The following is a 42,489-nucleotide window of genomic DNA, read 5'->3' on the forward strand; positions in this document are numbered from 1 at the left end:
GACGACTCATTCACACTTCAACGCACGTAGCGGGTAAGTCGCACCGGCCTGGCTCCTGAGGATGGTGGCCTTCGTTGAAGTTCTAGCGCCCATGACGACGAGGGCGCGCTTCGGCACGTCTTTTCTTGGCCCGACGAATCAGACAGTCGGAACCGGCCACACTGTGCGGACAAGAAAAACCACTGTCAACCGTCGAAGCTTTTTCGCAACTGGGCCGTAAGCCGCAGAACTAAATGGCCTTTTACCGACACAGTGGCAAAACATAGGGGCGGTGACACAAGGTCTGCAGCGGTGAAGTCGCGGTCGGCAGAGGCTACTCGGGCAGGAAGCTATAGGTATAGAGCACCGGGTTGTGAATGATGAGCTTGTAGTCCTGGCTGTGCGCTTGGGAGGTGAGGGAGTAGACCTCGAGACGGTTAAAGGCGTGCACGGTGATGAGGAGGGCCACGGCAGTCACCACGAGGGTTGCCGCGACGGCGACGAGGGTGTTGCGTGTGACTGTGCGCATCGGAAGACTTTCTGTTGGGAGAGATGGTCGCGTGTAGGCTCATTCTCTATGGCAGAGCATAAGATTTACTCGTTCGCGTTTGGTGACATCTACGACGCCTATGTGGCGAAGGCCGAGCGGAAGGAGCGCACGGAGTCGGAGGTGCGTGAGCTCATCCAGTGGATGACGGGCTACGACGATGACGGCCTTGACGAGGTGCGTGCTGATGGCACGACCATGCGGGAGTTCTTTGAGAAGGCGCCGGCGCTCAACCCTGCCAGGGAACTGGTGACGGGCAGCATCTGCGGCGTGAAGATTCAGGAGTTGGAAAACCCGCTGATGAAACTGATTCGCCAGCTCGACAAGGTCATTGACGAGCTGGCGAAGGGCAAAGCAATGGAAAAGATTAAGCGGTCAAACGCTTAACGGCCTCGCGGATGACCTCGGGGCGCTTGCAGAAGGCGAAGCGCACGAAGTTCTTCCACGGCTCGGGGTTGTCCGTAAAAGGGGACAAAGGGATGGCGGCGACGCCGCGCTCGGCAGGTAGGCGGGTGCAGAATTCGATGGCGTCTTCGTGGACGTCGGCCACCAGGTAATAGGTGCCAGGGGTAGCGAAGACTTCGTATCCCAGCGAGGCCAGGCCTTCAGCGAGGATGTCGCGGCACTCTTCGAGGCCGGTGACCATGTTGGTCTGCCACTGCTGCTCGTGGGTGAGGGCGTGGGCGACGGCGGGCTGGAAGGGCGTCGTGGAGACGAAGGACATGAACTGCTTGGCCTTGATGACGCCGTCGAGTAGCTCCGGAGTCGCGATAGCCCAGCCGGTCTTCCAGCCGGTCGCGTTGAAGGACTTGGCGGCAGACGAGATCTTGATGGTGCGCTCGGCCATGCCCGGCAAGTCGCGCACGGAGGTAAAGGAGCCGTGGAAGACGAGGTCCTCGTAGACTTCATCAGCGAGGATAAGGAGGTCGTGCTCGACGCAGAGCTCGGCAAGGGCGTCGAGTGCGGGGCGGGAGAAGACGGAGCCCGTCGGGTTATGCGGAGAGTTGATGATGAGCATCGCCGTCTTGTCCGTCACGGCGGCGCGCACGGCGTCTACGTCGAGGTCCCACGTGCCGGCGGTAGGGGTGAGGGGGACGGGGACGCGGGTGGCATCGGCAAGCGCGATGGCCGCGGCGTAGGCGTCGTAGTAGGGCTCGAGGACAATGACCTCTTGGCCGGGCTCGACGAGGCCGAGGACGGTGGCCGTGATGGCCTCCGTGGCGCCGGCGGTGACCACGAGGTGGTCGGTGGGGACGCCGTAGTGGGCGGAGAGGGCATCGAGAAGCTGGGGCACACCGCGCAGGGGCGCGTACTGGTTATGGCCGGTGGCGATCTGCTCCTGGGCGATCTCGAGCATGCGGGCGGGGCCGTCGGTGTCTGGGAAGCCCTGGCCAAGGTTAATTGCGTTGTGCTTGGTGGCGAGGGCGGTCATGGTGGAGAAGACGGTCTCGCCACACTGCTGGAGGCGCTGGACTGTCATTAGAGCACCAATAAATCGAACTTGGTGGCCTTGACGTCCGTGAGGCGCTTGCGGGCGCGGTCGAGGCGGTGCCACTCTTCCTCGGGGATGGAGGTGCGCGCGATCTTGACGATGTCCTGGTCAGGCGTGCCCCAGGCGATGGGCATGGGGGTGATCTGCTGCCAGTGGTCCTGGTCGCTGCTGGCGCGGTGGCCGGAGACGGCGGCGACGGGAATCTTCGTGCCGACGGTGCGGTTCGCCAGGCCCGGGATAGTGGTGACGGTGCGCAGTGCTGCGCCCCAACGCGGTGGGAGGTTCGGGTCGACGTTGGTGTTGACGAGAGCCATGAGGACCATGTCGCGCTCGTTGACCTCGGCGATGACGGCGGGGGCGAGCGGATACGCGTTGTAGAGCTCCTGGGCGGTGCCGACCTTGCGGGAGGCGACGACGCCGACGATGGCCATCATGATGCCGAAGAGCGCTAGGCCGATGCCGATGGTGATGGACCAGATGGCGTCTACGAGGACGTAGACGGCGATGCCGGCGAGGATGAGCACGAGGCCCATGACGAGACCCGAATTGCGTAGACGTACGGAGTCGCGGAGAAGTTCGTTGTTTTTCTTGGCGAACGCCTCGTCGACGTCGAATTTGAAGATCTTCATAGTTCCTCCAAGTCTAGTGCGTCCACGAGCCGGTACGCGTAACCCTGCTCCGCGAGGAAGCGTTGGCGGTGGACGGCGTATTCGGCGTCGAGGGTATCGCGGGTGACCAGCGTGTAGAAGTGCGCCTCGCGCCCGTCCGACTTAGGCCGCAGCAGGCGGCCCAGCCGCTGGGCCTCCTCCTGGCGGGAGCCGAAGGTGCCGGAGACCTGGATGGCCAGGGCGGCCTCGGGAAGGTCGATCGAGAAGTTGGCGACCTTGGAGACAACGAGGGTGTGGATCTCGCCGTCGCGGAATTGCTGGAAGAGTTTCTCGCGCTTGGCATTGGAGGTCTTTCCATGAATGACGGGTGCGCCTATGCGCTTTCCGATGCCCTCGAGCTGCTCGAGGTAGCCGCCGATGATGAGGGCTTGCTGGCCTTCGTGCTGCTTGAGCAAGGTTTCGACGACATGGTCCTTGGCTTCGGCGGAAGCGGCGATGCGGTAGCGGTCGCGCGGCTGGGCGGTGGCGTAGAGCATGCGTTCCTCGGGGCGGAGGTCGACGCGAACCTCGACGCAGTCGGCGGTGGCGATAAAGCCCTGCTGTTCGAGCTCCTTCCAAGGCGCGTCGTAGCGCTTGGGGCCGATGAGGGAGAAGACGTCGCCCTCGGCGCCGTCCTCGCGGACGAGAGTGGCGGTAAGCCCGAGGCGACGGCGAGACTGGAGATCCGAGGTCATGCGGAACACGGGTGCGGGCAGGAGATGGACCTCGTCGTAGATGATAAGGCCCCAGTCGCGGGAGTCGAAGAGCTCGAGCGCGCGGTATTCGCCCTTCGTCTTGCGGGTGACGACCTGGTAGGTGGCGATGGTGACGGGTTTTATTTCCTTCTTCTCGCCGGAGTATTCGCCGATTTCATTCTCGGTAAGCGTGGTGCGCTTGAGCAGCTCATCGCGCCATTGCCGGCCGGCGACGGTGTTAGTGACGAGGATGAGCGTGGTGGCCTGGGCCTTGGACATGGCGGCCGCGCCCACGACGGTCTTGCCGGCGCCGCAGGGCAGCACGACGACGCCGGAGCCGCCGGCCCAGAAGGAGTCCGCGGCGTACTGCTGGTAGTCACGCAGGTGCCAGTCATCCTCGGTGAGCGCGATGGGGTGGGACTCGCCGTCGACGTAGCCGGCGAGGTCCTCTGCGGGCCAGCCGACCTTGAGCAGCTCCTGCTTGAGGCGGCCGCGCTCTGAGGGCGGGACGGCGATGGTGTTGCCGTCGATGCGCGCGCCGAGCATGCCGCCGACCTTCTTGTGACGTTCGAGCGCGACGAGGATGGCAGGCTCATCGGATTCGAGGATGAGTCCGTGGGCCGGGTGGGCCTGGAGGCGCACGCGGCCGTAGCGCGACATTGTCTCCGCGACGTCGATGAGCAGCGCCTGCGGGACGGGGAAGCGCGAATACGTCTCGAGGACGTCGACGACTTGCTCCGCGTCGAAGCCGGCGGCGCGGGCGTTCCACAGCGCGAGCGGGGTGATGCGGTAGGTATGGATATGCTCCGGGGCGCGCTCGAGCTCGGCGAAGGGGGCCAGGGCGGCGCGGGCGGCATCGGCAAGCTCGTGGTCGACCTCAAGGAGGACGGTCTTATCCGACTGGACGATAAGCGGGCCATTCATTCGGCCCAGTTTAGTCCTTAAGCCGCGCACTCATAATCCGGTGGAGGGGGAAGCGGACGGGGTGGCCGTCGCGGTCGAGGGCGTCGACCTGGCCGCCGGCGACGGTGAGCGGGGTGACGGTGACCTCGCGCGGGCGGCCGTTGCGGTCCGCGTAGCCCACAACGATGAGTCGGGAGCCGCGGGCGGCTGCCTCGATGAGTCCGATGTCCGGTCCTTCTGGAGTTTGATTGGGCTCGGCGGTGCGGATGGCGGCGACGGCACGCGCGACATCGGGCTCCTCGCGGCGGGGCGCGTGCGCGCGAGGCGTGGGCAGGAGCGCTGGCTCGGGGTGGACAGCGATGGAGGCGCCATGCTCGTCTTCGGCGGCGGGGGCGAAACCGTTGCTTCGTAGCTCTTCGAGGACGATGCCTAAGCGTTGCTGGGAGATGGCGACGGTGGGCGCAAGCAGCCTAAGGGAGTCCACGGCGGCGACGGCTTGGGCGAGCAGGGCCTCGTCCTCGCAGCGGACGTAAGCGAGCGCCGTGCCGGAGCGCAGTGTGCCGTGCCGGCGGGCGACGTCGTCGATGAGGAATTCCACGGCCTGAGGGACCTCGCCGAGGGCATGGGCCTGGAGGAAGTCCTTGATCTCCTGGGCCGTCATACCGGAGTCCATGCCGCGGCGCAGCGACTCGGTGGAGATGCGGTAGACGCTGGCCAGGCCCGGTGACTCGAGATCCGCGAGATTCTCCAGCGTGCGCAGCAGCTCCGTGACGAGCGGGCCCGGGGTGAGCACCGTCATGTCAGCCTGCATGATGAATTGCTCGACGGCCTCGGGCACGGGGCGCTCCTGGACGAGGGCGCCGCGGGCGGTAACGCCCAGCCACTGGGCCTCGGCGTGGAGGCGCTCGATGGTGGCCGGTTGCGTGTGCGCGGCGAAGAGAGGACTGGCAAAGCGGAGGTCTTCCCAGAACTCTTCGAGGTTGAGCGGTTGGCTGCTGTTCCTGTAGACGTCGAGGATTCTCGCCCGGTGGCGCGGCAGATAGTCGTGAGCGGTCTCCTGGTCGAGGCCGCGCTGCGACTCCCACGCGGCCCACGGGGAGGTCTCCCACGCGTCGAGGAGGACCTGGAGGCGGTCGGGGAGTGGGGCGTCGGCCCATTCTTGTGCCGCCTGCGTGGGAGCCAGGAAGTTGCCCTCCGGACCGCCCTTCGGTTCTCCGCGGCCGAGGAGGCGCGCGTGGAAGCCTAGCGCGATGAGTTCCTTGACGTAGTCCGTGTCGAGTTTCCTGGCCAGGTGTGCGAGGGGTCGGACGCCCACCGTCTTGTCCTTGAGCAGCTCGACCGGCTCTTGTCCCAGGATGTCGATGAGACGGCCCATGAGACGCACGACGTCGAGGCCCGCGGCGGCGCCGGCTTCGTTAGTCTTCTGGTCCTGTACCGGCCCACCTTGGCGGCCGGACGGCTCCAGCGGGATGTTGAGCGGCGCTTGGCCTCGGAGCGCGAGGCGCGTGGCCCGCGGCAGGCGGACGGTCCGCGCGTCGACGCGCTGGAGGAGCCCCGCCGCGATAAGCCGGGGGATGGGGCGCGCCGGGTCCGCGTCTGGGGCAGCGTCGCGCGTGGTGCCCAGGCCCGTGGGCGCGAGGGTCTCCAGCACGCGGCGTTGTTCATTGTCGAGTTTCTCGATATCCGCCGGGTCCACGGTGTGCTGTTCGAGCAGCGACCAGTCTGCGGGAAGTGCCGCCATGACCTCGCGGGGGACCATGACGCGGGAGTCGTCGGTGTTAAAGACGAGGGCTTTGTCTTTCAACGCGTCGATGACCGCGGCGGTGCCTGAAGGAGCGAACTCCACGGGTTCGAATTCTGCACCGGCAGCCACGAGTCGTTCCAGTATGGCCAGTTCTGCTGCGGTGCACGTGGCGAGCGCGCGGGCGAGGGAGGTGCGCAGGAGCAGGCGCGTGGCGAGCGGGGCAATGCCTGGGGGTAGCGGATGCGTGGCATCGGGGCGGTGAGTGAGGATGCGCGCGAGTTCATCGTCGCTGCGTTTGCCCAGCCAGGAGCGGAAATCAGTGGCTGGGGTGGCCGGCGTGTGAGAAGAAACCATATCGGGTGACAAGTCTAACCCCGATTAAGTTACGTTTTCCGCGCAGGTTTGGCAGAATATAGGGCATGTCGAATGTAGAGAAGAAGGGCCACGTGTCCCCGGCTTGGCCGAAGAACGACGCCCGCGAGCACGCAATTACCGAAATTTCCGCTCCGTTTGCCGGCGCTTCGAGCCCGTACGGTGACGACACTGTTCTGCCTCTCCCGGCTGAGAAGCTGAACTACGTTCACCCGTACACGCGCATCAACCGCTAAGGTTTCGGCGCACGCATGGCACCCTTCGGGGTGCCTTTCGTCGTTTTCGGGTGGAGCAGGCGAGCAGAATCTGCCTCACTTCGTGGCTGCAGAGCCTCACTGGGCGCAGACTGTGGCGACTTTTGTTCGTGGCTACGCGACCCCAAAACCACGAAAGCCCACGCCGCTCCGCAGGGGAGCGCGTGGGCTGAACGCTATCGGTGCTTACAGGGAAGCGATGACAGCGGCAATCGGGTCGACCGAGTTGCGGTTGGCCGCGTAGAGGTTGTTGAGGGACTCGCGGTTGGCCTTGTACTGCTCCTTGAAGTTGGCGGGCAGCTGGTAGCCGTACTTAGTGGCGGTGTCCGTGATCAGCGCGTAGAGGTTGTCCACGGCGAGGTCATCGGACTCGGAGGAAGCCTGTGCCGGAGCGGCCGGGGCAGCAGCCTCAGGCTGAGCGGCGGGGGCCGGAGCCGGAGCCGGGGTGGCATCGAGATTGCGCGGCGTCGGGGCGGAGTTCAGGCCCAGGGACGCGGAGCAGGCCGGCCATGCGCCCCAGCCCTGTGCGGCGAGGGTGCGCTCGGCGACAGCAATCTGCTGCTCACGGGTGGCCTGGTTGGCGGTCGGGGCGAACTCGCCGCCGCCGTAGGCCTGCCAGGTGGAAGCGGAGAACTGCAGGCCGCCGTGGTAGCCGTTGCCGGTGTTGATGGCCCAGTTGCCGCCGGACTCGCACTGTGCGAGGCGGTCCCAGTCAGAATCCGGGGCCGCGGAGGCGGTCGGGGCCATGAGGGTGGCAGCGGCGCCGAAGGCGACGGTGGTGGCGGCGAACTTAGCGGCCGTGTGCTTCTTAGCGGAATGACGTCCCATGATTGAGTGTTCCTCTCTCTTCCCGCTATAAGTACTGAATGCGCGTCGGTCAAAAGTGTCGGGCTGGGTCAGGCTGCAACCGTTTGGATTGATAAGCGGGTGGTTGCCGGCCGTGAGCCGTGGTGCTCCGACTTAAGCGCTTGGGGGACACGGTACCGGTTTATAACGAAAGTGTCACGTTCTTTGACCTTTTCGTGACTATGGCTGCCCGCCGGAGTCGGTCGCCTAATGAAAGATCCCAGGTGAACGGATTTTGAGAAACGTTACAATCGATTTTGTGAGACGCGCCACACGGGTCGCCGCGCCACGATTGTGATGTGATTTCGCAACCGGCGGGCGCGTAGTAAAATGATATCTTCCCCTGAATACTCTTTTATCCCTAAGACACAAGAAAGTGGTGAGCCTCGTGCCTATCGGCAAAGTGAAGTGGTACGACGCGGAGAAGGGCTTTGGCTTTGTCTCCAATCCCGGCAGCGAGGACGTCTTCGTTGGACGTTCCGTACTCCCGGAGGGCGTTGAGGAGCTGGTGCAAGGCCAGCGCATCGAGTTCGACTTCGCGGCCGGCCGCCGCGGCCCGCAGGCGCTGCGCGTGAACGTGCTCGACAAGCCGCGTCGCCGCACCCCGTCCCGCAAGCCCGAGGAATTGGGCTCCATGATTGCAGACGTCATGACGGTCCTCGAGTCCCAGGTGCAGCCTTCGCTCACCGCAGGGCACTACCCGGACCGCAAGACCGGACGCGATGTCGCCGCCATCCTGCGCGCCATCGCCAAGGAGCTTGATTCATAAAAACGCACCGCGCGTCACCGTGAGACCACAGTGACGCGCGTTTGTTATTGGGGAGAAGATTATTCAGCCGGGGCAGAAGACGTCGCCGTTGCCGCCGCGAGCTCATCCGGGGCAAGAGTAGACAGGGACCATACAGCCGTATACGGCGTTTCCTCGCCGCCCTCATTGGTGCCCAGCAGCACCGCAGAAATCTCCACGACGGCCAGGTGCGCCTTCTTGCCTTCCGATGCCCCCTCCACCGAGCCCGGAACTTCCACCACCGTCGTCTCGCCGGCGCCGTGGAGCTGCTCATCGTTGGCCGCCGGGTCGTCGTAGATGGTGAGCAGCTGCCACTGGTTGGACGCGATATCGTCCGGCACCTCGATCTTCAAGGTGTCATTCTCGCCGACGACGAGGTTGGGCACCTCGCCCTCGGGGCAGTCCGCGCCGGGCTCGCACACCATGTACGGGGCGACCTCCATGGATTCATCGCCGACGGATGCGGTGACCTTAATATCCTGCGGTTGCGCCCCTGGCTTATTGCTGCGCCAGTTCTGGAAGAGTACGACCGCCACGACGATCACGACGACGGCGATGATGACCGCCAGTAATTGGAGGAGGGATTTCTTCTTAGCCTCTTTGCGCGTTGCCATGGTGCAAAATACTACTCGACGGACACTACGTGTCGGACGCAGCGGGCTCGAAGCTCACTCGGTACAGATCCGGCCAGCGCTTGCCCGTGACGTAGAACTGGTCCGTGCCCTTGATGTGCGCGATGCCGTTGAGCACGTTATTGGGATCGTCCGCCGCGTTATTCTTCACGCCCGACGCGTCGATGACGCCGGTGACCTCGCCGGTGGCCGGGTCGATACGCAGGATGTCCGTGCTAAACCACACGTTGGCATAGACGTGGCCGTCGACGCACTCGAGCTCGTTAATCTCGTTGACCGGTGCGCCGTCCCGCGTGACCGTGACGCGCGAGCGCTCCTCGAAGTTATCCGGGTCGAGGTGGCGCAGTTCCGCTGTGCCGTCCGACATGATGAGTTCGTTGTCGAGCGCGCACAGACCCCCGCCTTCGCCCTCGTAGTGGGCGCGGCCGGTTTCTTTCAGCGTCGCCGCGTTGTAGCGGATGGCCTCGCCGGCCTTCCACGTGAGCTGCCAGATGGAATCCTCAAACTGGGTAATGCCCTCGCCGAAGAGCCGCGGGTCCAGGTCGACCGACGCGCGCTCGTCGCCCGTGACCGGATCAAAGCGGTAGAGGCGGGACTCGCCGTACTGGCCGGTGCCTACCCACAGCTCGCCGTCCTCGGTGGCCTCGAGGCCCTGCGTAAACGACGTCGCATCAAAAGGCAGCGTCTCGTGGACGACCGCGGTGAGTTTCTCCACCTCGGCCGGGGCGGCGGAGGTGGGGGAGGAGGAACCATCAGTGCCGCACGCGGCGAGGAGCGCGGCGGGCACGATGAGCGCGGCGACCCCGGCGGCCACCTGCGACCGCGGAGTGGCCGCAGGGGAAGAGGAAAACCGAGCTGTGAGAGAGCGAAGCATACCTAAGGACGCTACCACGGCGCGGATGGCCCATAATAGGAAGCGTGTCAAGCAAAAAGAGAGAGTCCACCCACCGCAACCCGCTCCTCGGCGCGCGCGCTGTGGAGGTGGCGCGGGAGGCCGTTGCCGAGCTGGGCGAAGGGGGCATCGGCAAGCATATTGGCGTCGCCGGGCTCACGCGCAACGTCGCGACGCACCGCTTTGAGGCCGACATGCCTGGCTACCCGGGCTGGGAGTGGCAGGCGGTGCTCGCGTGCGCGGCGGGCTCGGAGGACGTGACCGTCAACGAGGTCGCGCTCGTGCCCGGCGGCGACGCCCTCCAGGCACCCGAGTGGGTGCCCTATGCCGAGCGCGTGCGTCCCGGCGACCTCGGCCCGGGTGACCTCATGCCGGTGCCTGACGATGACCGTCTCGACGACTTTGGCAACCTCACCGAAGCCGCCGTCCAGGACGCCCGCACACGTTGGCGCACCGGCGAGTTCGGCCCGAATTCCGCCATGGCGGCTGCGGCCCCGCTGCAGTGCAAGACGTGCGCTTTCATGGTTCCGTTCATGCCCAACTTCGGAGTGTGTGCAAACGCATATTCCGCCGATGGCCGCGTGGTCCACGCCACGTATGGCTGCGGCGCGCACTCAAATACCACGGTCACAGAGACCGACAACGAGCCCGGCCGCGCCTTCGACGACGAAAAGCCCATCTTCTGATCTAGTCCAGTTTTGCGTTTTTGCCTGTGGTGGGGGAATCTTTGCAGGTAAAACTCAATCCTCCTGGCACTAGGTAAAGGGGCTCTTGATCGTGAAGACTGCTCTCGATCGGTATTTCCATATCTCTGAACGCGGTTCCACTGTAGGAACCGAAGTCCGCGCGGGAACGGTCTCGTTCTTCGCGATGGCGTACATCATCCTGCTCAACCCGCTCATCTTGGGCACCACACCCGACGTCAACGGCCACGCGCTCGGCATCCCGCAGGTCGCGGCCGCCACGGCGCTTATCGCCGGCATTATGACCATCGCCTTCGGCGCTATCGCCCGCTACCCATTCGCCATGGCGGCGGGCCTGGGTATGAACACCTTTGTTGCGGTCACGATGGTCGCCACCAAGGGCCTGTCCTGGCAGGAGGCCATGGGTCTCGTGGTCATCGAGGGCAGCATCATCGTGCTGTTGGCCGTCTCCGGCTTCCGCACCGCCGTCTTTGAGGCCATCCCGCACTCCATGAAGGCCGCGATGGGCGTCGGTATTGGTATGTTCATCGCCATCATCGGCTTCGTGGACGGCGGGTTTGTCACCCGCGTGCCGGACGCCGCGCACACCACCGTGCCGGTTGGCCTGGGTATCAACGGCTCCATTGCGACCTGGCCGGCCTTCGTCTTCGTTATAGGCCTGCTCATCTGCGCCTTCTGCGTCATCCGCAACGTCCCGGGCGGCCTGTTCCTGGCGATTGTCATCACGACCGTCATCGCGATCATCCTGCAGGCTCTCTTCCCCAACGAGGACTGGGGCATGGCCACCCCGGGCGCCCCGTCGTCGCTCGGCGGCATGCCGGATCTCTCCATCGTGGGTGAGGTGAGCCTCTTCGGCGCGTTCACCAAGCTGGGCGTCGTCGCCACCGTGCTACTCATCTTCACGCTGCTGCTCACCAACTTCTTCGACGCCATGGGCACCATGACGGGCCTGGGCAAGCAGGGCGACCTCGTCGACGAGGACGGCGTTCTGCCGGACATGAAGAAGGCCCTGGTCGTCGAGGGCTTCGGCGCCGTGGCCGGCGGCCTGGGCTCCGCCTCCTCCAACACCGTCTTTGCAGACTCTTCTGCGGGCATCGCCGATGGCGCCCGCACCGGCCTGGCCAACATCACGACGGGTGTGCTCTTCCTGCTCGCCATGTTCTTGACCCCGCTCTATGAGATCGTCCCGATCGAGGCCGCCGCACCGGTCCTCGTCATCGTGGGCGTGCTCATGGCCTCCCAGATCACCGAGATCGAGTGGCACAAGATGGAGGTCGCCATCCCGGCGTTCCTCACCATCGTGGTCATGCCGTTTACTTACTCCATCGCCAACGGCATTGGCGTGGGCTTCATCGCCTTCGCTGCCATGGCTGTCTTCGCAGGCAAGGCCAAGCAGGTCCACTGGATCATGTGGCTCGTGGCCGCGATGTTCGTGGTCTATTTCGGCATGGGACCGATTTCCTCCGTTATCGTTTAGTTCGCTGCATTCCCGACACGGTAGTGTCGGGTACATGCGCTACGTAATTGAAGACGTCAACGACCCTCGCCTGGATGACGTTCGGAACTTGAAAAAGTCCGACGCCCACGGCGAGGGTCTTGTCATTGGCGAGGGCCCCATCATCGTCGAGCGCCTGCTCGCCTCCGCGTACCCCACCCGCTGCATTGTGGGCTTCAAGGCGAAGATCGACACCTACCTGTCGCAGCACGAGGTGCCCGACGACGTGCCCATCTACGAGGTCACCCGCGACATGCTCACTGAGGTCGCCGGCTTTGACATGCACCGCGGCCTGCTCGCGTCCGCGGACCGCCTGGACGCCTGGTCGGTCGACGAGGTCATCGAGGGTGCACAGACGCTCGTCGTCATGGAAGGCGTGGGCGACCACGAGAATATCGGCGGCATCTTCCGCAACGCCGCGGGTATGGATGTCGACGGCGTGCTGCTGGGCTCCGGCACCGCGGACCCGCTCTACCGACGCAGCGTCCGCGTGTCCATGGGCCACGTCCTGCGCCTGCCGTGGGCCCGCTTCGAGGGCGGCTACACCAATTGGCAACATAAGCTGGCCAAGCTTTCCGATGCCGGCTTCCGTCTCGTCTCCTTAACCCCCAGCGAGGACGCGGTCCACCTGGCCCAAGCTCTCAAGGGCGCCGAGAAGGTCGCGCTCCTCGTGGGCGCCGAAGGCCCCGGCCTTACCGAACACGCGATGAAGGCCACGGACGTCCGCGCACGCATTCCGATGGCCCCGGGAACCGATTCCTTGAACGTGGCGACGTCCGCGGCGATTGCGTTCTACGAGCGCCAGCGCTCGCTGCTCGACTTCTAGCCCCGCGCTCCCCAGTCCTGGCGGCATTGTTACGCTTCAGGCCGAGATGTGCCGATTTTCGGCTCACGCGGAGGGCACAGTCGGCTTGGAGTGTGATTGGCCGCGGCTGGATCTACGTTCAGGACATATAGGGCACCGTGTGGGCGCTCGGGAAGGGGTTTATATGTCCTGAAGGGATTTTTGCGTCGATTGTCGGCGTGCGCGGACGGCTGAAGTGCAATTCGCCGCGGCTGGATCTACGTTCAGGACATATAAGGCACCGTGTGGGCGCTCGGGAAGGGGCTTATATGTCCTGAAGGGACTTTTGTGTCAATTTTCAGCGCGCGCGGAGGGGCTAGCGGCGGCGGTTCTTGAAGAACGTGACGACGCGCGAGGCAATGGTGCGGCCGAGGTCCGCGAGGTCGTGCGCGGTGCGCTGGGCGGACTCGGCGATGGTGGACTCGGGCTCGGCCTCGGGGTCTGCGTAGTCGTCGTAAGCGCCGTTGGCGGGGCCGACGCCCAGCTTCGCGGCGGAGGTCTCGACGAGCTCGGAGGTGGACTTAGGTGCGGGGGCCGGGTCGACCTTGGGCTCGGGGCGGCCGTCGATGGCGTAGCCCACGACGTCGAGGTTGGGACCGTTCTCGCCGATTTCCACGCCGAGCCAGGTGCGCTCGGCTTCCTGCATGAGCTCCTGGGGGACGAAGGGCAGCGTGATGGCACCGAAGGTGGAGGGGCGGTGCTCGCCGGCCCAGTAGGGGCCTTCGTAAGGCTCGGGCAGGCCGATGTCCTCGATGAACTCGGTGCGCGTCGAGCACAGGGAGCGCTTGAGCTCGTAGTTCTCCCAGTGTGCCATGCCGGCGTAGCCCTCCTCCTCGTTGGACGCGAAGGCGAAGATGTGCTTGGCGTTGATGGCGCGCAGCAGGAGCGGGGAGAGCTTGGAGAGCGTGAGGGCGTCGTCCATGATGACGGTCTGGACCACGGTCACGCCGGGGTAGCCGCCGATGTAGAACTCGCCCACGTCAGCCTGCGCGGAGCGGCCGAGCGGGAACTGGCCAATGGGCGTCACGGGGAACGCCGGATTGAGCTGGCTCAAGTACTTGCGCCCGAAGCCGCGGTCCGCCTTGGGATCGGCGTTGAGGACCTTCGCGATGTCAGCGGCGGGCTCGGAGCTGTCGCCCACGGTGACGTACCAGAGAGTAAGGACTGCGCGTGAGATGTTCATGAGAGGGAATCTTTCTTGAGTGAACGTCTAGAGCTGGACTGGGAGGTTAGTCGCGGGGACGCTTCGTGTTGCCGCGCACGCCGAGGAGGACGTCTTCCCAGTTCGGCGTCGAGGCGCGACGACGGCGCTTGGACGGCTTGGGCGCGGGCGACGGATGCTGGAGAAACTCCTCGTCCTTGTCGTTGGACTCGGACGCTGCGTTGGCTTTTTCCTCAGAGGGCTCCGCATCCTCGGAGTCGTGCGGGGTGCCCACGGGCGCGATGGTAGGAGCGGTGAGGTCCGTGACGTCGGTGACCTCGACCACGGTCTCGTCCTCCTCGGAGGCGTCGGCGCGGCGGGAGTGGCGCAGCGCGTCCAGTTCGTCCTGCTCGCCGTAGGAATACGGATCGAAGTCCTCGTCCTCGCGGGCGTCGAGTGCCTCGACACGGCGGGAACCGCGGCCGACGGAGGTGAGCGAGCGTACCGGCTGGACGAAGTCCGGGTCAGTGAGGTCAGCGGCCACGGTGTTGCGGGCGACGAGGGTGGACGCGGAGCCGGAGGACTCACGCAAGGTCCACTCGGCCTCGTTTTCGCTCAGGCCCGTCTTCCACGTGACGCGGACGGTCCAGGGCTGGCCCTTCTCGCGGTAGGCGTCCCACGCGGCGTCAGAAAGTGAGTGGCCGCGGGCGGCGAAGGCGGTGGCGAGGACCTCGTAGATGGTGAGCTTGGCTGGGCCGTCCTCGCGGACCGGGTGGGCCTGTTTGGCGAGCTCCGCGATGCGCGAGCGCTCCATGAGCACGGGGTGTGCGAAGGGCTCGACGCGGGATTCGGCGACGCCCATTTCCTCGGCAAGTTCGGCGACGGTGGCGCCAGCGCGGATGCGGTGCTGAATCTCCGGCGGGCGCATGCTCAGCTTCTCGGTGGTGGGACGGCGCGGCGCGGAGCCGACGGCCGTCAGCCGCGGGGCAGGAGCAGGTGCTGCGGGTGCTTCCGATGCCGCCGGTGCCTCCGGCACATCCTGCTCGGCCGGAGCCTGGGGCTCCGGTGCGGTAGAGGGGGCATCGTCAGGCTGGGCGGCAAGCTGGGCGCGAATATCCGGGGCGAGGGCGCCGAGATCGAGGAAGAATTCCTCTCCGTCTTCGGTGCGCAGCACCAAAGAGGTCTCGGTCGACTCGTTGTCGACCACGAATAATTCGCGCATGATCGCTCTCCTTTAATTCCTGTCGCGATGGCGGACTGTGGTGTCCACCATATCGCAGGAAAGGAGCTACTTGGCGGCTGCCGCGCCCGAATCGAGCACGTAATCGATAGCCTTCGTGAGCTTTTCGACGTCCTCGGTCTCGATGGCGGGGAACATGCCGATGCGCAGCTGGTTGCGGCCGAGCTTGCGGTAGGGCTCCGTGTCTAGGATGCCGTTGGCGCGCAGGGCAGCGGCAAGAGCGGCGGCGTCGATGGAGTCATCGAAGTCGATGGTGCCGACGACGAGGGAGCGTGCGTCCTTTTCGGCGACGAACGGGGTAACACCCTCGCGGGCCTCGGCCCAGTTGTAGAGGACATCCGAGTTGGCGGTGGTGCGTTTGACCATGCCCTCGAGCTTGCCGTTGGCGTTCATCCACTCGACCTGGTCGGCGAGCATGAGCAGGGTAGCGACGGCCGGCGTGTTGTAGGTCTGGTTCTTACGCGAGTTGTCTACGGCGGTCTGCAGGTTGAGGAAGGCCGGGATGAAGCGGTCCGAGACGTTGATCTTCTCGATGCGCTCCAGAGCCGCCGGGCTCATGGCAGCGAGCCACAGGCCGCCGTCCGAGGCGAAGCACTTCTGCGGGGAGAAGTAGTAGACGTCAGCTTCCTTCATGTCGACAGGCAGGCCGCCGGCGCCGGAGGTCGCGTCGATAGCAACGAGGGCGTCCGAGTTGGGGCGCTTGATCTGAGTCATGGCACCCGTGGAGGTCTCGTTGTGTGCCCACGCGACGACGTCTGCGCCCTCGAGGTTGAGATCCGCGGAGGAGGGGGCGGTGCCGACGGGGGCATCCGTGATGTTCGGCTCGTCGAGCCACGGAGCCTGCTTGGAGGCCTTGGCGAACTTGCCGGAGAACTCACCGAATGTAAGGTGCGAGGACTTCTTTTCGATAAGGCCGAAGGTGGCGGCATCCCAGAAGGCGGTGGCGCCGCCCAGGGAGAGGATGATCTCGTAACCGTCGGGCAGAGAGAAGAATTCAGACAGGCCGTCACGGACGCGGCCGACGACGTCCTTAACAGCGGGCTTGCGGTGGGAAGTGCCGATGATGTCGATGCCGTGGTTGGCGATGGCCTCGATCTGGGACGGACGAACCTTGGACGGACCGCAACCAAAGCGGCCATCGGACGGGACAAACTCTGCAGGAATCTGAATGCTGGGGTTGCTCATGCGGTTATAATAGCCACCACTCACGGGTTTTCGGTTGCTTACTAGAAAAAGGGGACTAATTCACCCCGACCGCAGGTTGTAGTAGTGGTCACATTTCCTGGTAGGGTGGGGAGTTGGCAAAACCGAAATGCGCGTACTGTTTACTAGTAAAGTGATCCTTAAAGCGCGCACTGCGAGAGCCTTATGAGGTGCCTCCAGCGATGGCACATGCTTTATTCACTGGTTTAACAAAGAAAGGAACCAACGTGGCTACCGACAATAACAAGGTTGTTCTCCACTACCCGGGTGGCGAGTACGAGATGGACATCAAGCAGTCCACCGAAGGCGACTCCGGCTTTGACATCGCCAAGCTGCGTAACGAGACCGGTCTCGTCACGTTCGACCCGGGGTACGCCGCCACCGGCTCCACCGAGTCGAAGATTACCTTCATCAACGGCGAAGAGGGCATCCTCCGTTACCGTGGCTACGACATTGCTGACCTGGCGCAGAACGCCACCTTCAACGAGGTGTCCTACCTGCTCATCAACGGCGAACTGCCGAACCAGGAGCAGCACACCAAGTTCAACACTGAGATCCGCCACCACACCCTCCTCGATGAGGACTTCAAGGCGCAGTTCTCCATCTTCCCGCGCGACGCGCACCCGATGGCTGTGCTCGCCTCCTCCGTGAACATTCTCTCCACCTACTACCAGGACCAGCTCAACCCGCTGGACCCGGAGCAGCTCGACAAGGCGACCGTCCGCCTGCTCGCCAAGGTGCCGATGCTCGCGGCTTACGCTTACCGTGCCTCGGAAGGTAAGCCCTACATGTACCCGGATAACAACCTCAACGCACGCGAGAACTTCCTGCGCATGATGTTCGGTTACCCGACCGAGGACTACGAGGTTGACCCGGTCGTCTCCAAGGCTCTGGACAAGCTGCTTATCCTCCACGCAGACCACGAGCAGAACTGCTCTACCTCCACGGTCCGCATGATTGGTTCCGCCCAGGCCAACATGTTCGTCTCCATCGCTGGTGGCATCAACGCCCTGTCCGGCCCGCTGCACGGTGGCGCCAACCAGGCCGTCCTGGAGATGCTCGAGGACATCCAGAAGAACAACGGCGGCGACGCAACCGACTTCATGAACCGCGTGAAGAATAAGGAAAAGGGCGTTCGCCTCATGGGCTTCGGCCACCGCGTCTACAAGAACTACGACCCGCGCGCGGCCATCGTCAAGGAGACCGCACATGAGATCCTCGAGCATCTCGGCGGCGACCCGATGCTCGACCTGGCCATGGAACTCGAGCAGATTGCACTCTCGGACGACTACTTCGTCTCCCGCAAGCTGTACCCGAACGTCGACTTCTACACCGGCCTTATCTACCGCGCCATGGGCTTCCCCACGGACTTCTTCACCGTGCTCTTCGCCATCGGCCGTCTGCCGGGCTGGATCGCTCAGTACCGCGAGCAGCTGGAGCTCAACACGAAGATCAACCGCCCGCGCCAGATCTACACCGGTGAGTCCCTCCGCGCCTTCACCCCGCGCTCGGAGCGTAAGTAATCCCTAATTTTTTGTGGCGCCTTCGCTGCATAAATAGCGAGAAACCGCACGGTGTCCCGTATAATGGGCTGCTAGTGCGGTTTTCTCATAGCTGTTGTAGTCCACTGTGCGGCCGCAGCGCTACCGCTAAATCTCGCTTAACAATTCGCTCCAAGGAGAGGTGCATCCCATGGAAAAGCCACTGATCGAAGCCCAGACCGGCCCGGCCCCGACGGAACTCGTCATCGAGGACATCGTGGTCGGCGACGGCGCCGAGGCGCAGCCGGGCGGCGTCGTGGAGGTCCACTACGTGGGCGCCGATTATGAGACGAACCAGGAATTCGATTCTTCTTGGGACCGCGGACAATCCATCGAGTTCCCGCTCACCGGCCTCATCGCCGGTTGGCAGGAAGGTATTCCGGGCATGAAGGTGGGCGGCCGCCGCCAGCTCACCATCCCGCCGGAGAAGGCTTATGGCCCCGTGGGCGGCGGACACCCGCTCTCCGGCCGCACCCTGGTCTTCATCATCGACCTCATTCGCGCGGCCTAAGCCACACGGCCTCATTTCGTGGCGCCCTCGGGTCTGTCTTTACGGCGGGCTCGGGGGCTTTCGCGATCTCTGGGGTTCCTAGTGTGAATGAGTTGGTCGATTTCTTGAAATTTTCCCGTGACTCATTCACGTTTCGAGCTCTTGTCCCTGCCTAGTGTGAGAAACGCGGCGGCGGCAGGCCGCGGTAGGGCACAATGGGGGACATGACTGTAGAGAACGTTTCTTTTAATGACGACCGTGAGATGCCCCAGCTGGGCTTGGGCACCTACAAGCTGCGCGACGACGAGTGCGTGCGCACCATCCGCGAGGCCATCGAGATTGGTTACCGCAAGTTCGACACCGCGACCTTGTACAAGAACGAGGAAGCCGTGGGCAAGGCCTTGAAGCAGGCCATGGATGCCGGCGACGTCACCCGCGATGAGATCTTTGTGACGACGAAGGTATGGCACGATCACCACGGCGCGGATCTCGCGCCGCAGGCTTTCCATGAGTCCCTGGACAAGCTGGGGCTGGACTACATCGACCTTTACCTCATCCACTGGCCGTGGCCGCAGGGTGGCAAGTACGTGGAGACGTTCAATGCGATTGCGCGCCTGCAAGGCATGGGCCAGATTGCATCCATCGGCGTGGCCAACTTCTACGAGGAGACGCTCGATACGCTCATCAAGGAATCCGGCATTGTGCCGGTGCTCAACCAGGTGGAGCTGCACCCGGGCTTCACACAGCCGGAGCTGCGCGCGTACCACGACGAACACGGCATTATCACCGAGGCGTGGTCGCCGCTCGCGCGCGGTGTGGTGCTCACTAATCCGGATATCAAGGCGATCGCTGCGAAGTATGAGGTGACCACGGGCCAGGTGGTGCTCGCGTACCTGCTACAGCTGGGCATCTCGGTTATCCCCAAGTCCGCGCGCAAGGAGCGGCTGGCGGAGAACTTCGCGGCGGCAGAGCTTACGCTCACGCGCGCGGAGATGGACGTCATGAACTCCCTCGACGGACGTGAGGGATTCGGGCGCATGTTTAATGATCCGCGCGACTTTCCGGGTGCGGAAGGCTAGTTCGCACTCGCCGGCCGCGAACGTTGAGGCCGCTGTCCCTGGTGGGGCAGCGGCCTTTTGTGTGCGGTTTTCCTAGTGAGACGTGTGACACATTGGGGTTTGCAAAGTTGGCAAAAGGCGCTTGTATGCAAGTTGGGGGTAGTTTTGCAAGCTGTAAATATCCATGTTGAGGGTGGGTATGGGGGTAGTTAATTCTTGCAAAGGATGAATTTTTAGCGACAGCTACAACGTTGCACATAATCCTCTGTAACTTACACATCAAGCAAAAAATGTGACCTCTGCCTCAGGCGGTGTGAGCCGGTGCGGCGGGGTCGGGCTTAAATTTTTGACCTATCCCTCGCCCTTTTGGAAGGAGCACATGCAATGTCTGCACTCTCTGCCGACTCCAACATGACGGCCCCGGCGCAACGCCGGGAGCCGACTGCGGAGGAATTCATCGCCATGCGCGAGAGCGCCGAATTTGGCAAGCTGCGCGGGGCCTACCGCAACTTTACGTTCCCCATGACCGTCGCGTTCTTCTCGTGGTACATCGTCTACGTGCTGGCCGCGGTCTTCGCGCCGGGCTTTATGGGTACCGAGCTGCCGGGCGGCTGGAACGTTGGCCTGGCCTTCGGTATTGCTCAGTTCGCGACCACGTTCATCATTACGTGGGTTTACGTGAAGTATGCCAATAAGAACATCGAGCCGCGTGCGGCCAAGATTCGTGAAGAACTGGAGGGATAGACAATGACTACGTTCCACCTCGCCGCCGCGAGCGCCGATGCCGCCGCGGGCAACCCGATTCTCAATATTTCCGTCTTCGTCGTCTTCCTTGTCGTGACCATGTGGGTGGTCCTGCGTGCCGGCAAGTCGACGAAGGAAGCCTCAGACTTCTACACCGGTGGCGGCTCCTTCTCTGGCCGCCAGAACGGCCTCGCCATCTCCGGTGACTACCTGTCCGCCGCGTCCTTCCTTGGTATCGTCGGCGCCGTCGCGCTCACCGGTTACGACGGCTTCCTGTACTCCGTGGGCTTCTTCGTCGCATGGCTCGTGGCGCTCATGCTCGTGGCTGAGCCGCTGCGTAACGTGGGTCGCTTCACCATGGCTGACGTGCTGAGCTTCCGTCTCAAGCAGAAGCCGGTCCGTGTGGCCGCCGCTATCGCGACGCTCTTCGTCTCGCTGTTCTACCTCATCGCGCAGATGGCCGGCGCCGGCTCCCTGGTTTCGGTCCTGCTCAACATCCACGACTTCTTCTGGCAGGCCGTCGTCGTTGGTATCGTGGGCGTCCTCATGATTGTCTACGTCCTCGTGGGCGGCATGAAGGGCACGACCTACGTTCAGATGATTAAGGCCGTCCTGCTTGTTACCGGTGTTGTTGCGATGTGCGCCATGGTCTTCATCTCCATCAAGGGTGGCTTCGGTGCCCTCTTCGATGGCGCGGTGCAGGCGCACGCTGGCTCTGAGTACCTGGCGCAGAAGGGCTACGAGGCCTCCCAGATTATGGAGCCGGGCTTGAAGTACGGCAAGTCCCTCACTACGAAGATTGACTTCATCTCCCTGGGTATCGCCCTCGTCCTCGGTGTCGGTGGACTCCCGCACGTCCTCATGCGCTTCTACACGGTTCCGACTGCGAAGGAAGCTCGCCGCTCCGTGACCTGGGCCATCGTCATCATCGGTGCTTTCTACCTCATGACGCTCATCCTGGGCTTCGGCGCCGCCGCTCTGGTTGGTCCGGACCGCATCCTCGCCGCGCCGGGTGGCGCGAACTCCGCCGCACCGCTGCTGGCCCTCGAGCTGGGTGGCTCCGTGTTCATGGCGGTCATCTCCGCCGTTGCCTTCGCAACCGTCCTCGCGGTCGTCGCTGGCCTGGCGATTACCGCCTCGGCGTCCATCGCCCACGACGTCTACCACTCCGTTATCCGTAACGGTCAGTCCACGGAGGCTGAGCAGGTCCGCGTCTCCCAGATGACCGTCGTTGTCCTCGGTGTCGTCGCCATCATCCTCGGCATCCTGGCCATGACCCAGAACGTCGCCTTCCTGGTCTCCCTGGCCTTCGCCATCGCGGCCTCGGCTAACCTGCCCACCATCCTGTACTCCCTGTACTGGAGGCGCTTCAACACCGCGGGTGCTGTGGCCTCCATGTACACCGGTGTCATCTCCTGCCTGGTCCTCATCTTCTTCTCCCCGGCAGTCTCCGGCACCGAGACCTCGATGTTCCCCAACGCGGACTGGGCACTGTTCCCGCTGTCCTCGCCGGGTATCGTCACCATCCCGCTCGCATTCATCGTCGGCTGGGCTGTCTCGCTCATGACCAAGCCGGACAACTTCGAAGAGCTCTCCGCCGAGATGGAAGTTCGTTCCCTCACCGGCGTGGGCGTTGAGGCTCCGGTTGACCACTAAAGGGGACCGCTAAAGGTCGAACACGCAACGGTTAGCTTCTCAACGCTCACACCCGCAGGGGTAGCCCGCCCCGTCGCATACGCTGAATGCCACCGCCTTCTTTCTGAAGAAGGCGGTGGCATTAGTAATATGTGGTGAGTGAATCGGATGATAAGTCTGGCCCTCGCCGCGGCGCTGGCGGGGACGCTGGTGGCGTGTACACCGCCGCATGAAAAGCCTGCGGACGCGGCTCAGGAAACAGGGGAGATGACCGCCGCGCGGCTGTCGGCGCCGCGCCCCGTGGAAACGCTCACGGTGGAAGCCCCGCCGTCGAAAAAGAATATCGCCGCGGACCTCGACGGCGAAGTGAAGTTCGTCGCCAACGCAAAGGCCCGCGAGTTGTCCTATTACCGCATGGACGGCATGCGCATGGGCACCGACGGGGAGCGCAACGCCATGCCGGCACTGAGCCTTATCAAGCTCTATCTCGCCAAGTACGTGCTTGACCACGGCACGCTGGAAGACCAGTACGAAGCGCTCGACATGATTGCGGATTCATCGGACGTCTCCGCGTCGGATCTCTTCAAGCGCTACCCGGAGTCCATCGACACGGTGGCGGAAGACTATGAGCTCGAATCCACGCGCGCGGGAAGCGAGTGGGGCAAGTCTGTGACGTCCGTCTACGACGTGGTCAACTTCATCAAGGCGCTGCGCGAGGAATCACCCACGCATCCCATCCTCGTCGCGATGGCGCAGGCTACGACCACGGCGGAAGATGGCTACCGTCAGGATTACGGCACGGCGCGGCTGTCGAATGTGCTGGGCTCCAAGTGGGGCTGGTCCGACGATAAGACGCTGCACTCCTCCGTGAGCTTCGGGAAAAACTTCATCGTCGCCGCCTCGGTGTCGGGCTCGGCGGAGGATCTTACGAAGTTCGTGAAGAAAGAAGTCACCGTCAAGGCCCTTAACGAGGCGACGACGAAATTTATTGAAGGGCAGAAGTCCTAGCGCATCGCCCCCAGGACGGTCTGGACGAGGTCCACGCCCGCCTGAATCTGCTTGGAGTCGACGGACGAGCCGTTGAAGCTCACGCCCTCAGGGGAGACCTGCGGCAGGTTGAGTCCCGGCACGGCGTTCTGGACCTGCGAGGACATCTGGCCGACGGCGTTCAGCGGGTTGCTGTTGTGGGCGGGGGCGGCGGGCGCGGCCGGTGCCGGCGCTGCAGCGCCTCCCGGCGTCCACTGGCCCCAGTCCTTCGCGTAGACGTCATTGATATCGCAGACCACGCCGCCGATGGTGCGCTGGCGGTTCTGCGGCAGCTGGTGGATGGTCGTGCGCGGATGAATGCGGCCGCCCGAGCCCCAGTCATGCATCCAGAAGAAGCTGCCAATCCCGTCGCGTACGCACCAATCGATGACGTTGTAGTTGCCGTACACGCCCACCTGGTAGCCCGCCGCCTTGAGTGCGGTGGAGAACGCCATGAGGTAGGGCTTAATCTGGCCGTCGTACTGTGCGCGGGACGGGTTGTTGTCGATCGCGATATAAATCGGTCGGCCCGTGGGGCCGCCCGCCGCCTTATGGATGGCGATGGCCTGCGGCGCGTGTTGGGCTGCCGATGCCGCCCCGCCCGCCCAGTCCGGATTGTCCGAGCCGTTGTATTGGTAGACGGAAGCAACGGCGAGGCCGGCGGCGGCATCGGCAGCAGCCTGGGCGCGGGTGACCGGCTTGCCGGCCATCCAGCCTGCGCGCGGCTTGGAGACGTAGCGCACCGCGCCCATCTGACCCGCGGCCTTGAGTGCGGCGGAGGAGGGAACACCCGCCGAGAAGTCGACAACGGTGCCGAGCACTGGGCCGAGCGCAAACGCCTGCGGGGCGGCCGTGCCCACGGCACCCGCGGCGAGGGCAATCGTGCCCGCGCGCAGGAGGCTGCGGCGACTGAAGTGGACGGAAGAATGCGAGGTGGACGACATAGAGGCTCCTAGAGAAGACGGACTGTCGCGACGCCCTAGGTTACGAGATTGTTGTCACAACAGTCACTCTAATTAACATCTGTACCGTACCACCGGCTTCCGATGCCGTCGAGGGTGACGCGCCCAGCGTCCGACGGACTCGCTTTATGCACCCGCGGGGGAGCAATTGCAGTCCGCGGCGCAGGGCACGATAAGATACTTCGCAGCACCTCGCACGGTGCTTTTTAGGGGCTATAGCTCAGTCGGTTAGAGCTACGGACTCATAATCCGTTGGTCCCGGGTTCGAGCCCCGGTGGCCCCACTTTGTAGTCGTTGAACTGCGCGTATACCTGGTAATAGCGTCCTGCGCAGTTCCAACGCGTCCCCCTAAAACGCGTCCTGATAGCGCGTTGTTACAGGAACTGGAAGAATACGTGCAAGGGGTCCAGCGGGAAGGGGGAACGGTAATGAATAGTTTCCCAGCGTTTCTCATTGAATACCGCCGCAGCACGGGTGCTGTGAGTGTGAGAGTATTTCTTGTTGACCGAGGCGACGCGGGCGCGCGCGGTATCTCTACCGCGAAGATGATCCTTTCCCCGCAGCGTCCTAACGCTCGCGCCCAATCGTAGAAAACGCTATTAATCCACCGCTGCCACGCCCGCCGTGTCGGCGGTGGTTTTAGTATCGGAGAGTATGAACGTCCGGTATTTCTTTTTCCAGTTCTGGCAACTTATCGTCGACCACGCGTTGCCGTTGGCGGCGTTGCTGCTCATGGCGATTTTGGTGCCGCGTGTCGGGCGCCTGGTCATCAGGCTTATTGACTCGCGGCTGGATGACAATGAGGAATCCACGAAGACCCGTCTCGCCCTGGCTGGCGCGTTGGTTTACGTCGCGCAGGCGGTGGCGTATTTCTTGCTTGCCATCGCGGCGCTCACCAACGTGGGCGTGCCGGCGCTCGGTGCGGCGATTCCCGCGACGGTCGTCTCGGCCGCGCTTGGTTTCGGTGCGCAGAAGATCATCGGCGACTTCCTGGCGGGCTTCTTCATTTTGAGCGAGAAGCAGTACGGTGTGGGCGATTACGTGAGCTTCGACGGCACGTCTGGGGCGGTGGAAGGCACCGTCGTGGCGTTGACGCTGCGCACGACGAAGGTTCGCACGCCGACGGGCGAGGTCGTCATGGTGCCTAACGGCTCGGGCGGCGTGGTGACGAACTACTCACAGGATTGGTCGCGCGCCGTCGTCGACTTGCAGGTGCCGGTGCGCGCAGGCGAGACGCTGGCCGAGGTCACCCGCAAGGTTGAGGAGATTTCCTCGCATGCGGCGCAGGACGCAGCCATCGCCGAAGATATCGCGGGCGAGATCGAGATTCTGCCGGTCACTGGCCTTATCGAGCCCACCGTCGCCGGTCAGCCGTGGCAGATCAAGTACCGCGTCATGGTCGTGGTCAATCCCTCCCGCCAGTGGGCCGTCGAGCGCGGCATTCGCTCCGCCCTCGTCGCGGCCTTCTGGGATCACTACAACTTGTCCTCGGCCGCCCCGCTAGCCGATGCCCCCGTCACCGCCGCTCCGCCCGCCCCCGCAGGGTCGGCTGGAGCCGGCGCGCCGACCGAAGTCATGCCGGCTGCGGCAGGAACCGACAAGGCGGAGGTGCGCGACGCTGTGGCTCATGCGGCCGCGCGCGATACGCACGACCCGAGCGACCAAGGACCGGGCCGGCCGTCCGAGTCGGACCCGGATGTGGCGGCGCAGCACCCGGATGCCTCACAGACTGAGGTCATGAACGCCGTCGACGCGGCACCGCGTACCATCTGGCGCGATGACCATCCCACGACGCGCTGGGACAAGCTGTGGACGCTTGGCGGTCGCGTGCGTGGCTCGACGACGGGCCTCTTTGTGGGGCTCGCCGTGACCGGCCTGTTGCTGCTCTTCTCGGCGAACCCGGAGGACGCGGACGCTGGCTGGCTCTCGCCGTCCTACTGGACGTCGAAGTCCAGTGAGACGGAAAGTGCGGCGACAACCGCGCCTGCGCCGACCGCGGCAACGCAGCCGGAGGAGAGCGTCGAGCCGACGCAAGAGACCGTCGAGCAGCCCACAGACGCGTCCGAGGACACGGCCACTGACGAGCCGACCGCGGCGCAGGAGAACGGCACCACCGCGGAGCAAACAACCACAACGGCGCGTCGGGAACGCGCCGCACGCCGCGATAGCGAGGACGAGGAGACACCCGCGGCGACGACACGGGCCGTCACGACCGCGCCTGCCGAGGAGCCGACCGTCGAGCCCACGGGTGCGGCGGAGCAGCCCACCGGCGCAGCAGCGGTTACGGGTGGCGCGGAGGCCACGGCCGCGCAGTAACTGTGCAGTCTGCGCAGCCTCTGTGCAGCCTCTGCTCGCGCGGCGCGCAGCTGCCGCGTAGCCACGCGGGCGGCGGGGCAAGGCGCTGGCTACAATAATGACCATGGTTTCCGAGGTTGACCCGCTCATCGAATCGATCTATCGCTGGTTGGACGTGAGCGGCGTGTTGCTCATGGGTACTATCGGCGGCACAATTGCGCGCCAACGCGGCTACGACATCATCGGGTTCTTCTTCATCGCGATGTTTTCGGCGCTGGGCGGCGGCATGATTCGCGACGTACTCATCAACCGCGGCACCGTCGCGGCGATGAGTCAGCCCGAGTACCTTTACCTCGCTTTCGCCGGTGCGCTCATCGCGCGCTTCGTCTATTTCAAGGGTAAAACGTGGGAACACCTGCAAGCCCACGGCGACGCCCTCGTCTCCGCACTGTGGGCCGGGACTGGCACGGTGAAGGCTCTTACCTATGGCCTGCCCGTCGTTCCGTGCATCATGATGGGCGTGTTCACCGCGACCGGCGGCTCCATGATTCGCGACGTGTGCATGGGCCGTGAGCCCGCTGTCTTTGGTGGCAACCAGCCCATCGTCATCCCGGCAGCTGTCTGCTCCGTCATCGTGCTCGCCGGCAATGGGCTCGGTTTCCTGGCGTGGGGCATGATACTCGGACCCGTGGCGAGCTTTGCGCTCGCGCTCTTGGGGTATTGGACCGGCTGGCGCGTGTCCACGGACCAAGAGTGGGCGCCGGTCAACGAGACTGCAGCGCAGGTTGCCGTCCTCGCGCGTAAGGCCGAGGACAAGTCGCGTGCCGTGGGCCGCCGCCTCGAGCCGCGCCGCCTGCGTTCGTGGCGGCACAAGCAGATGGAAAATGCCCTCGAGCGGCGTATCGCCCGCGAGATCCGCGAGGGCAAGCGTCCCGCCGAAGCCCAGGCGGCGGCCAACGAGTTCCTCGAGGAGTTCAACTCCGAGGTCGCGCAGCTGAGCGAAGCCTCGCAGGTAGCGGCCGACGCGGGGGAGAAGGGGGCATCGGAAAGCGCGGCGGAGACGGGCTCGACTGTGCTGAGCACTTTTGCCAACGACATCGGCATGGACTTAGCCGGCGACTCCTATCAGGACAAGCCGGACCATCAGCGCATGCTCGACGCGATTCTTGCGGACGACAAGCTCACGGACGAGCTCATTGACAAGCTGGTGGAAAAATACGATAAGCGTCAGCCAGGGGCTAACGCTTAGAGGTTGCGACTTTTACATCGGGGCCACGACGACGCCCACGATGGCGGCGTTGAGCATGTTGGTGAGGAAGCCGCCGAACAAAGCCCAAGGGCCGAGCTTGGCGACCTCGCCGCGGCGCTCCGGGGCGACGCCGCCGAGGGCGCCGATCTGAATGCCGATGGAGGAGATATTGGCGAAGCCAGCCAGCGCGAAGGAGCTGAGCATGATGGACTTGTCGCTGAGCTCGGTGAGCTTTTCGCTAAACGAGGTGTAGCCGACGAACTCGTTGAGGATGGTCTTTTGGCCAATGAAGTTACCGACGTCGATGGCGTCTGACCACGGCACGCCGATGAGCCACGCGAACGGGGCGAAGATGGCGCCGAAGAGGCCTTCGAGCGACCAGCCGTCTTGGCCAAAGATATTGCCGATGCCGCCGAGGATGGCCGAGAGCATCGCAATCATGGCGATAAACGCGATGAGCAAGCAGGCGACGGCAATGGCGATCTTGCCGCCGGTCATGGCGCCGGAGCTGATCGCGTCCACGATGTTCTTCGATTCCTCGTCGCGAACGTCCTTGACCGTGGCGTCGAGATTGGAGTCCTCGGTCTCGGGCATAAGGCCCTTGGCGACGAGGATGGAGCCGGGTGCGTTCATGAGCGAGGCCGCGAGCAGGTACTCGAGCGGTGCGCCGAGCAGCGAGTAGCCGATGAGCGTGGAACCCGCGACGGAGGCGAAACCGCCGGTCATGCAGGTAAAGAGCTCGGAGCGGGTGAGCTTCGGGACATACGGCTTGATGACGAGTGGGGCCTCGGACTGGCCGAGGAAGATGACCGTCGCAGCCCACACGGACTCGACCTTGGAGGTACCTAGCACCCACTTGATGGCGGAGCCGACGTACTCGACGATGTACTGGATAACGCGTAGGTAGTACAGTGCGGCGATAATCGCGCCCAGGAAGATAATGATGGGCAGCACGTTAAAGGCGAAGACGAAATCCTCGCCCATGAGCCCACCGAAGACGAACTGCGTGCCTTCGTTTGTGAAGTCCGTGAGCTTGGTGAGTCCATGCGAGACGGCCTCGAGCGCCTTGAAGCCGGGCTCCCATGCGAGCACGAGGAAGGCGAAAGCGACCTGCAGCGCCAGGCCCATGCCGATGGTGCGCCAGTTGATGTGGCGGCGCGAACGCGACAACACCACGATGATCCCGAGGATCACCGCGATGCCGAGCAGACCTTGAAGTCTATCCATAGCGAGTCCTATTCATTAATGGTTGTGATGAGGAGGGGTGCGATAGGGAGGGCAGTTGACCGGCTTATTCGGCCGGGCCGAGGCCTGAGTTTCCCGTCTCCTGAGGCTTAGAGTGCCTCAGGGCCGAAAGAGTGCGGCAGGATTTCCTCGAAGTCGAACGCGCGCGGGGCGCCGTTCTCGGAGACGACGACGCGCTCGCACTCGAATTCGCGGAGCACCTGGCGGCACGCACCGCACGGGAAGCACGGCTCGGCCTTGAGCCCCACGATGGCCACGGTCACGATGTGGGGCAGGCCTTCGAGGTGACCGTCCCCGGCCGTCTGCGCACCGGAAGCGACCGCGTGAGCCGCGGCGTTGCGCTCGGCGCAGATGCCCAGCGGCGACGAGGCGTTCTCCACGTTGCAGCCCGTAACGACGCGGCCGTCCGAGAGCACCATGGCGGCACCGACGGGAAACTCGGAGTAAGGCGCCCAGGCGTGGCCGGCGGCCTCGCGGGCGAGGGAAAGTAGTTCCTCGTCGGACGGTAGCGTGGTGGTCCCGGCGGGGATGGTGGACGAAGACATAGCATGTCCTTTCGAGTAAAAAGTGCAGCTCACGCCGTACTTTTCCCGGTGTTCTCCGGGTGGCGACGCGGGTCGCGAGAGGATGGAACAAAAGAAAACAATTTCATTGACAAATGTTCTAACTCGGATCATAATTGAGCCGTAGCGTTTCGCACAAGGGCTAGTTGTTTGTGGTGCCCGACACAGGTGCGACGCCCAGCGCAGGTGGCGCACGTAGAGCACGCCGCGTGCGAGAAGCCGGAGTCGCCTCCGGGACAACCAGATACACAGATCAGCTTGAAAGATCAGCACTGATAGCTTTCGCATGAAGGAGAAATTCATGGCAGAGAAATTTGATGCCGTCGACGTCATCCGTACCAAGCGCGACAAAGGGGAGCTCTCGCCGGAGCAAATCGACTGGGTCATTGACGCGTACACGCGCGGCGTGGTGGGCGATGAGCAGATGGCCGCGCTCAATATGGCGGTGTTCTTGAACGGCATGAACCGCGCTGAGATCGCCCGTTGGACACAGGCGATGATCAACTCGGGCGAGACCATGAGCTTCGACTCGCTGAGCAAGGTCACCGCGGACAAGCACTCCACGGGCGGCGTGGGCGACAAGATCACGCTGCCTTTGGCGCCGCTCGTCGCGGCCTTCGGCGTCGCCGTGCCGCAGCTGTCCGGCCGCGGCCTGGGCCACACCGGCGGCACGCTGGACAAGCTGGAGGCCATCCCGGGCTGGCAGGCTGACGTGACGAACGAACGCATGATGGAAATTCTCGAGGACCCGGGCTGTATCATCTGCGCTGCGGGTGCGGGCCTGGCTCCTGCGGATAAGAAGATCTACGCGCTGCGCGATACGACCTCGACGGTAGAGTCCATTCCGCTCATTGCTTCGTCCATCATGTCGAAGAAGATCGCAGAGGGTACCGCCTCGCTCGTGCTCGATGTCAAAGTCGGCTCCGGCGCATTCATGAAGGACGAGTCTATGGCGCGCGAGCTCGCGCAGACCATGGTCGACCTGGGCACCGACGCCGGCGTGAAGACCACGGCGCTGCTCACGGACATGTCCACGCCGCTGGGCCGCAAGGTGGGCAACGCTCTTGAGGTTGAGGAATCCCTCGAGGTCCTTGCCGGTGGCGGGCCTTCCGATGTTGTCGAACTCACCGTCGCGCTTGCCCGCGAGATGCTCTCCGCTGCGGGCGTCCAGGACCCGGACGTCGAAGCCGCGCTCAAGGATGGCCGTGCCATGGACAAGTGGCGCCAGATGATTGTTGCGCAGGGCGGCGACCCGGATGCCGCGCTGCCGCAGGCGTCGCACACGCACGACGTCATCGCGCAGGAGGACGGCTACCTCACCGACCTCGACGCGCTCGCCGTCGGCGTCGCGTCCTGGCGCCTGGGCGCCGGCCGCGCCCGCAAGGAGGATCCGGTGCAGGCCACCGCCGGTATCGAACTGCATGCCGTCAAGGGCGACAAGGTGACGAAGGGACAGAAGCTCTTCACGCTCTACACGGAGACCCCGGACCGCTTTGAGCGTTCCCTCGAGGTCCTCGAGTCCGGCTTCACTATTACGGACGCACCGCTCGATGAAGAGCGGAAGATTATCATCGACCGTATCGGCTAGGGCTGGCGGGATTGCAGTCGCGGCGAATGACGCGACGTGACGCGTAGCGTGGGAGGCGCGGCACCCCGGACGGGGGCTGCGCCTTTCATTATTTTCGATGAAGGAGAAAATCATGACCGACCCACGCACGAAATTCCCCAAGGTCAATCCGCCGGAGCAGCACCAGGAGTACCCGGGCCTGGATATCGAGCTGCAGCCGCAGTCCGATATCGGCATTGAGACCTATGAAGGCCACGGGCGCTTGAAGGGCCGCAAGGCTCTCATTACTGGTGGCGATTCGGGCATCGGCGCGGCTGTGGCCGTGGCGTACGCCAAGGAAGGCGCGGATGTGGCCATTGCGTACCTTCCTGAGGAGCAGCCGGATGCGGACCGCGTGCTCAAGGCCATTGAAGACGCGGGCCAGAAGGCTTTCGCGTTCCCAGGCGACCTGCGCGACCCGCAGTACTGCGTCGAGCTCGTGGAGAAATCCGTCGAGGCGCTGGACGGACTCGACATCCTGGTCAACAATGCGGCGCGCCAGATCTGGCACGAGGACTTGGAACATATCTCGGACGAGGACTTTGATGACGTCATGAAGGTCAATCTCTATGGCTCGTTTAAGGTTACGAAGGCGGCGCTCAAGTACCTTAAGCCGGGTGCCTCGATTATCTTTAGCTCCTCGGTCCAGGCGTATAAGCCCTCGGCCATCCTCGTTGATTACGCCATGACGAAGGCGGCGATGAACTCGATGTCCAAGGGCCTGTCCACGCAGCTTGCGCCGCGCGGCATTCGCGTCAACGCGGTGGCGCCCGGCCCTGTGTGGACGCTGCTGCAGCCCGCGGGTGGCCAGCCAACCGAGGGTGTTATGGAATTCGACACGAAGTCCTTCCTCGGCCGCGCCGGGCAGCCGGTGGAGATGGCCGGTGCGTACGTCTTCCTGGCCTCGGAGGAGGCGAGCTTCGTCTCGGGTGAGACCATCGGCGCGACGGGTGGTTTCCCAACTCCGTAGCTTAAGGCGCGAGAAAGGCCCACGGCGCAGGTGTGCAACCGTGCCGTGGGCTTTCGTGTGTCCCGGTGGGCCTAGAACGAGGTGGGTTTTAGAAGAAACCCCAGATGGTCGAGCCGAGAACGACCGCACCGAAGGCGATGATGACGGCGTTGCCGGGGCTGCGGCGCAGCGGCGCCAGGCGTGCGACAGCGTAGACGGCGAGCATGGGCACGCCGAACTGGAAGATGGTGATGAGGAGGCCGCCGGCGACCGTGATGAGGTCCATGACGGAGGGCTCGACGATGGCCACGAAGGTGGCGACGGTGAAGATGAACAGGTAGACGGGGGCATCGGAAAGCTCACGCTGGGAGGGATTCAAGCGAGCGCCGAGGAACTGCAAGCCTTCGCGCGCGCCTAGGGCTACGCCGATAAAGCTGGAGGCGATGGCGCAGATGGCGACGATCGGGGTGGAAAGCGCCAGGAACGGGGTGCCCGTGGTGTTCGCGAAGTAGGAGAGCACCGGCAGGTTATCCGCGGCGGCCTGAGCCATGCCGTCTGCGCCTAGGGCGAGCGCGCAGGACCAGACGAAGAACATCGTGAAAACGGTGAGCAGGACCGTGGTGAGCATAATGACTCGGGAGAGGCGAGCTTCGGCGAACTCGCCGTGACTGCGCTGGGTGGAGACGGCGAACTGGGACAGCGAGCCGATGAAGGTAAACGAGAAGACCAGCACCGGAAGGATGAGCACCAGGGATTCCCAGAAGGAGTGCTCGGAGGAGACCGTGAGGAAGGAGCCTAAGTCCCACTGCGGGATGAGGTAGAGCGAGAAGGCGCCGAGTGCAATGAGCAGCGGGACGACGAGAAGCTCTGCGGCGGCGAGCATGATGCGTTCGCCGAAGGCCAGGGCTGCGACGAGGAGACCGATGAGGATCGGTGCGAGTATCCACCGCGGGATCTCCGGGCCGCCGAGCTGGTTGACGATGAAGTTATCGACGGTGGTGGTGATGCTCACCGAATACACGAGGAGCACGGGAAAGAGCATGATGAGGTAGGCCACGGCGAGCCATGCGCCGGTACTCTGGCCGAAGTAGCTGGTAAGCGCTGCGAGGAGATCCGCGCCGGGCTGCGGGGAGCGAGCGATGATGCGCGCGTAGGCGTAGTGGGAGAGATACGTAAGCGGACCGATGAGCACGGTGGCAATGAGCAGCGGCCAGAATCCATAGGCGCCGGCGGACAGAGGCAGGAAGAGAATGCCCGCACCGATGGCGGTGCCAAAAAGCGTGGAGGCCCAGCCAAACGTCGAGTGGGAGCTTGCCATCGTGGGGTCCTGGACGTAGGTCGAGCTGGGTGCGGTGGTCGCAGACATCGCGGGGCCTCCAAGAGAGATCGAGGAATGTGTTGCCATTGATTGTGCGACAGGACACGCTCAAAAGACTAGACCGAGCGGTACTTTTATTCAGTTGATGTGCGTCGGCGTGCGGGCGGGTTCGCTAGGCTAGGGTCCTATGACTGCCTTTGATTCTGTGGCCGATTTCCCGGCTGACCATGTCTCCGCCGCGTTGCTTGTAGACGGTGATGTTCGGACGTTGGGGGATACGTCCCGCGTGTATTCGATTGCCTCGGTGACCAAACCTGTGGTGGCCTACGGCATCATGCTCGCCGTCGAGGAGGGGGCGGTGGAGCTCGACCAGCCGGCGGGGCCTTCCGGTTCCACGCTTCGGCATCTGTTGGCGCACGCGTCTGGTGTGGGGTTTGATACGCGCGAGTCGCAGAAGCCCGTGGGGGAGCGGCGCATCTATTCCTCAGCGGGCTATGAATGGGCCGCGGATATCGTGGCGGAAGCCACCGGCATGGAGTTTCCGGAGTACTTGCGCGAGGGCGTCTTCGAACCACTGGGAATGAAGGATTCGGCTTTGGTTGGCTCGGCGGGACACGGCCTTGACACGACGGTGGACGACCTGGTCCGGTTCGCCCGCGAGGTGCTCGACCCGCAGTTGTTGCACCCCACAACGGTCGAGGAAATGCTCACGCCGCAGTTCCCGGGCCTGCGCGGCCTCGTGCCAGGCTATGGCTCCTTTAAGGACTGCTCCTGGGGCCTGGGCTTCGAGCTCCACGGGGACAAGGAGCACTGGATGGGCTCGTTGCCCGCGGAGGCTGCGGGGCACTTTGGTATGTCGGGAACCTACCTCTGGCTGGCGGAGGGGAAAGCTATGGTCATGCTCACTGACCACGACTTCGGGGACTGGGCCAAGCCGCTGTGGGCGGAGACGAACTCGGCGATCTGGAGCGAGCTGCAGTCATAAAAAGCTGGAGGCATAAAAATACCCCGGCAGGACCGGGGCACGGACAGGCTAGCGGGAAGCTAGTGGCGCTGGAAGAAGTTCCACACCTCGCGCGTGGCGTTGGGGTTGGAGGCAAACCACGTGTGGCTGCCGCCGTTCACGCGGTAGAGCGTGGTCTCAGCGAGGCAGCCGGAGTAGCTGAAGGAGTTGTAGCCGTTGCCGGAGCCGGTGCGCATGGACGCGCCGGAGGTGTCGCAGGCGTTGCGCTTGCCGATGCGCTCCCAGGCGCCGCGGGTGGCGTAGTAGGAACCGCCGTGGCCGTTGGAACCATCGTTGTAGTACGGCGCAATCTTGTCGTCGGTGCCGTGGATGAGCAGCGTGGGCACCTGGCCTGTGCAGCCGTCGAAGATACGCGTGTACGCGGCGGTGGAGACGCCGGCAACGGCGGCGAAGGTCTCCGGGGCCTGGCACGCGGCGGCGAGCGCCATGCCGCCGCCGTTGGACAGGCCGGTGGCGTAGATGCGGCTGCGGTCGACGGAGTAGCTATTGGCTACGTCATTGAGGATGGCCTTGGTGAAGGCGACGTCCTCGCCGCGGCTCGTCGTGGCGTAGTTGGGGCCTTCCCACGCCAGGCCGCCGTTGACGCTCGCGCGCGGGTTGGGGTAGACGACGATGGCATCGGAGCCCGTGGCGCGCTCAAAGTGGGAGTGGCCGTGCATGTCTGAGCCATCGAAGTCCATGCCGGAGTAAGCGAAGACGACGGGGTAGTCGCGGGATGAGTCATAGTCGGAGGGGACGTAGAGCTCGTAGGAGCGCGTGCCCTGGCCAGAGACGGAAACCTGCTTTGTGGAATGGGTCGTCGTGCCATTGCCCATGGTGAGGGCCTGGCCCAACTTTGACGACAGCGTGAACGCGTCAGAGATGGAGGAGCCGTTGCTCGAGCCCTTGCTCGAGGTGGAGCTCATGTCCGAGCTCGTGAGGGCGTTCGCGACGGGCAGGCCGACGGAGGTCCACAGAACCGTGGCGGAGGCGAGGGCAGCCACGCGAGTAGCAAAAGTCTTCAACATGAGGTCTAAGAGTAGCGGGGCAAGGTATCGAAACCCTAACTTTTGTGATGATTTCGTTGCGCTGTAACGATCTGCGGGGCGCGGTCACAGGGAAGTTCTAAGTCTCAAGTGAAACTTCAGTAAATGGGGGTTGAAGCAGGGGTTTAGGGTTGCTCGTGTGACTGGAGGGGAACAAAATGGGTTGCGTTACGCACGGTAATTACATCCGATGTCATTTCACAAAACTGTTCGAGTCGGTTCGTTGGGGAAGACGATGCTCGTCTTGTAACAGGAAATGAAAGGTATTCGGCTTGTGGAAACATGCGTGAAAACCACTGCCGCCGAACCCTCGGCGCCAGTGCGCCCGATAACCTCCGGCGTGCTCATCATTGAGAGTATGCCTGCTCGACTGCGCCCGCGCGTGGAAGAGCTCATGGTCACGTGCCTGCCCAGCGCGTCGACGTGGGAGATCCCGGGCGATGATCCCCTCACGGCTCAGTGGTGTACCCGCTGGTACAAGGACTGGCCGGGCCAGGATCTCGCGGCTCTTGCCGCAGGTGCAGGCAGCGAGTTTGACGCCGTGCCGCCGGGCATTGGCTGCCGCCAGGTACTCACGGGTACTCAAGCGGAGCTGCACGCGCTGGAGACGGCGGTGCGCGATCTCGCGCAGCGCTACTGCTTCTCGGTCCGCGTGTCGATGTAGTCGGCGACCTCGCCCACGGTCTCAAAGGCCGCGGCGGTGCCCTCATCGAAGCGGACCTTGAAGCGCTCTTCCGCGCGCACCGTCAGCTCAATCAGGTTGAGCGACGTAATCCCCACATCTTCCAGCCGGTCTTCACGCGCCGGTTCCTCCACCCCCGCGACCTGGGTGATGAGCCGCGCGAGCTCCCCATACGTATCCGTCGCGGCGGGCTTATCCTCGTGTTCTTCTCTTCCCAGCGCTGCGCGCAGCTGCGCGGCAAAGTCTTGTCCATCGGCCATGCGTACCAGTGTAAGTGAGCGACTAGACTAGACGTGTTATGTCCACCCCATCCCGCCGCCGTGTGCGCACCGCCACCCAGGTTTGGCGCCGCCGCCACACTCACGACCGCCACCCCGGCCTCACACAGCCGTATTCCCACGACATGTCCGATGGCATCGCCTGGTATACCTCGGGCCCCGAGCCTTCCGATGCCCCCGTCACCGTTATCTTCGTTCACGGTTACGGTCTCGCGGCGGAGAGCTTCTACGACCAGGTTGACTTCCTGCGCGCGTCGTATCCGCGCGTGCGCGCGGTGCTGCTCGACCTTCGCGGGCACGGCAGCTCGGACCGCGTCCCGGCCGAGGACTGCACCGTCGACGACGCCGCGGATGACGTCGCTGCCATCCTTACCGCCCAGGCACCCACCGGGCCGCTCATTATCGTGGGCCATTCGCTCGGAGGCATGGTCGTCGAAAACCTCATTCGCCGCCTGCCTGTTGAGGACTACGAGCGCATCGCCGGGGTGCTTCTTATCTCCACGTCCATGCGTCCCTTCGCAGAGACTGGCGTCGCGGCGCTTCTCCAGACCCACGCCGCGGAAGCCCTCTACGACGCCGCCCAGCGCCTACCCAACAAGGTCAACCGCGCCCGCCAGCGCATCGCGCGCATCATCGCGCCCATCTTCGCCGCCGGCGTGACCGGTTATCCCCGCATGGAACGCCTCGAATTCCACGTCGACATGCTGCTCGACACCCCGCTCGATTCCTTTGTAGGTTTCTTCGACGACCTCGTCGACCACTCCGAGCTCGCCGCCGCGGACCGCCTCGCCGGCCTGCCCGGCATCGTCCTCGTCGGCTCCATGGATATCGTCACCCCGCGCTCCCAGTCCGAGCTCATCTGCTCCCACTGGCCCGAGGCCGAGCTCCGCGTCGTCGACGGCTCCGGCCACATGGTCATCCTCGAAGAACCCGAGGCCGTCTCCCAAGCGCTCGCCGAGCTTATCGAGCCGGTCCTCGCTCAACGCTGACATACGCACCGCGTATGCCGAAAGCCCGCCAGCAGAACTGCTGACGGGCTTTTCATGAGCGCGGCGTGGAATTACTCCTCGTCGGTGCTCGTGGAGTAGGTCTTCGTCGGATCATCCAGGTGGAGGTCCTTCGCAGCCTGCTCGGCGACGGAGCGGTCGATCGTGCCGTCCTGGGCCAGGCCCGAGAGCACGGCCACGACGATGGATTCGGTATCCGAGTTGAAGAAGCGGCGAGCCGCCTCACGCGTATCGGAGAAGCCGAAGCCGTCGGTACCCAGCGCGATATAGGTGCCCGGGACGTACGGACGGATCATTTCCTGCAGGTCCGTGGTGAAGTCAGAGACACCCACGAACGGGCCGTCGAAGCCCTCGAGCTGCCGCGTGGCGAACGCCTTCTCCGGCTCCTGGCCCTTCTGCAGAGCAGCCTTGGCCTTGGCGGCGCCATCGCGGGCCAGCTCGACCCACGAGGTCACGGAGAACAGCGAGGCCTTGACGTCGTAGTCCTCCGCCAGGATCTCCTGGGCGCGCAGCGCCTGGTGGACACCCACACCGGACGCCAGGATGTTGGCCGGAATCGAACCCTTCTCCGGGGTGGAGTAGTGGTAGATACCGCGGTGCAGGCCCTCGACGTCGAGGTTCTCCGGCTCGGCCGGCTGGTGGACCGGCTCGTTGTACACGGTGAGGTAGTACATGATGGCCTCGTCGTTGTCGCCGTACATGCGGTCAATACCGCGGTGGACGAGGTGCGCAATCTCGTACGCGAACGCCGGGTCGTAGGAGACGACCGCCGGGTTCGTGGACGCGAGCACCTGGGAGTGGCCGTCCATGTGCTGCAGGCCCTCGCCCGTGAGCGTGGTGCGGCCAGCCGTGGCGCCGATGATGAAGCCGCGGGCCATCTGGTCCGCCGCCGCCCAGAATGCGTCGCCGGTGCGCTGGAAACCGAACATCGAGTAGAAGATGTAGAGCGGGATCATGGCCTCGCCCTGCGTCGCATACGACGTCGCCGCCGCGGTAAACGACGCGGTGGCGCCGGCCTCGGTCAGACCCTCGGCGAGAATCTGGCCCGTCTCGGACTCACGGTAGGAGAGCATGAGGTCGTGGTCGACCGGCACGTAGTTCTGGCCCTTGGGGTTCCAGATCTTCAGCGTCGGGAACCAGGAATCCAGGCCGAAGGTACGGGCCTCGTCTGGCATCATCGGGACAATGCGCTTGCCAATCTCCTTGTCGCGCATGATCTCCTTGAAGGTACGCACCAGCGCCATGGTCGTGGCGACCTTCTGCTTGCCCGAGCCCTTGCGCACGGAACGCAGCTTGTCGATGTCTTGCACGTGCAGACGCTCGAAGTCCGCGCGGCGTTCCGGCAGGAAGCCGCCCAGCTCTTTACGACGCTCGAGCATGTACTTGATCTCCGGTGCATCCATGCCCGGGTGGAAGTACGGCGGGTTGTACGGATCGGCCTCGAGGACCTCATCCGGAATCGGGATACCCTGCTTGTCGCGGAAGAGCTTGAGATCCTCCAGCGTGAGCTTCTTCATCTGGTGGGTGGCGTTGCGGCCCTCGAAGTTGTGGCCCAGGCCGTAGCCCTTAATCGTGTGGGCCAGGATGACGGTCGGCTTGCCGGTGCCGCGGTTCTCCAGCGCCTTGGAGTAGGCGGCGTAGATCTTGCGGTAGTCGTGGCCGCCGCGGCGCAGCGCCCAGATTTCCTCATCCGACATGTCCTCGACCAACTTGAGCGTGCGCTCGTCGCGGCCGAAGAAGTGCTCACGCACGTACGCACCGTCATTCGCCTTGAACGTCTGGTAGTCACCGTCCGGCGTGGTGTTCATGATGTTGATGAGCGCGCCGTCTTTATCGGCCTCAATGAGCTTGTCCCACTCGCGGCCCCAGATGATCTTGATGACGTCCCAGCCCGCGCCGGTAAAGAAGGACTCGAGCTCCTGGATGATCTGCGTGTTGCCACGCACCGGGCCGTCGAGACGCTGCAGGTTGCAGTTGATGACGAAGGTGAGGTTGTCCAGGCCGTAGAGCGGCGCCATCTGCAGCAGACCGCGAGACTCCGGCTCGTCCATTTCGCCGTCGCCCAGGAATGCCCACACGTGCTGGTCTGAGGTGTCCTTGATGCCGCGCTGCTCCAGGTACTTGTTGAAGCGTGCCTGGTAAATCGCGTTAATCGGGCCGAGACCCATGGACACGGTCGGGAACTCCCAGAACCACGGCAAGCCGCGCGGGTGCGGGTAGGAGGGAAGGCCCTCGTCCTCGCCGCGGGAGTGCTCCTGGCGGAAGCCGTCCAAGTCATGCTCGGACAGGCGGCCCTCCATGAAGGCGCGCGCGTACATGCCCGGGGAGGCGTGGCCCTGGAAGAAAACCTGGTCGCCGCCGGACGGATCGTCCTTGCCCTTGAAGAAGTGGTTGAAGCCGACCTCGTAGAGCGGAGCTGCGCCTGCGTACGTGGAGATGTGGCCGCCCACGCCAACGCCCGGGCGCTGCGCGCGGTGCACCATAATGGCCGCGTTCCAGCGGATCCAACGGCGGTAGCGCTTCTCCAGTTCCTCATCACCAGGGAACTCGGGCTCGAGGGTGGTGGGGATGGTGTTCACGAAGTCAGTGGAGGTCAGCGACGGCATGGGCACGCGCTTCGCAGACGCACGCTCCAGCAGGCGCAGCATGAGGTAGCGCGCGCGTTCCGGGGTGTTGTCCTCCAGCAGACCGTCGAGAGAATCCATCCACTCACGAGTTTCTTCCGGGTCAGTGTCGTGCATGTACGACGCGACGCCGTCGCGGATGAGCGGGAAGTTAGAGTCGCTGCCGAGCGATTCCAATTCTGCCATGGTGCATTCCTCCAAATGGTGGGCTTTTAAAACAGTACGTTCCAGAATACGCGTAAACGACCCCGGAGCTTTGCTAAGGATAAGTGAAGAATCTCTCGTGTTAAATCCTGCAGCTTAATCCCGGTCGTCCTGTGAATATTGCTAACTTTGTGGCCTTTACCTTTGCGGCCCCGCTTTCCGATGCCCCCTCGCCCCACCGTGTCCTCTCCACCGCAACCACCGAAAGTGGCGTGGACAACGAGAATTTTCCCTAATAATGCGTTAAAGTGCCCAGATATGACCACTCAATTGGAGGATTACGCACGCAAGTTAGGCATCGAAGAGGGGCAGGTCGCCCTGGAACTGGGTTGGGACGAAGACTGCGACCCTGCCATCTCCGAAGCTATTGAAGATGTCTTGGGTGACGATTTCCTCGATGAAGAAACTGATGAATTGTGTGACGTCGTTGTCATCTGGTGGCGCGAGGAGGACGGCGACTTGGTCGACGGCCTCGTCGATGCACTGCGCCCCCTCGCCGACCACGGCACCATTTGGCTTTTGACCCCGGGTGCTGGCCTGTCTGGCACCATCGCCCCTGGCGTGATTGCCGAGTCCGCGCAGCTCGCCGGCCTCGTCCAGACCAAGGCGGAGCGTCTCGGCGACTGGCAAGGCTCCTGCCTCGTCGGCCGCGGCTACACCAAGAAATAACCCCCATTTTGTCCGGCGCCGCGCGTCCTATACACTTTCCTGAGTGTTGTGACGCGCTCCGCGCGGCCGGCATTCACGCGGCGTTAGCTCAGCTGGGAGAGCAACTGGTTTACACCCAGTAGGTCGGGGGTTCGAGCCCCTCATGCCGCACCACTCTGAAGTCTCGCGAAATCGTTCCTATCGATGTCGCGAGATTTTAATTATTTTTCGGGGGTTCATGGGTTAAGGGACAATGTCCCTTAAGCCTCATTTGGTGGGTCCTGACCCAGTAAGTTTGGGTGGTATTTCTTTGATTCGTCGAGTTTGTGTTTGTCCCATATTTCTCCGGTGTGAGGGTCTACTGCTGTGATGTTGTTGTTGATGCATACGAGGTTGATGTCGGCTGTTGCGTGTTTTCGTCCGACGTAGAGTTTGCGCAGTTGCCCTTTCCATCTGAGGGTTACTTTGCCTCATCTCACCCATGACGCCGGTGGGCTCAATGACCCAATCGGGAAACACGACCGTGGAATAGTGCCCGTCGACATCTAAGATTTCGTCCGCATCCCCTTCTATTCCTTAGCCCCGTACCCAGGTCACGCAAAGCTTTGTTTTGCATCACGGTGCGCCGTTAAAGCCCCATCCAAAGGAGAATCGGGCTCTCCAACCTCTGAATACTCAAACCCGTTGACTACCACGACTACTGCTCTAGCGGCCTTCATCTACGGATTCCTCTCCGTGTTGATGTACATCACCAAAGCAGAGTTTGGCCCCAAACGCCTCAAACCATCTTCAGTTGCTTTGCTACTGGGCTGGAGAACCTGCAGCCAGATAGCGGAGATTTCCGACGAACTTCGAACACAGGAAAAGCTGCCAGGCCTATTCTTCCTTTTCTCTTTTTCTGGCTTGTCTGCGCTCACGCCTTTGGGCACGCTTTGCTTTGCGGATATCGACGACCCAACGCGGAACAAAAGGCCACGGAAGTGGAACCCCAACCGCGCCCGTAAATCCAATGACTCCGACAACGAAAGCTGCCACGAGCGGAACCTTCAGCACCGTGTAGACAAACTCGGGAGGGTTGGCACTTGCGACCAACCCCATGGCGCCGCCAGCGCCCATAATGAGCGAGCAGTAAGGATAAATGAAAAGGACCCCATCACTTTCTGCGCCTACAAAGTCGACGTCGTCGTACCACTTTTCCGATCTGGGTTGCCTCCGCACGCACCGGATGTAGTAGGTCCAGTAGAGCACCATGACAAGCACTAACCCGGCGCATACAAGCAGCACAGTAACATCGCCGTTCATAGAATAGGCCTCCCGTGGCTGTCGGTTGCGGTATGTATAAACGCTACCAGCGCCTGCAGGGGTGCGGCGTAGGACGAAAACAACATGTGGATGCGGGCAAGCGCCCGAACCACGGACGCGGACTTGACCTTTTGGAAGCAGATCCCGCCACAGGAAATAATAGAAATCAAGGCAAATGCCTAGGAACAAAACTCGGGGCACTTCAGTTCCTTCTTTTTCGAGGTGCCAGCGGATGGTGTGGGCGCCGTTGTCTTGGCCGGTGTCGGTGAGTTCCTGGCGCAGTTCGAGGATGCGTTTAACGATCTGTGTCGGGGTTGCTCGGGGGTTGGTGTGCGGGCGTTTGGATTGGGGTTCTAGGGCTTGTAGGCCGCCGTGGCGGTAGCGCTTAGGAGGGTGCGGATCCATCGGGTGCTTACGCCGAAGAGTTCGGCTGCGTCGGTGTGTTTCATGCCGGTCATAAGGATGGTCTCGACGATGACGCAGTTGGAGGTTTGTTGCTTTCCCATGTGCTGATTGTGGCTGGAAATGGGCGGATCGATGTCTCGCTACATCGCCGGGGGCTTCGGACCTGACCCCTGTTTGGTGGACACCTGATAT

The 42,489-nt window shown here is 63.7% G+C and carries 39 protein-coding genes, 2 tRNA genes and 1 pseudogene; 22 read left to right on the plus strand and 20 right to left on the minus strand.

Annotation, left to right across the window (positions count from 1 at the left end; translation table 11 throughout):
* Window positions 1–313: 313 nt before the first annotated feature.
* Complete coding sequence (locus HMPREF3227_RS03295; protein ID WP_066510253.1) at window positions 314–508, minus strand: hypothetical protein; 195 nt, start codon at window positions 506–508, stop codon at window positions 314–316.
* Window positions 509–556: 48 nt separating this feature from the next.
* Here HMPREF3227_RS03295 and HMPREF3227_RS03300 point away from each other — a divergent pair, with 48 nt between their 5' ends.
* Complete coding sequence (locus tag HMPREF3227_RS03300; RefSeq protein WP_066510255.1) at window positions 557–913, plus strand: DUF2200 domain-containing protein; 357 nt, start codon at window positions 557–559, stop codon at window positions 911–913.
* On the opposite strand, the gene HMPREF3227_RS03305 is transcribed toward HMPREF3227_RS03300, so the two are convergent.
* Genes HMPREF3227_RS03305 through HMPREF3227_RS03320 form a run of 4 tightly spaced genes read right to left on the minus strand, consistent with a single transcriptional unit; the run spans window position 894 to window position 6,361 of the window.
* Complete coding sequence (locus tag HMPREF3227_RS03305; protein WP_066510257.1) at window positions 894–2,006, minus strand: aminotransferase class I/II-fold pyridoxal phosphate-dependent enzyme; 1,113 nt, start codon at window positions 2,004–2,006, stop codon at window positions 894–896. The two genes, HMPREF3227_RS03300 and HMPREF3227_RS03305, sit on opposite strands and share 20 nt — an antisense overlap.
* Complete coding sequence (locus HMPREF3227_RS03310; protein ID WP_066488329.1) at window positions 2,006–2,647, minus strand: DUF3239 domain-containing protein; 642 nt, start codon at window positions 2,645–2,647, stop codon at window positions 2,006–2,008. Before HMPREF3227_RS03310 ends, HMPREF3227_RS03305 begins: the two co-directional genes overlap by 1 nt.
* The gene (locus tag HMPREF3227_RS03315) at window positions 2,644–4,284 is read right to left on the minus strand and encodes a DNA repair helicase XPB (protein ID WP_066510260.1); all 1,641 of its coding nucleotides are present in this window, start codon (window positions 4,282–4,284) and stop codon (window positions 2,644–2,646) included. Before HMPREF3227_RS03315 ends, HMPREF3227_RS03310 begins: the two co-directional genes overlap by 4 nt.
* 10 nt (window positions 4,285–4,294) lie before the next feature.
* Window positions 4,295–6,361: a helicase-associated domain-containing protein gene (locus tag HMPREF3227_RS03320; RefSeq protein WP_066510263.1), complete on the minus strand. Its 2,067-nt coding sequence runs from the start codon at window positions 6,359–6,361 to the stop codon at window positions 4,295–4,297.
* Between the two features lie 65 nt (window positions 6,362–6,426).
* Here HMPREF3227_RS03320 and HMPREF3227_RS03325 point away from each other — a divergent pair, with 65 nt between their 5' ends.
* A complete protein-coding gene (locus HMPREF3227_RS03325; RefSeq protein ID WP_066488345.1) occupies window positions 6,427–6,615 on the plus strand; it encodes a hypothetical protein in 189 nt (62 codons plus the stop codon).
* A 204-nt stretch (window positions 6,616–6,819) separates the two neighbouring features.
* On the opposite strand, the gene HMPREF3227_RS03330 is transcribed toward HMPREF3227_RS03325, so the two are convergent.
* Window positions 6,820–7,461 (minus strand): resuscitation-promoting factor Rpf1 domain-containing protein, encoded by a 642-nt coding sequence (locus HMPREF3227_RS03330; RefSeq protein WP_066488353.1) that lies wholly within the window; start codon window positions 7,459–7,461, stop codon window positions 6,820–6,822.
* Between the two features lie 406 nt (window positions 7,462–7,867).
* Between HMPREF3227_RS03330 and HMPREF3227_RS03335 the strand changes: the two genes are divergently transcribed.
* Window positions 7,868–8,248, plus strand: a complete 381-nt coding sequence (locus HMPREF3227_RS03335; RefSeq protein WP_066488595.1) for a cold-shock protein — start codon at window positions 7,868–7,870, stop codon at window positions 8,246–8,248.
* Window positions 8,249–8,307: 59 nt separating this feature from the next.
* On the opposite strand, the gene HMPREF3227_RS03340 is transcribed toward HMPREF3227_RS03335, so the two are convergent.
* Both HMPREF3227_RS03340 and HMPREF3227_RS03345 read right to left on the minus strand, forming a co-directional pair.
* Window positions 8,308–8,880, minus strand: coding sequence for a DUF2771 domain-containing protein (locus HMPREF3227_RS03340; RefSeq protein ID WP_066510266.1), 573 nt, complete (start codon window positions 8,878–8,880; stop codon window positions 8,308–8,310).
* 25 nt (window positions 8,881–8,905) lie between these two features.
* Window positions 8,906–9,772, minus strand: a complete 867-nt coding sequence (locus tag HMPREF3227_RS03345; protein ID WP_082750232.1) for a glutaminyl-peptide cyclotransferase — start codon at window positions 9,770–9,772, stop codon at window positions 8,906–8,908.
* Window positions 9,773–9,816: 44 nt separating this feature from the next.
* On the opposite strand from HMPREF3227_RS03345, the gene HMPREF3227_RS03350 reads away from it, so the two are divergent.
* From HMPREF3227_RS03350 to HMPREF3227_RS03360, 3 genes are all read left to right on the plus strand, one after another.
* A complete protein-coding gene (locus HMPREF3227_RS03350; RefSeq protein WP_066488368.1) occupies window positions 9,817–10,476 on the plus strand; it encodes a DUF3027 domain-containing protein in 660 nt (219 codons plus the stop codon).
* Window positions 10,477–10,567: 91 nt separating this feature from the next.
* Window positions 10,568–11,971 carry an NCS2 family permease gene (locus HMPREF3227_RS03355; protein WP_066488597.1) on the plus strand — a complete coding sequence of 468 codons (1,404 nt, stop codon included), beginning with the start codon at window positions 10,568–10,570 and terminating at the stop codon, window positions 11,969–11,971.
* A gap of 34 nt (window positions 11,972–12,005) precedes the next feature.
* Window positions 12,006–12,815, plus strand: coding sequence for a TrmH family RNA methyltransferase (locus HMPREF3227_RS03360; protein WP_066488370.1), 810 nt, complete (start codon window positions 12,006–12,008; stop codon window positions 12,813–12,815).
* Window positions 12,816–13,149: 334 nt separating this feature from the next.
* Here HMPREF3227_RS03360 and HMPREF3227_RS03365 read toward each other — a convergent pair whose 3' ends face one another.
* The 3 genes from HMPREF3227_RS03365 to serC form a co-directional block, all read right to left on the minus strand.
* Window positions 13,150–14,016, minus strand: a complete 867-nt coding sequence (locus HMPREF3227_RS03365; protein WP_066488372.1) for a DUF6928 family protein — start codon at window positions 14,014–14,016, stop codon at window positions 13,150–13,152.
* A gap of 46 nt (window positions 14,017–14,062) precedes the next feature.
* Window positions 14,063–15,196: a septation protein SepH gene (gene sepH / locus HMPREF3227_RS03370; protein WP_066488373.1), complete on the minus strand. Its 1,134-nt coding sequence runs from the start codon at window positions 15,194–15,196 to the stop codon at window positions 14,063–14,065.
* 66 nt (window positions 15,197–15,262) lie between these two features.
* Window positions 15,263–16,399 (minus strand): phosphoserine transaminase, encoded by a 1,137-nt coding sequence (gene serC / locus HMPREF3227_RS03375; protein WP_066488376.1) that lies wholly within the window; start codon window positions 16,397–16,399, stop codon window positions 15,263–15,265.
* A gap of 245 nt (window positions 16,400–16,644) precedes the next feature.
* On the opposite strand from serC, the gene HMPREF3227_RS03380 reads away from it, so the two are divergent.
* The 6 genes from HMPREF3227_RS03380 to HMPREF3227_RS03405 all read left to right on the plus strand — a co-directional run bounded on the left by HMPREF3227_RS03380 (window position 16,645) and on the right by HMPREF3227_RS03405 (window position 22,893).
* On the plus strand, window positions 16,645–17,940 hold the full coding sequence (locus HMPREF3227_RS03380; RefSeq protein WP_082750233.1) for a citrate synthase: 1,296 nt from the start codon (window positions 16,645–16,647) through the stop codon (window positions 17,938–17,940).
* A 169-nt stretch (window positions 17,941–18,109) separates the two neighbouring features.
* Window positions 18,110–18,469, plus strand: coding sequence for an FKBP-type peptidyl-prolyl cis-trans isomerase FkpA (fkpA, locus tag HMPREF3227_RS03385; protein WP_066488386.1), 360 nt, complete (start codon window positions 18,110–18,112; stop codon window positions 18,467–18,469).
* Window positions 18,470–18,663: 194 nt separating this feature from the next.
* Window positions 18,664–19,527, plus strand: a complete 864-nt coding sequence (locus tag HMPREF3227_RS03390; RefSeq protein WP_066488396.1) for an aldo/keto reductase — start codon at window positions 18,664–18,666, stop codon at window positions 19,525–19,527.
* A gap of 390 nt (window positions 19,528–19,917) precedes the next feature.
* Window positions 19,918–20,250, plus strand: a complete 333-nt coding sequence (locus HMPREF3227_RS03395; RefSeq protein WP_066488599.1) for a DUF485 domain-containing protein — start codon at window positions 19,918–19,920, stop codon at window positions 20,248–20,250.
* Window positions 20,251–20,253: 3 nt separating this feature from the next.
* On the plus strand, window positions 20,254–21,906 hold the full coding sequence (locus HMPREF3227_RS03400; protein ID WP_066488399.1) for a solute symporter family protein: 1,653 nt from the start codon (window positions 20,254–20,256) through the stop codon (window positions 21,904–21,906).
* Between the two features lie 147 nt (window positions 21,907–22,053).
* Window positions 22,054–22,893 carry a hypothetical protein gene (locus tag HMPREF3227_RS03405; protein ID WP_148140168.1) on the plus strand — a complete coding sequence of 280 codons (840 nt, stop codon included), beginning with the start codon at window positions 22,054–22,056 and terminating at the stop codon, window positions 22,891–22,893.
* Here the strand turns inward: HMPREF3227_RS03405 and HMPREF3227_RS03410 are convergent.
* Window positions 22,890–23,855, minus strand: coding sequence for a DUF1906 domain-containing protein (locus HMPREF3227_RS03410; protein WP_066488403.1), 966 nt, complete (start codon window positions 23,853–23,855; stop codon window positions 22,890–22,892). The genes HMPREF3227_RS03405 and HMPREF3227_RS03410 overlap by 4 nt on opposite strands.
* A gap of 227 nt (window positions 23,856–24,082) precedes the next feature.
* Here HMPREF3227_RS03410 and HMPREF3227_RS03415 point away from each other — a divergent pair.
* The 3 genes from HMPREF3227_RS03415 (at window position 24,083) to HMPREF3227_RS03425 (ending at window position 27,417) form a co-directional block, all read left to right on the plus strand.
* A tRNA-Ile gene (locus HMPREF3227_RS03415) sits at window positions 24,083–24,156 on the plus strand.
* Between the two features lie 371 nt (window positions 24,157–24,527).
* On the plus strand, window positions 24,528–26,189 hold the full coding sequence (locus HMPREF3227_RS03420; protein ID WP_066510272.1) for a mechanosensitive ion channel family protein: 1,662 nt from the start codon (window positions 24,528–24,530) through the stop codon (window positions 26,187–26,189).
* Window positions 26,190–26,286: 97 nt separating this feature from the next.
* Window positions 26,287–27,417, plus strand: coding sequence for a trimeric intracellular cation channel family protein (locus HMPREF3227_RS03425; RefSeq protein WP_082750234.1), 1,131 nt, complete (start codon window positions 26,287–26,289; stop codon window positions 27,415–27,417).
* A gap of 12 nt (window positions 27,418–27,429) precedes the next feature.
* Here the strand turns inward: HMPREF3227_RS03425 and HMPREF3227_RS03430 are convergent, their stop codons facing one another.
* Window positions 27,430–28,644, minus strand: a complete 1,215-nt coding sequence (locus tag HMPREF3227_RS03430) for a NupC/NupG family nucleoside CNT transporter (protein WP_066510274.1) — start codon at window positions 28,642–28,644, stop codon at window positions 27,430–27,432.
* A gap of 107 nt (window positions 28,645–28,751) precedes the next feature.
* Window positions 28,752–29,207: a cytidine deaminase gene (locus HMPREF3227_RS03435; protein ID WP_066510276.1), complete on the minus strand. Its 456-nt coding sequence runs from the start codon at window positions 29,205–29,207 to the stop codon at window positions 28,752–28,754.
* Between the two features lie 319 nt (window positions 29,208–29,526).
* Between HMPREF3227_RS03435 and HMPREF3227_RS03440 the strand changes: the two genes are divergently transcribed.
* Complete coding sequence (locus HMPREF3227_RS03440) at window positions 29,527–30,813, plus strand: thymidine phosphorylase (protein ID WP_066510297.1); 1,287 nt, start codon at window positions 29,527–29,529, stop codon at window positions 30,811–30,813.
* Window positions 30,814–30,925: 112 nt separating this feature from the next.
* Window positions 30,926–31,801 (plus strand): SDR family oxidoreductase, encoded by an 876-nt coding sequence (locus HMPREF3227_RS03445; protein ID WP_082750235.1) that lies wholly within the window; start codon window positions 30,926–30,928, stop codon window positions 31,799–31,801.
* 88 nt (window positions 31,802–31,889) lie between these two features.
* On the opposite strand, the gene HMPREF3227_RS03450 is transcribed toward HMPREF3227_RS03445, so the two are convergent.
* Window positions 31,890–33,146: an amino acid permease gene (locus HMPREF3227_RS03450; RefSeq protein WP_066510281.1), complete on the minus strand. Its 1,257-nt coding sequence runs from the start codon at window positions 33,144–33,146 to the stop codon at window positions 31,890–31,892.
* 139 nt (window positions 33,147–33,285) lie between these two features.
* Here HMPREF3227_RS03450 and HMPREF3227_RS03455 point away from each other — a divergent pair, with 139 nt between their 5' ends.
* Window positions 33,286–34,083 (plus strand): serine hydrolase domain-containing protein, encoded by a 798-nt coding sequence (locus HMPREF3227_RS03455; protein ID WP_066510285.1) that lies wholly within the window; start codon window positions 33,286–33,288, stop codon window positions 34,081–34,083.
* A 59-nt stretch (window positions 34,084–34,142) separates the two neighbouring features.
* On the opposite strand, the gene HMPREF3227_RS03460 is transcribed toward HMPREF3227_RS03455, so the two are convergent.
* On the minus strand, window positions 34,143–35,129 hold the full coding sequence (locus HMPREF3227_RS03460; protein WP_068801945.1) for a CE1 family esterase: 987 nt from the start codon (window positions 35,127–35,129) through the stop codon (window positions 34,143–34,145).
* A 304-nt stretch (window positions 35,130–35,433) separates the two neighbouring features.
* On the opposite strand from HMPREF3227_RS03460, the gene HMPREF3227_RS03465 reads away from it, so the two are divergent.
* Window positions 35,434–35,811 (plus strand): hypothetical protein, encoded by a 378-nt coding sequence (locus tag HMPREF3227_RS03465; RefSeq protein ID WP_066488431.1) that lies wholly within the window; start codon window positions 35,434–35,436, stop codon window positions 35,809–35,811.
* Here HMPREF3227_RS03465 and HMPREF3227_RS03470 read toward each other — a convergent pair.
* Window positions 35,781–36,089 (minus strand): acyl carrier protein, encoded by a 309-nt coding sequence (locus HMPREF3227_RS03470; protein WP_066488436.1) that lies wholly within the window; start codon window positions 36,087–36,089, stop codon window positions 35,781–35,783. The genes HMPREF3227_RS03465 and HMPREF3227_RS03470 overlap by 31 nt on opposite strands.
* Before the next feature lie 38 nt (window positions 36,090–36,127).
* Between HMPREF3227_RS03470 and HMPREF3227_RS03475 the strand changes: the two genes are divergently transcribed.
* Window positions 36,128–37,096, plus strand: coding sequence for an alpha/beta fold hydrolase (locus tag HMPREF3227_RS03475; protein WP_066510289.1), 969 nt, complete (start codon window positions 36,128–36,130; stop codon window positions 37,094–37,096).
* Between the two features lie 71 nt (window positions 37,097–37,167).
* Here the strand turns inward: HMPREF3227_RS03475 and aceE are convergent, their stop codons facing one another.
* Window positions 37,168–39,924, minus strand: coding sequence for a pyruvate dehydrogenase (acetyl-transferring), homodimeric type (aceE, locus tag HMPREF3227_RS03480; protein WP_066510291.1), 2,757 nt, complete (start codon window positions 39,922–39,924; stop codon window positions 37,168–37,170).
* Between the two features lie 276 nt (window positions 39,925–40,200).
* Between aceE and HMPREF3227_RS03485 the strand changes: the two genes are divergently transcribed.
* Together HMPREF3227_RS03485 and HMPREF3227_RS03490 are read left to right on the plus strand one after the other, a co-directional pair.
* Window positions 40,201–40,611: a DUF3052 domain-containing protein gene (locus HMPREF3227_RS03485; protein ID WP_066488459.1), complete on the plus strand. Its 411-nt coding sequence runs from the start codon at window positions 40,201–40,203 to the stop codon at window positions 40,609–40,611.
* A 77-nt stretch (window positions 40,612–40,688) separates the two neighbouring features.
* Window positions 40,689–40,764, plus strand: a tRNA-Val gene (locus HMPREF3227_RS03490).
* A gap of 702 nt (window positions 40,765–41,466) precedes the next feature.
* Here the strand turns inward: HMPREF3227_RS03490 and HMPREF3227_RS03495 are convergent.
* Both HMPREF3227_RS03495 and HMPREF3227_RS13660 read right to left on the minus strand, forming a co-directional pair.
* Entirely contained in the window at window positions 41,467–41,892 is a 426-nt protein-coding gene (locus HMPREF3227_RS03495) for a hypothetical protein (RefSeq protein ID WP_066510294.1), read from the minus strand.
* Between the two features lie 204 nt (window positions 41,893–42,096).
* Window positions 42,097–42,398, minus strand: a pseudogene (locus HMPREF3227_RS13660) (helix-turn-helix domain-containing protein); the annotation flags it as partial.
* Window positions 42,399–42,489: the final 91 nt, after the last annotated feature.

The sequence above is a fragment of the Corynebacterium sp. CMW7794 genome (genome assembly GCF_001563605.1).
In the GTDB taxonomy this organism is placed as follows: domain Bacteria; phylum Actinomycetota; class Actinomycetes; order Mycobacteriales; family Mycobacteriaceae; genus Corynebacterium; species Corynebacterium phoceense.

Coding starts and splice junctions, on each gene's coding strand:
- HMPREF3227_RS03360 (WP_066488370.1), top strand. CDS start 12,006: ATGCGCTACGTAATTGAAGACGTCAACGACCCTCGCCTGGATGACGTT.
- HMPREF3227_RS03440 (WP_066510297.1), top strand. CDS start 29,527: ATGGCAGAGAAATTTGATGCCGTCGACGTCATCCGTACCAAGCGCGAC.
- HMPREF3227_RS03330 (WP_066488353.1), bottom strand. CDS start 7,461: ATGGGACGTCATTCCGCTAAGAAGCACACGGCCGCTAAGTTCGCCGCC.
- serC (WP_066488376.1), bottom strand. CDS start 16,399: ATGAGCAACCCCAGCATTCAGATTCCTGCAGAGTTTGTCCCGTCCGAT.
- aceE (WP_066510291.1), bottom strand. CDS start 39,924: ATGGCAGAATTGGAATCGCTCGGCAGCGACTCTAACTTCCCGCTCATC.
- HMPREF3227_RS03395 (WP_066488599.1), top strand. CDS start 19,918: ATGACGGCCCCGGCGCAACGCCGGGAGCCGACTGCGGAGGAATTCATC.
- HMPREF3227_RS03420 (WP_066510272.1), top strand. CDS start 24,528: ATGAACGTCCGGTATTTCTTTTTCCAGTTCTGGCAACTTATCGTCGAC.
- HMPREF3227_RS03310 (WP_066488329.1), bottom strand. CDS start 2,647: ATGAAGATCTTCAAATTCGACGTCGACGAGGCGTTCGCCAAGAAAAAC.
- HMPREF3227_RS03400 (WP_066488399.1), top strand. CDS start 20,254: ATGACTACGTTCCACCTCGCCGCCGCGAGCGCCGATGCCGCCGCGGGC.
- HMPREF3227_RS03430 (WP_066510274.1), bottom strand. CDS start 28,644: ATGGATAGACTTCAAGGTCTGCTCGGCATCGCGGTGATCCTCGGGATC.
- fkpA (WP_066488386.1), top strand. CDS start 18,110: ATGGAAAAGCCACTGATCGAAGCCCAGACCGGCCCGGCCCCGACGGAA.
- HMPREF3227_RS03300 (WP_066510255.1), top strand. CDS start 557: ATGGCAGAGCATAAGATTTACTCGTTCGCGTTTGGTGACATCTACGAC.
- HMPREF3227_RS03460 (WP_068801945.1), bottom strand. CDS start 35,129: ATGTTGAAGACTTTTGCTACTCGCGTGGCTGCCCTCGCCTCCGCCACG.
- HMPREF3227_RS03485 (WP_066488459.1), top strand. CDS start 40,201: ATGACCACTCAATTGGAGGATTACGCACGCAAGTTAGGCATCGAAGAG.
- HMPREF3227_RS03295 (WP_066510253.1), bottom strand. CDS start 508: ATGCGCACAGTCACACGCAACACCCTCGTCGCCGTCGCGGCAACCCTC.
- HMPREF3227_RS03470 (WP_066488436.1), bottom strand. CDS start 36,089: ATGGCCGATGGACAAGACTTTGCCGCGCAGCTGCGCGCAGCGCTGGGA.
- HMPREF3227_RS03305 (WP_066510257.1), bottom strand. CDS start 2,006: ATGACAGTCCAGCGCCTCCAGCAGTGTGGCGAGACCGTCTTCTCCACC.
- HMPREF3227_RS03340 (WP_066510266.1), bottom strand. CDS start 8,880: ATGGCAACGCGCAAAGAGGCTAAGAAGAAATCCCTCCTCCAATTACTG.
- HMPREF3227_RS03390 (WP_066488396.1), top strand. CDS start 18,664: ATGGGGGACATGACTGTAGAGAACGTTTCTTTTAATGACGACCGTGAG.
- HMPREF3227_RS03345 (WP_082750232.1), bottom strand. CDS start 9,772: ATGCTTCGCTCTCTCACAGCTCGGTTTTCCTCTTCCCCTGCGGCCACT.
- HMPREF3227_RS03410 (WP_066488403.1), bottom strand. CDS start 23,855: ATGTCGTCCACCTCGCATTCTTCCGTCCACTTCAGTCGCCGCAGCCTC.
- HMPREF3227_RS03425 (WP_082750234.1), top strand. CDS start 26,287: ATGACCATGGTTTCCGAGGTTGACCCGCTCATCGAATCGATCTATCGC.
- HMPREF3227_RS03320 (WP_066510263.1), bottom strand. CDS start 6,361: ATGGTTTCTTCTCACACGCCGGCCACCCCAGCCACTGATTTCCGCTCC.
- sepH (WP_066488373.1), bottom strand. CDS start 15,196: ATGCGCGAATTATTCGTGGTCGACAACGAGTCGACCGAGACCTCTTTG.
- HMPREF3227_RS03475 (WP_066510289.1), top strand. CDS start 36,128: ATGTCCACCCCATCCCGCCGCCGTGTGCGCACCGCCACCCAGGTTTGG.
- HMPREF3227_RS03450 (WP_066510281.1), bottom strand. CDS start 33,146: ATGTCTGCGACCACCGCACCCAGCTCGACCTACGTCCAGGACCCCACG.
- HMPREF3227_RS03325 (WP_066488345.1), top strand. CDS start 6,427: ATGTCGAATGTAGAGAAGAAGGGCCACGTGTCCCCGGCTTGGCCGAAG.
- HMPREF3227_RS03445 (WP_082750235.1), top strand. CDS start 30,926: ATGACCGACCCACGCACGAAATTCCCCAAGGTCAATCCGCCGGAGCAG.
- HMPREF3227_RS03315 (WP_066510260.1), bottom strand. CDS start 4,284: ATGAATGGCCCGCTTATCGTCCAGTCGGATAAGACCGTCCTCCTTGAG.
- HMPREF3227_RS03495 (WP_066510294.1), bottom strand. CDS start 41,892: ATGAACGGCGATGTTACTGTGCTGCTTGTATGCGCCGGGTTAGTGCTT.
- HMPREF3227_RS03405 (WP_148140168.1), top strand. CDS start 22,054: ATGATAAGTCTGGCCCTCGCCGCGGCGCTGGCGGGGACGCTGGTGGCG.
- HMPREF3227_RS03435 (WP_066510276.1), bottom strand. CDS start 29,207: ATGTCTTCGTCCACCATCCCCGCCGGGACCACCACGCTACCGTCCGAC.
- HMPREF3227_RS03455 (WP_066510285.1), top strand. CDS start 33,286: ATGACTGCCTTTGATTCTGTGGCCGATTTCCCGGCTGACCATGTCTCC.
- HMPREF3227_RS03365 (WP_066488372.1), bottom strand. CDS start 14,016: ATGAACATCTCACGCGCAGTCCTTACTCTCTGGTACGTCACCGTGGGC.